Annotated in this window: 56 protein-coding genes (2 of these 56 running past the window's edge); 32 read left to right on the forward strand and 24 right to left on the reverse strand. The window is 59.8% G+C overall.

Going from position 1 to position 56045, the window contains the following annotated elements:
• The 4 genes from ACQKEK_RS04725 to ACQKEK_RS04740 all read right to left on the reverse strand — a co-directional run.
• Positions 1-1178, reverse strand: the 5' portion of a protein-coding gene (locus ACQKEK_RS04725) for a vWA domain-containing protein (protein WP_064482145.1). It extends 1 nt beyond the left edge of the window; only the first 1178 of its 1179 coding nucleotides appear in the window; it begins with the start codon at positions 1176-1178; the stop codon is cut by the window's left edge — 2 of its three bases fall inside, at positions 1-2.
• Positions 1179-1224: 46 nt separating this feature from the next.
• Entirely contained in the window at positions 1225-1623 is a 399-nt protein-coding gene (locus tag ACQKEK_RS04730) for a GFA family protein (protein WP_128120615.1), read from the reverse strand.
• A gap of 49 nt (positions 1624-1672) precedes the next feature.
• Entirely contained in the window at positions 1673-2518 is an 846-nt protein-coding gene (locus ACQKEK_RS04735) for an AAA family ATPase (RefSeq protein ID WP_499141277.1), read from the reverse strand.
• Between the two features lie 141 nt (positions 2519-2659).
• Positions 2660-3736, reverse strand: a complete 1077-nt coding sequence (locus ACQKEK_RS04740) for an AsmA family protein (RefSeq protein ID WP_499141279.1) — start codon at positions 3734-3736, stop codon at positions 2660-2662.
• Between the two features lie 139 nt (positions 3737-3875).
• Here ACQKEK_RS04740 and cysK point away from each other — a divergent pair, with 139 nt between their 5' ends.
• Positions 3876-4850: a cysteine synthase A gene (gene cysK / locus ACQKEK_RS04745; protein ID WP_045428091.1), complete on the forward strand. Its 975-nt coding sequence runs from the start codon at positions 3876-3878 to the stop codon at positions 4848-4850.
• 71 nt (positions 4851-4921) lie between these two features.
• On the opposite strand, the gene ACQKEK_RS04750 is transcribed toward cysK, so the two are convergent.
• Positions 4922-5839 carry a DMT family transporter gene (locus tag ACQKEK_RS04750; protein ID WP_499141281.1) on the reverse strand — a complete coding sequence of 306 codons (918 nt, stop codon included), beginning with the start codon at positions 5837-5839 and terminating at the stop codon, positions 4922-4924.
• A 153-nt stretch (positions 5840-5992) separates the two neighbouring features.
• Between ACQKEK_RS04750 and aceK the strand changes: the two genes are divergently transcribed.
• Both aceK and ACQKEK_RS04760 read left to right on the forward strand, forming a co-directional pair.
• Positions 5993-7714, forward strand: a complete 1722-nt coding sequence (gene aceK, locus ACQKEK_RS04755; protein WP_499141282.1) for a bifunctional isocitrate dehydrogenase kinase/phosphatase — start codon at positions 5993-5995, stop codon at positions 7712-7714.
• A gap of 179 nt (positions 7715-7893) precedes the next feature.
• Positions 7894-8019, forward strand: coding sequence for a PA1414 family protein (locus ACQKEK_RS04760; protein WP_256203908.1), 126 nt, complete (start codon positions 7894-7896; stop codon positions 8017-8019).
• Between the two features lie 25 nt (positions 8020-8044).
• Here the strand turns inward: ACQKEK_RS04760 and ACQKEK_RS04765 are convergent, their stop codons facing one another.
• Entirely contained in the window at positions 8045-8716 is a 672-nt protein-coding gene (locus ACQKEK_RS04765; RefSeq protein WP_499141283.1) for a glutathione S-transferase family protein, read from the reverse strand.
• A gap of 91 nt (positions 8717-8807) precedes the next feature.
• On the opposite strand from ACQKEK_RS04765, the gene ACQKEK_RS04770 reads away from it, so the two are divergent.
• A complete protein-coding gene (locus tag ACQKEK_RS04770; RefSeq protein WP_499141284.1) occupies positions 8808-9392 on the forward strand; it encodes a tRNA-uridine aminocarboxypropyltransferase in 585 nt (194 codons plus the stop codon).
• A 6-nt stretch (positions 9393-9398) separates the two neighbouring features.
• Here ACQKEK_RS04770 and ACQKEK_RS04775 read toward each other — a convergent pair whose 3' ends face one another.
• Together ACQKEK_RS04775 and ACQKEK_RS04780 are read right to left on the reverse strand one after the other, a co-directional pair.
• The gene (locus ACQKEK_RS04775) at positions 9399-9800 is read right to left on the reverse strand and encodes a YbaN family protein (RefSeq protein ID WP_499141286.1); all 402 of its coding nucleotides are present in this window, start codon (positions 9798-9800) and stop codon (positions 9399-9401) included.
• A gap of 14 nt (positions 9801-9814) precedes the next feature.
• Entirely contained in the window at positions 9815-10402 is a 588-nt protein-coding gene (locus ACQKEK_RS04780; RefSeq protein ID WP_128120621.1) for a UPF0149 family protein, read from the reverse strand.
• 242 nt (positions 10403-10644) lie between these two features.
• Between ACQKEK_RS04780 and recQ the strand changes: the two genes are divergently transcribed.
• The 3 genes from recQ to ACQKEK_RS04795 all read left to right on the forward strand — a co-directional run bounded on the left by recQ (position 10645) and on the right by ACQKEK_RS04795 (position 15655).
• Positions 10645-12768 carry a DNA helicase RecQ gene (gene recQ, locus ACQKEK_RS04785; protein ID WP_128120622.1) on the forward strand — a complete coding sequence of 708 codons (2124 nt, stop codon included), beginning with the start codon at positions 10645-10647 and terminating at the stop codon, positions 12766-12768.
• Between the two features lie 165 nt (positions 12769-12933).
• The gene (locus ACQKEK_RS04790; RefSeq protein ID WP_499141287.1) at positions 12934-13371 is read left to right on the forward strand and encodes a MarR family transcriptional regulator; all 438 of its coding nucleotides are present in this window, start codon (positions 12934-12936) and stop codon (positions 13369-13371) included.
• A 310-nt stretch (positions 13372-13681) separates the two neighbouring features.
• A complete protein-coding gene (locus tag ACQKEK_RS04795) occupies positions 13682-15655 on the forward strand; it encodes a FimV/HubP-related protein (RefSeq protein ID WP_499141288.1) in 1974 nt (657 codons plus the stop codon).
• A 28-nt stretch (positions 15656-15683) separates the two neighbouring features.
• On the opposite strand, the gene ACQKEK_RS04800 is transcribed toward ACQKEK_RS04795, so the two are convergent.
• A complete protein-coding gene (locus ACQKEK_RS04800) occupies positions 15684-17864 on the reverse strand; it encodes a patatin-like phospholipase family protein (protein WP_499141290.1) in 2181 nt (726 codons plus the stop codon).
• 73 nt (positions 17865-17937) lie between these two features.
• On the opposite strand from ACQKEK_RS04800, the gene ACQKEK_RS04805 reads away from it, so the two are divergent.
• Positions 17938-18222, forward strand: a complete 285-nt coding sequence (locus ACQKEK_RS04805; RefSeq protein WP_463286801.1) for an Rdx family protein — start codon at positions 17938-17940, stop codon at positions 18220-18222.
• 22 nt (positions 18223-18244) lie between these two features.
• On the opposite strand, the gene ACQKEK_RS04810 is transcribed toward ACQKEK_RS04805, so the two are convergent.
• Positions 18245-19174: a LysR family transcriptional regulator gene (locus tag ACQKEK_RS04810; RefSeq protein ID WP_499141291.1), complete on the reverse strand. Its 930-nt coding sequence runs from the start codon at positions 19172-19174 to the stop codon at positions 18245-18247.
• Positions 19175-19298: 124 nt separating this feature from the next.
• On the opposite strand from ACQKEK_RS04810, the gene araD1 reads away from it, so the two are divergent.
• Both araD1 and ACQKEK_RS04820 read left to right on the forward strand, forming a co-directional pair.
• Positions 19299-20294: an AraD1 family protein gene (araD1, locus tag ACQKEK_RS04815; protein WP_499141292.1), complete on the forward strand. Its 996-nt coding sequence runs from the start codon at positions 19299-19301 to the stop codon at positions 20292-20294.
• 129 nt (positions 20295-20423) lie between these two features.
• On the forward strand, positions 20424-22004 hold the full coding sequence (locus ACQKEK_RS04820) for an aldehyde dehydrogenase (NADP(+)) (RefSeq protein WP_499141293.1): 1581 nt from the start codon (positions 20424-20426) through the stop codon (positions 22002-22004).
• A gap of 21 nt (positions 22005-22025) precedes the next feature.
• On the opposite strand, the gene ACQKEK_RS04825 is transcribed toward ACQKEK_RS04820, so the two are convergent.
• Positions 22026-23000, reverse strand: a complete 975-nt coding sequence (locus ACQKEK_RS04825) for a LysR substrate-binding domain-containing protein (protein WP_499141294.1) — start codon at positions 22998-23000, stop codon at positions 22026-22028.
• A gap of 160 nt (positions 23001-23160) precedes the next feature.
• On the opposite strand from ACQKEK_RS04825, the gene ACQKEK_RS04830 reads away from it, so the two are divergent.
• The 4 genes from ACQKEK_RS04830 to ACQKEK_RS04845 all read left to right on the forward strand — a co-directional run bounded on the left by ACQKEK_RS04830 (position 23161) and on the right by ACQKEK_RS04845 (position 27930).
• Positions 23161-24180, forward strand: coding sequence for a TRAP transporter substrate-binding protein (locus tag ACQKEK_RS04830; RefSeq protein WP_499141295.1), 1020 nt, complete (start codon positions 23161-23163; stop codon positions 24178-24180).
• Between the two features lie 78 nt (positions 24181-24258).
• On the forward strand, positions 24259-24831 hold the full coding sequence (locus ACQKEK_RS04835; RefSeq protein ID WP_499141297.1) for a TRAP transporter small permease subunit: 573 nt from the start codon (positions 24259-24261) through the stop codon (positions 24829-24831).
• Positions 24828-26129 (forward strand): TRAP transporter large permease, encoded by a 1302-nt coding sequence (locus ACQKEK_RS04840; RefSeq protein ID WP_046164197.1) that lies wholly within the window; start codon positions 24828-24830, stop codon positions 26127-26129. Before ACQKEK_RS04835 ends, ACQKEK_RS04840 begins: the two co-directional genes overlap by 4 nt.
• 64 nt (positions 26130-26193) lie before the next feature.
• The gene (locus ACQKEK_RS04845; protein WP_499141298.1) at positions 26194-27930 is read left to right on the forward strand and encodes an IlvD/Edd family dehydratase; all 1737 of its coding nucleotides are present in this window, start codon (positions 26194-26196) and stop codon (positions 27928-27930) included.
• A 40-nt stretch (positions 27931-27970) separates the two neighbouring features.
• Here the strand turns inward: ACQKEK_RS04845 and ACQKEK_RS04850 are convergent, their stop codons facing one another.
• The 4 genes from ACQKEK_RS04850 to ACQKEK_RS04865 all read right to left on the reverse strand — a co-directional run bounded on the left by ACQKEK_RS04850 (position 27971) and on the right by ACQKEK_RS04865 (position 31732).
• Positions 27971-28861 (reverse strand): DMT family transporter, encoded by an 891-nt coding sequence (locus ACQKEK_RS04850; protein ID WP_128120630.1) that lies wholly within the window; start codon positions 28859-28861, stop codon positions 27971-27973.
• Between the two features lie 144 nt (positions 28862-29005).
• Positions 29006-29773, reverse strand: a complete 768-nt coding sequence (locus ACQKEK_RS04855; RefSeq protein ID WP_216706853.1) for a helix-turn-helix domain-containing protein — start codon at positions 29771-29773, stop codon at positions 29006-29008.
• A gap of 79 nt (positions 29774-29852) precedes the next feature.
• The gene (locus ACQKEK_RS04860; RefSeq protein WP_463286717.1) at positions 29853-31241 is read right to left on the reverse strand and encodes an adenylate/guanylate cyclase domain-containing protein; all 1389 of its coding nucleotides are present in this window, start codon (positions 31239-31241) and stop codon (positions 29853-29855) included.
• A 173-nt stretch (positions 31242-31414) separates the two neighbouring features.
• A complete protein-coding gene (locus ACQKEK_RS04865) occupies positions 31415-31732 on the reverse strand; it encodes an Mpo1-like protein (RefSeq protein WP_499141299.1) in 318 nt (105 codons plus the stop codon).
• 172 nt (positions 31733-31904) lie between these two features.
• Here ACQKEK_RS04865 and ACQKEK_RS04870 point away from each other — a divergent pair, with 172 nt between their 5' ends.
• The 3 genes from ACQKEK_RS04870 (at position 31905) to ACQKEK_RS04880 (ending at position 34427) form a co-directional block, all read left to right on the forward strand.
• Positions 31905-32906 (forward strand): AraC family transcriptional regulator, encoded by a 1002-nt coding sequence (locus tag ACQKEK_RS04870; RefSeq protein WP_499141300.1) that lies wholly within the window; start codon positions 31905-31907, stop codon positions 32904-32906.
• A gap of 107 nt (positions 32907-33013) precedes the next feature.
• Positions 33014-33943: a DUF808 domain-containing protein gene (locus ACQKEK_RS04875; protein WP_128120635.1), complete on the forward strand. Its 930-nt coding sequence runs from the start codon at positions 33014-33016 to the stop codon at positions 33941-33943.
• A 43-nt stretch (positions 33944-33986) separates the two neighbouring features.
• Entirely contained in the window at positions 33987-34427 is a 441-nt protein-coding gene (locus tag ACQKEK_RS04880; protein WP_499141301.1) for a nucleoside deaminase, read from the forward strand.
• A gap of 5 nt (positions 34428-34432) precedes the next feature.
• Here the strand turns inward: ACQKEK_RS04880 and ACQKEK_RS04885 are convergent, their stop codons facing one another.
• Complete coding sequence (locus ACQKEK_RS04885) at positions 34433-35884, reverse strand: TrkH family potassium uptake protein (protein ID WP_128120636.1); 1452 nt, start codon at positions 35882-35884, stop codon at positions 34433-34435.
• A 189-nt stretch (positions 35885-36073) separates the two neighbouring features.
• Here ACQKEK_RS04885 and ACQKEK_RS04890 point away from each other — a divergent pair, with 189 nt between their 5' ends.
• On the forward strand, positions 36074-36445 hold the full coding sequence (locus tag ACQKEK_RS04890) for a YkgJ family cysteine cluster protein (protein WP_128120637.1): 372 nt from the start codon (positions 36074-36076) through the stop codon (positions 36443-36445).
• A gap of 93 nt (positions 36446-36538) precedes the next feature.
• Entirely contained in the window at positions 36539-37105 is a 567-nt protein-coding gene (locus tag ACQKEK_RS04895; protein WP_128120638.1) for a nitroreductase family protein, read from the forward strand.
• A 1-nt stretch (position 37106) separates the two neighbouring features.
• Here the strand turns inward: ACQKEK_RS04895 and ACQKEK_RS04900 are convergent, their stop codons facing one another.
• The 6 genes from ACQKEK_RS04900 to ACQKEK_RS04925 form a co-directional block, all read right to left on the reverse strand.
• Entirely contained in the window at positions 37107-38456 is a 1350-nt protein-coding gene (locus ACQKEK_RS04900) for a sensor histidine kinase (RefSeq protein ID WP_499141302.1), read from the reverse strand.
• Positions 38457-38532: 76 nt separating this feature from the next.
• Entirely contained in the window at positions 38533-38937 is a 405-nt protein-coding gene (locus ACQKEK_RS04905; RefSeq protein ID WP_499141367.1) for a Spy/CpxP family protein refolding chaperone, read from the reverse strand.
• Between the two features lie 143 nt (positions 38938-39080).
• Complete coding sequence (locus ACQKEK_RS04910; RefSeq protein ID WP_045428013.1) at positions 39081-39758, reverse strand: response regulator transcription factor; 678 nt, start codon at positions 39756-39758, stop codon at positions 39081-39083.
• 17 nt (positions 39759-39775) lie between these two features.
• The gene (locus ACQKEK_RS04915) at positions 39776-40165 is read right to left on the reverse strand and encodes a hypothetical protein (RefSeq protein ID WP_128120640.1); all 390 of its coding nucleotides are present in this window, start codon (positions 40163-40165) and stop codon (positions 39776-39778) included.
• 76 nt (positions 40166-40241) lie between these two features.
• Positions 40242-40541 carry a YciI family protein gene (locus tag ACQKEK_RS04920; protein ID WP_045428009.1) on the reverse strand — a complete coding sequence of 100 codons (300 nt, stop codon included), beginning with the start codon at positions 40539-40541 and terminating at the stop codon, positions 40242-40244.
• 9 nt (positions 40542-40550) lie between these two features.
• The gene (locus ACQKEK_RS04925) at positions 40551-41132 is read right to left on the reverse strand and encodes a septation protein A (protein WP_499141305.1); all 582 of its coding nucleotides are present in this window, start codon (positions 41130-41132) and stop codon (positions 40551-40553) included.
• A 180-nt stretch (positions 41133-41312) separates the two neighbouring features.
• Between ACQKEK_RS04925 and ACQKEK_RS04930 the strand changes: the two genes are divergently transcribed.
• The 5 genes from ACQKEK_RS04930 to scpB all read left to right on the forward strand — a co-directional run bounded on the left by ACQKEK_RS04930 (position 41313) and on the right by scpB (position 45761).
• Positions 41313-42179 (forward strand): PHP domain-containing protein, encoded by an 867-nt coding sequence (locus tag ACQKEK_RS04930; protein ID WP_499134267.1) that lies wholly within the window; start codon positions 41313-41315, stop codon positions 42177-42179.
• Positions 42180-42192: 13 nt separating this feature from the next.
• The gene (locus tag ACQKEK_RS04935) at positions 42193-42816 is read left to right on the forward strand and encodes an L-threonylcarbamoyladenylate synthase (protein ID WP_499141306.1); all 624 of its coding nucleotides are present in this window, start codon (positions 42193-42195) and stop codon (positions 42814-42816) included.
• Between the two features lie 75 nt (positions 42817-42891).
• Positions 42892-44067, forward strand: coding sequence for a tryptophan--tRNA ligase (locus ACQKEK_RS04940; protein ID WP_499141369.1), 1176 nt, complete (start codon positions 42892-42894; stop codon positions 44065-44067).
• Positions 44068-44136: 69 nt separating this feature from the next.
• Complete coding sequence (locus ACQKEK_RS04945; RefSeq protein WP_499141307.1) at positions 44137-44997, forward strand: segregation and condensation protein A; 861 nt, start codon at positions 44137-44139, stop codon at positions 44995-44997.
• Positions 44994-45761, forward strand: a complete 768-nt coding sequence (gene scpB, locus ACQKEK_RS04950; protein WP_499141308.1) for an SMC-Scp complex subunit ScpB — start codon at positions 44994-44996, stop codon at positions 45759-45761. The genes ACQKEK_RS04945 and scpB overlap by 4 nt, the downstream gene beginning before the upstream one ends.
• Here the strand turns inward: scpB and ACQKEK_RS04955 are convergent.
• Both ACQKEK_RS04955 and gap read right to left on the reverse strand, forming a co-directional pair.
• On the reverse strand, positions 45758-46234 hold the full coding sequence (locus tag ACQKEK_RS04955; protein WP_046164180.1) for a methylglyoxal synthase: 477 nt from the start codon (positions 46232-46234) through the stop codon (positions 45758-45760). The genes scpB and ACQKEK_RS04955 overlap by 4 nt on opposite strands.
• A 34-nt stretch (positions 46235-46268) precedes the next feature.
• Positions 46269-47270 carry a type I glyceraldehyde-3-phosphate dehydrogenase gene (gene gap, locus ACQKEK_RS04960; RefSeq protein WP_499141309.1) on the reverse strand — a complete coding sequence of 334 codons (1002 nt, stop codon included), beginning with the start codon at positions 47268-47270 and terminating at the stop codon, positions 46269-46271.
• A gap of 122 nt (positions 47271-47392) precedes the next feature.
• On the opposite strand from gap, the gene edd reads away from it, so the two are divergent.
• From edd to ACQKEK_RS05000, 8 genes are all read left to right on the forward strand, one after another.
• Positions 47393-49222, forward strand: coding sequence for a phosphogluconate dehydratase (gene edd, locus ACQKEK_RS04965; protein ID WP_499134261.1), 1830 nt, complete (start codon positions 47393-47395; stop codon positions 49220-49222).
• Positions 49219-50190 (forward strand): glucokinase, encoded by a 972-nt coding sequence (locus ACQKEK_RS04970; protein ID WP_499141310.1) that lies wholly within the window; start codon positions 49219-49221, stop codon positions 50188-50190. The genes edd and ACQKEK_RS04970 overlap by 4 nt, the downstream gene beginning before the upstream one ends.
• Positions 50191-50230: 40 nt before the next feature.
• Positions 50231-50965, forward strand: coding sequence for a response regulator (locus tag ACQKEK_RS04975; RefSeq protein ID WP_128120664.1), 735 nt, complete (start codon positions 50231-50233; stop codon positions 50963-50965).
• Entirely contained in the window at positions 50949-52409 is a 1461-nt protein-coding gene (locus ACQKEK_RS04980; RefSeq protein WP_499141312.1) for an ATP-binding protein, read from the forward strand. The genes ACQKEK_RS04975 and ACQKEK_RS04980 overlap by 17 nt, the downstream gene beginning before the upstream one ends.
• Positions 52410-52578: 169 nt before the next feature.
• Positions 52579-53829, forward strand: a complete 1251-nt coding sequence (locus ACQKEK_RS04985; RefSeq protein WP_045427977.1) for an ABC transporter substrate-binding protein — start codon at positions 52579-52581, stop codon at positions 53827-53829.
• 195 nt (positions 53830-54024) lie between these two features.
• Positions 54025-54933 (forward strand): carbohydrate ABC transporter permease, encoded by a 909-nt coding sequence (locus ACQKEK_RS04990; protein WP_045427975.1) that lies wholly within the window; start codon positions 54025-54027, stop codon positions 54931-54933.
• Positions 54926-55771, forward strand: coding sequence for a carbohydrate ABC transporter permease (locus tag ACQKEK_RS04995; RefSeq protein WP_045427973.1), 846 nt, complete (start codon positions 54926-54928; stop codon positions 55769-55771). The genes ACQKEK_RS04990 and ACQKEK_RS04995 overlap by 8 nt, the downstream gene beginning before the upstream one ends.
• Positions 55772-55781: 10 nt before the next feature.
• Positions 55782-56045: the 5' portion of an ABC transporter ATP-binding protein gene (locus tag ACQKEK_RS05000; RefSeq protein ID WP_499141313.1), read on the forward strand. It continues 894 nt past the right edge of the window; 264 of the gene's 1158 nt are visible here — the first part of the coding sequence; its start codon is at positions 55782-55784; its stop codon lies beyond the right edge, outside the window.

Below are 56045 nucleotides of genomic sequence, written 5' to 3' on the forward strand. Positions count from 1 at the left end.
TATTTCGACAAAAACTTCATGCCTTCTTCCAGTCCGCTCAAGGTTAGTGGATACATGCGGTCCTCCAGCAAGTCGCGGATGATGCCTGTGGAAGAGGTGTAGCCCCAGGTATCCTTCGGGTAAGGGTTGATCCAGATGAGCTTTTTGTATTTTTCCATGAAGCGCTGCATCCAGACGTAGCCGGCTTCCTCGTTCCAGTGCTCTACGCTGCCGCCAGGCTGGGTGATTTCGTAGGGCGCCATGGCCGCGTCGCCAACGAAGACCACCTTGTAGTCGGCACCGTACTTATGCAGCAGGTCCAGGGTCGAGGTGCGTTCGGAAGTCCGGCGGAAATTGTTTTTCCAGACCGACTCATAGATGAAGTTGTGAAAGTAGAAGTACTCGAGGTGCTTGAACTCCGTCTTGCAGGCGGAGAACAACTCTTCGCAGACCTTGACGTGCGCATCCATCGAACCGCCAATGTCGAACAGGATCAGCAGCTTCACCGCATTGCGACGCTCGGGGCGCATCTGGATATTCAGCAGGCCGCCGTCTTTAGCGGTGTGGTCGATGGTGCCGTCCAGGTCCAGTTCGTCTTGCGCGCCCTGGCGAGCGAACTTGCGCAAGCGGCGTAGCGCGACCTTGATATTGCGCGTCCCCAGCTCGACCTGATCGTCGAGGTTCTTGTATTCGCGCTGATCCCATACCTTCACCGCCTTGCCTTGACGCTTGCCTGCGTCACCGATGCGGATGCCCTCGGGGTTGTAGCCGCCGGAGCCAAAAGGACTGGTGCCGCCCGTGCCGATCCACTTGTTGCCGCCGGCATGTTTGCCTTTCTGCTCCTCGAGACGTTTCTTGAACTCCTCGATCAGCTTGTCCAAGCCACCTAGCGACTCGATCTTGGCGCGCTCTTCATCGCTCAAGGAACGCTCGAACTCCTTGCGCAGCCACTCTTCTGGAATCAAGGCTTCGATATGCTGATCCAGATTTTCCAGGCCTTTGAAATAGGCGCCGAAGGCACGATCGAATTTGTCGAAGTGCCGCTCGTCCTTCACCAGAATCGCCCGGGACAGATAATAGAACTCATCCATATCGGCGAACACGACGTTGTGTTTCAACGCATTGATCAGATCGAGCAGCTCGCGCACCGACACCGGAACCTTGGCGGCGCGCATCTCATTGAACAGGCCAAGCAACATGGCAGAACCTCAGGCGTGCCGTCATCGCGGCACCTTGTATTAATGGTCAGCGGTCTTCGTCGTGCGTCGGGAGTCCGTCGCGGATCTCGTACCAGTCCGCCTTCGAGCCCACAAAGATGTGCTCCTGAGACGGGGCGGGCAACGGCGAGTCGAGCGTGCCGGCAGCAACGCCGAGCTCATGCTCGCGGTTGTCGACGAATTGCAGGTTGGAGCCGCAGCGAATGCAGAACGTCCGAGTCACATGGTCGGACGAGTGATAGACACCCAACTGATCCTTGCCGGAGAGAAAGTGAAACGCATCCAGCGGCACGCCCGCATAAGTGGCAAAAGCCGCACCGTGGGCTTTGCGACACATCTTGCAGTGACAATGGGTCAGCTCGTTGATCGGAGCGTCGATGCGATAACGAACGACGCCACAGAGGCAACTACCGGTATGCGTTTGCATGGATCTTCTCCAGTAAGTGAGGCGTCCGACTCCTGTGAGCCGCCGCCGGTCAGCGACTGGCGCGACGACTCATGAACGCCAGACGTTCAAGCAATTGCACGTCCTGCTCGTTTTTCACCAGGGCGCCGGCCAACGGCGGGATCGCCTTGGTCGGATCGCGCTCGCGCAGGACGGCTTCGCCGATGTTGTCGGCCATCAACAGTTTCAGCCAGTCGACCAGCTCGCTGGTGGACGGCTTCTTCTTCAGGCCTGGCACCTTACGGACATCAAAGAACACATCGAGCGCTTCGGCCACCAGATCCTTCTTGATATTGGGGTAGTGCACTTCGACGATCCGCTGCAGCGTGTCGCGATCAGGGAAGGCGATGTAGTGGAAGAAACAGCGGCGCAGGAAGGCGTCGGGCAGTTCCTTCTCGTTGTTCGAGGTGATGATGATGATCGGCCGCTGCTTGGCCTTGATGGTTTCGTTGGTCTCGTAAACGTAGAACTCCATCTTGTCGAGTTCTTGCAGCAGATCGTTGGGGAACTCGATATCGGCCTTGTCGATCTCGTCGATCAGCAGGATGACGCGCTGCTCGGACTCGAACGCCTCCCACAGCTTGCCCTTCTTGATGTAGTTGCGTACGTCGTGGACGCGGTCGGAGTCCAGCTGCGAGTCACGCAGTCGGCTGACGGCGTCGTACTCGTAAAGCCCCTGATGGGCTTTGGTGGTGGATTTGATATGCCAGGTGATCAGCTGCGCGCCAAATGATTCAGCCAGTTGCTCGGCCAGCATGGTTTTACCAGTGCCCGGCTCGCCTTTCACCAGAAGCGGACGCTCCAGGGTGATGGCCGCATTAACGGCAAGTTTGAGATCGTCGGTGGCGACGTAGGACTGGGTGCCTTCGAACTTCATCGGAGTTTCCTTGGATCGGGCCTGGCACGCAGGCACTTCATGTTGATTTAGACGACCGACTATAAGTGATGGGCGCCCGAGTGTGAACGTGAGCGGATCATTCAGTCACTGAATGGGCGACCTTTCCGTCGATGTTCGCGCTTACTCGTCATTTTCACTCAGCGAGCGCTCGAAGCGCGCCGAGAAGGCCTCTACGAAGGCGTTACGCAGGATTGCGATGAATGCTTGGAAAGGGCTTACGTCGGTGTTCTTGGTACTGCCATCCAGCTCTACGCGCGTGGCGAATTGTTCCTTGCGCTGGTTCTGTAGCACTTCCTCACCACCGCCAACAACCGCTTCCCAGATACCGCGAAAGAAACCTTTGTCTTCGTTCTTAACGTCTTGCTCGAAGTTGAATACTTCGACGTTACGCAGCAGCGGCTTGATATAGCCGTCCAGCTGAGCGTCGGTGGCCTCGACTTCAATCACCAGATCGCCAGTGCCGCCTGCGAAATCAAAGCTTCCGTAGGCGTTGCTGAAGTCATTCAGTTTGGTCAGATCGACGTCTGTAACACGCAGGCTGAACTGGAAGTCTTCCCAGTCTGTATAGGGATCGAACTGTGCGCTGGCTTCCATCGGCGCCTGATTGAACAACTGGGCATTGCCCTCGAATCGCGCGACGCGCCCTTGCTTCTGATCCGCAGTGTTGGTCAGGTTGAAGAGGCTGGCATCGATCGCGCTGGCATAGACATGAACGGGCGGATCTGCCTGGAAGTTACGAAACGAGACTTGCCCGTCGACGACTTTCAGTTCATTGAGCGTAAACGGCATCAAACCATTGAGGCGATCACGCCAATCGACCCCATCGCCCGTTTGCGAGCTTTCCTTTTGCTCACCGTCGACGAAGTTCAGGTGGGGCTGTTCCAAAATGATCTCACCAACCAGCGCTTGATCTTTCCACAGCGCCCGCCAACTAAGACCGATATCGACAGCGTTTGCGGTAAACAGCGGCGCCTGGACTTGCTGGTTTTTTTTGTCAATCACCAGACCATCGAGCCGATAGGCGCCACGCCACCAGGCGAGGTCGACGTCTTCGATGTGGCCTCGGTAGTCTCCCAAATCCGCAAGTTTGCCGTTCAGGTAGTTAAGTACTACGTAGGGCAGTGCCAGATGAATAACCAATACCAGTAGTGCAAGTGACAACAAGACCCACAGCGGGCGGCGATAACGTGTCTTCATTGGAGGCCTGATCGAGCGGAAACATGGGCGGCTCTGCTTCTGGATGGACCCTTGTCGCCAACTATGAGTTCGGCTGGACGAGTCGAGAGACTGCGCTTAGGCTGACGAGTCTTGGTTTTTTCATCGCAGGGATACCGTCATGAGCCGCATCTTCGCAGACAACGCGCAAACCATCGGCAACACGCCACTTGTAATGATCAACCGTCTGGGGCCTAAGGGCGTCAGCATCATGGCCAAGATCGAGGGTCGAAACCCGGCTTATTCAGTCAAGTGCCGGATCGGCGCGGCGATGATCTGGGATGCCGAAGAAAAGGGACGCCTGAAGCCAGGTATGACGCTGGTTGAGCCGACCTCTGGGAACACGGGCATTGGCTTGGCCTTCGTTGCCGCGGCGCGTGGCTACAAGCTGATGCTGACCATGCCGGCCTCGATGAGTCTGGAGCGCCGCAAGGTATTGAAGGCGCTCGGCGCTGAGCTAGTGCTCACTGAACCGGCAAAAGGCATGAAAGGTGCGATCGAGAAAGCCGCCGAGATTGCAGCATCCGATCCTGACAACTATTTCATGCCGCAACAGTTCGAAAATCCGTCTAACCCTGCCATTCACGAAAAAACCACCGGGCCGGAAATCTGGAACGACACCGAAGGCAGTATCGACGTGCTGGTGGCGGGCGTGGGAACAGGTGGCACCATCACTGGCGTGTCGCGCTATATCAAGAACACCAAGGGCAAGCAGATCCTGAGCGTTGCGGTAGAGCCGGTCAGCTCCCCTGTAATCAGCCAGACCCTGGCGGGCGAAGAAGTCAAACCGAGTCCGCACAAGATTCAGGGGATCGGTGCCGGCTTTGTGCCGAAGAATCTGGATTTGTCGATCGTCGATCAGGTCGAGCGTGTCGATGATGATGAGTCAAAGGCCATGGCGCTGCGCCTGATGCGCGAAGAAGGCATCCTCTGTGGGATCTCCTGCGGTGCTGCAATGGCGGCGGCGGTACGTCTGGCCGAAAAGCCGGAAATGCAGGGCAAGAACATCGTGGTGATCCTGCCCGACTCAGGTGAGCGCTACCTGTCGTCCATGCTGTTCTCCGATATGTTCGGCGAGCAAGAGTTGCAGCAGTAATCAACGCTGCGCCGGGATGTGTTGCAGCCTGGCGCAGCCACCAGAGGCCAGGCGCGCGGCGCCAAACCCGTCTAGCCGCGTTGGGGTTGGGGCGCAGTCTCAACTGCGGATGGTGCCTGTTTCAGCACGAGCCAGAGCGCCACGGCGATCAGCGCGCCACCGTAGGCGTAGGCCCAGTCCAGCGGTTCGCCCAGAAACAGAGCTCCCCATAGCACCCCAAACGGCGGAATGATGAACGTCACCGTCAGCGTTCGAACCGGACCGATATCGGCAAGCAAACGGAAGTAAAGAATGTAGGCAAAGGCCGTGCAAACGATGCCGAGGCCAGCAAGGCTTAGCCAGACGGTGCTGCCGCCCCAGGAAACAGGCGGTGCTGTCAGCAAAGAAATGGCGAACAGCGGCAGCAAACATAGTGCCGCGCCGACCTGGCTTCCAAAGGCGACCAGTTCGCTGGTCAAGCCGCCATGTTGGTTGATCCAGCGCCGGGTTAGGAAGCCGCCAAATCCATAGCACGCGGTTGCGCCCAGGCAGGCGAGTGCACCGATCAGCAGTTGTAGATCGAATGCGACAGGACCGGTGCGAGTCAGCAGCGCAACGCCGCTCAGGCCGAACAGCACGCCGACCAGTTTTGCTGCAGTCAGTGCTTCGGCGAAGAATAATGCGCCGATGAGTACGCCCATCATCGGTGTGGTCGCATTGAAGATCGCCGAATAGCCAGTCGGTAGGAATTGCGCCGCTAAGGCATAGAGAGCGAACGGAACGCCTGAGTTGATCATGCCCAGGATCAGGCACAGCTTGAGTTTGCCGCGAAAATCCCAGCGGGTCCGCATGAGCGCCAGAATCGCCAGCAGGCCTATGCAAGCGAACAGCACACGGAAGAAAGCGGTGGGAAAGGTGCCAAGCTCCGGCGCGATGATTCGCATGAAGAGAAAGCTGGCACCCCAGATAGCGGCAAGACTGAGCAGACGCAACAAGTCGAGAAGTCGCATAGCAGAGCTCCGGCGGTCGAGTCGTCAGTGTTGGTGAGGCGGGCTCGCCTGACAACTCTAAACTCGCTTTCAAAACGCCCGTTGAGCTGACTCGCTTTCATTGAGAAGTTGCTGTGGATAAGCTCGACGCTTTCATGCAGCGGGATAAATGATATGGCGCAGCATTCGCCGAATCTCGAGATCGCCCAGCAGATCCTTCTGGGCTTCGATGACTACCGCGAACATTTCAGGTTAATCACTGAGGGCGCCCGGGCACGCTTCGAGCAAGCCCGGTGGCAAGATGCCCAGCGTGCATCGGCGGCCCGTATTAACTTGTACGAAGAAAAAGTCAGCGAGACGGCGGCAGCCTTGCGCTCTGCCGTGGAACCAGGGGTTCTGCTCGACGTGAACCGTTGGCCGCAGGTCAAAGGTGAATACATTGGACTGATTAATCCACGCTTTGACGATGAGCTTTCGGAAACTTGGTACAACTCGATCTTCTGCACCTTGTTCAGCCATGACTGCATCAATGACAGCACCATGTTCATCCACACCACGCGGCCGGCTAACCGCGCCCAGCGAATGGCGCAGACGCGGCGCTACCAACCCAGTGGTGATCTGCACGGTGTGCTCGAACAGATTCTCAGCGATTTTGCGTTCGACGTGCCCTACGCTGATCGGGAAGGAGATTTGCAGCGGCTCGAGACTCAGCTGCAGGTGTCCTTACCCGATTGGGTCTGCAAGGATCCGGAACTCGTCGTCGAGCTCTTCACCTCGGTGCTGTATCGCAACAAAGGCGCCTATCTTGTGGGGCGCATCTTCACCTGCGACGAGCAATGGCCGCTGGTGATCCCGCTGTTGCACCGGGAAGGCGATGGATTGGTTGCCGATGCCCTGATTACCGATGAGGCGGAAGTTTCGATCATCTTCTCCTTCACCCGCTCGTACTTCATGGTGGAAGTTTCTATCCCGGCGGAGTTCATCGGCTTTCTCAAGCAGATCATGCCCGGCAAGCACATCGCCGAGCTCTATACCTCGATCGGCTTCTACAAACACGGTAAATCGGAGTTCTACCGGGCGCTGATTAACCATCTGGCTAGCACTGACGACCGCTTCATCATGGCGCCCGGCGTGCGCGGGATGGTGATGAGCGTGTTCACGCTGCCTGGCTTCAATACCGTGTTCAAGATCATCAAGGATCGCTTTTCCCATACCAAGAACGTTAACCGTGCGACGGTGGTGGAAAAGTACCGCTTGGTGAAAAGTGTCGACCGGGTAGGGCGCATGGCGGACACGCAGGAGTTCGCCGATTTCCGCTTTCCAAAAGCTAAATTCGAACCAGAGTGCCTCGCTGAATTGCTTGAGGTTGCACCCTCTACGGTCGAGGTCCAAGGCGATACGGTACTGGTGCGTCACTGCTGGACCGAGCGGCGAATGACCCCGTTGAACCTGTACGTGGAAAACGCAAGCGAACAGCAGGTCCATGAAGCGTTGGAAGACTACGGGCTGGCTATCAAGCAACTGGCGGCTGCCAACATCTTCCCCGGAGACATGCTGCTGAAGAACTTCGGTGTGACCCGCCATGGCCGCGTCGTGTTCTACGATTACGACGAGATATGCTTTCTCACCGAGGTCAATTTCCGCTACATACCCGAGCCTCGATACCCCGAAGATGAAATGGCATCTGAGCCCTGGTATTCCGTAGGGCCCAACGATGTGTTCCCGGAGGAGTTCCCCCGCTTTCTGTTTGCCGATATCGGGCAGCGCCGGCTGTTCGCGAAGCTGCATGGAGAGCTCTACGACGCTAACTATTGGAAGGGCCTGCAGCAGGCAATCAGCGACGGCAAGGTGATCGATGTCTTTCCCTATCGTCGCAAGATGCAGACTGCCCAGTAGTCGCGCCAGGCGAACGCTTTTGGACAGTGCGGGTCGCTATTCATAAGAGCCGGACAAACGGCGCGTTGGCTGAATACTCTGCAACACCTCTTGCAGGTTATGTTGCGATTGTTGGGTTATGCTGATGTCGAAGTCCCAGGGCTCCACCAAAAACCCGTATCAAGCAGGAGGGGTTAGTCATGAAAGCATTGCTCAATAGTGTGTGCTGGAATCTGGCAGTGGCGCTTGGGTTTGTCGAACCGCCTCGTTTGCAGCCGATCCCGGTACGAGCGCAACGAGACAAAGCAGCGGCCCAGCGTCGCTGACCTCGGCGGGCCGGGTGCGGTAGCTCTAGCGCCCCGGCATCACCGGACCACCTTTTTCAACGGCGCGCTGATAAGCGGGTCGCTCTCTTATACGCTTCAAGAATGCCGTCAGGTTTGGCCGACTCGCGTCTAGGCCTGCGCGCGCCTGAGCGGCTTCTAGCGGAAAGCTCATCTGAATGTCCGCGACGGTGAAATCTTCGCCCGCGAACCATTGCGTCTTGGATAACTCGCTTTCCATGTAGTCCAGATGCAGCTTGAGCTGCGGGCCGATGAACGCTTGATTGGCTCCTTTGGCGATCGCTCGGGCCACGGGCCGGATGAAAAATGGCATCGGTCCGTTGGCGACGCGATCGAAGACCAGTCGTAGCAGCAGGGGCGGCATTGCCGAGCCCTCCGCGTAATGCATCCAATAACGAAAACGAAGGTATTCCGGGGTACCGGCAGTGGGCGCTAGCCGGCCTTCGCTGTAGCGTTCGACCAGATACTCCAGAATGGTTGCGGACTCGGCGAGGGTGAGATCGCCGTCAGTAATCACGGGGGATTTACCCAGCGGGTGCACCTGCTTCAGCTCGGGCGGCGCCAGCATGGTTTTCGGGTCCCGGGCGTAACGCTTGATTTCGTAGGGTAGCTGCAGCTCCTCTAGCAGCCACAGCACACGTTGCGAGCGAGAGTTTTCCAGATGGTGGAGCGTGATCATTGGCGACTGCCTCCCAGTTTTCAGTGAGTGGGACCAGCATAGCCTGCCGTTGCGTGCGATATGGCAGACTTCGTCGACCACAGGAGAAGTCATGTCCCGTCCGCAATGCCCGTACTGTCAGCGGCCTTCCAGCCACTGCTTGTGCCCGTTGATCCCCTCGCTAACTAGCGAGACGCAGGTGCTTATCCTGCAGCACCCCAGCGAAACCGCGCATGCGCTCAACACGGCTCGATTGGCCGTCTTGGGGCTGCGCAGTGCAAAGCTGGTGGTGGGCGAAGTCGTCAGCGTTCCAGCCGATGAGCGTAACAACTATCTGCTATTTCCCGGGGAGGATGCCATTCCGCTGGAACGCCTGGCGCAGGGTGAGAAACCGTTGCGACTGGTCGTCCCCGATGGCACCTGGCGAAAGGCGCGCAAAATGCTGCATCTCAATCCCGAGCTGGCGACCTTGCCTCGCGTTTCACTGCCCACGGGGCTCGTCTCCCGTTACCGCTTGCGGAAGGCGCCGGCGCCAGGTGCGCTTTCAACCCTCGAAGCCATTGTCACGGCGTTGAACATACTGGAGGGCGAAGGGCGGTTCGATAGATTGCTTCGTCCGTTTGAAGCCTTGATCGAGGCGCAGATAGATGCGATGGGCCAAGAAACCTACCAGCGTAATCATGGCCGTGAGGGCTGAGGTTTCTCAGCGGGCAGGGATGGTTTTCATGCGGAGGATATAGAGGCTGACCAGCGTTGCGCTGGTCAGCATGCCGATACGCGCCCAGAACATCGGTACCAGCCAGCAGGAGACGCCGATGCTGATCCACATGGTCGTAATAGCGTAAACCTTGCCCTTGAGTGGGATGCCTTTACCTTCCAGGTAATCGCGGAACCAAGGACCTAGCCGGGGGTGTGTCACCAGCCAGTCGTAGAAACGACGAGAGCTACGGACGAAGCAGGCAGCAGCAAGAAGAAGAAAGGGCGTGGTTGGCAGGACCGGCAGGAAGATTCCGATGATGCCGAGCGTGACGCTTAACCAACCGATCACCAGCAGCACATAACGTGCTACTGGATTGCGATACGTTGGAATATCGCGGTGAGCCAAGAGGCTATCCGGCGTCAGTGCTTGCGAGGTTTGAGAAGCGCGGGCTTCTCTTCAGGTGCGTGACAGATCAGGTACAGCGCCGTAAGGATCTCTGGAATCTGCTCGACCATCTCCGCGACCAGGTTCGGATCTGTGGCGATATCGCTGAATTCGGGTTGCTCGTCGAAAAGACCTGATCCGACCATGATCGGCAACAGCAGCTCGCTGACTTCCTCTTCGGAATCTTCGAACCACACCGACTCGCGCATGAACACGCCTTCCATGAAGCCGATGCACCAGCCGCGCAGGTCGGATTCGTCAGGCTCGTCGCCCATGTCGAGTTCGCAGGGGAGCTCCATGTCTTCATCACTGGCCAGTTGCCGTGCAATGTGTGCCTTGAGCTGGATCAGCGTCGCCTCGATGGCTTCGCGCTCGGTGTCGTCCGCATATTTTGGCGGCTCGGCAAACAGCGCGTCGATCCATTCGCGTTCCGGCACTTGCTCCGAACAGATGCACAAGGCGGTGAGATAGCCATGGGCGGCGATGTAATCGAGGGCTTCTTCGTGCAGATCATCTGCATCCAGAAACACTTGCAGGCGGGCGAGTTGCTCGGCGAAGGACATCGATGGCTACCTTGGAGAGAAAACAGCGCTGATTCTAGACGAGCTGCAGGCCTCAGGCTACCGCGCGCTTTGACGCTGCGGCGGCTGCGGGCATTTCCTGCCACTGCGTCTTCGACTGATTGAAAATTTCGCCCGGAGTTCCGCCGTACCGCCGTGGGGCACCAACTATCGCAGGAGCAGTGTTCTGCCTGAACCGGACGGCTGTGTCGCGTATACTCGCGCGTCTTGTTTCGGAGACCGGCATGCTCGATCAGGCACAGCGCATTCTAAAAGATGTATTCGGCTACGACGCGTTTCGTGGCAACCAGGGTGCGATCATCCAGCGCGTGGCCGACGGCGACGATGCGCTGGTGCTGATGCCGACCGGCGGCGGTAAATCGCTCTGTTATCAGGTGCCGGCGTTGCTTCGCGACGGCTTGGCCGTAGTGGTGTCGCCGCTGATCGCGTTGATGGACGATCAGGTGGCTACGCTCGAGGAACTGGGCGTTGCGGCGGCTGCGCTCAACTCGACCTTGACGCCCGAACAGCAGCGCGACATTGCCGACCGTTTGCGCCGTAACGAAATCAAGATGCTTTATCTCGCGCCCGAGCGGCTGGTTCAGCCACGCATGCTGGCGTTCTTGCAGCGCTTGCAGATCGGTTTGTTCGCCATTGATGAGGCGCACTGCGTATCACAGTGGGGGCATGATTTTCGTCCTGAGTACCTGCAGCTCGGCCAGCTGGCTGAATTTTTCCCCAGCGTCCCACGAATTGCGCTGACTGCCACGGCCGACAAGCGAACGCGGGAAGAAATCGTCCAGCGCTTGCATCTGGGGAATGCAGAGCGATTCCTTTCAAGTTTCGATCGGCCAAACATCTTCTATCGCATCGTGCCGAAGGAACAGCCTCGCAAGCAGCTCATGGCGTTCCTCGCTGAGCGCCGCGGTGACGCCGGAATCATCTATTGCATGTCGCGCAAGAAGGTTGATGACATCGCCGCCTTTCTTACCGAGCAGGGCTTTCCGGCGTTGCCCTACCATGCTGGTCTGCCGAATGATCTTCGGGCGTTTCACCAGAGGCGCTTTCTCAATGAGGAAGGCCTGATCATGGTTGCGACCATCGCATTCGGCATGGGCATCGACAAGCCCAACGTACGTTTCGTTGCTCATCTGGATCTGCCGAAATCGCTGGAAGCCTATTACCAGGAAACCGGCCGCGCGGGTCGCGATGGTTTGCCCGCCGACGCCTGGATGGCATACGGGCTGCAAGACGTAATCTTCCTCAAGCAGATGCTCAACAATTCCGAAGGCGACGAGCGACACAAGCGCATCGAGCAGCACAAACTCGACGCGATGCTCTCGCTTTGTGAGGAAACTCGTTGCCGTCGTCAGGTGCTGCTGGCGTACTTCGATGAGGACATGCCGGAGCCCTGCGGGCATTGCGACAATTGTGTCGACGGCGTGCAGACATGGGATGCCACCGAGCCGGCGCGACAAGCCCTGTCGGCGATCTACCGCAGCGGCCAGCGCTACGGTGTTGGTCACCTGGTCGATATCCTCCTTGGTCGAGACAACGAAAAGATCCGCAGCCTCGGTCATCAGCACTTGTCAGTATTCGGCGTAGGCAAGGCATTGTCCGAAGGGGAGTGGCGATCACTGTTTCGCCAATTGGTCGCCCGCGGGCTGGCCGACGTCGATCTGGAAGGTTTCGGTGGCCTTCGCCTCAGCGACAGCTGCCGTACTTTGCTCAGAGGCGAGGTTGCCCTGGAGCTGCGTCGAGAGCTGTCCACCAAGGCGCCGAAGTCCGCCGCGAGCGCAGCGAGTCAGCTGGTGCGCAGCGAAGAGCGTGAGACCTGGGAAGCACTGCGCACCCTACGCCGTAAACTGGCTGAGGAGCATGGTGTGCCGCCTTACGTCATTTTCCCGGACGCGACGCTTCTGGAGATGCTTCGCAGCCAGCCCGGCACACTCAGCGATATGGCGCGCATCAGCGGCGTTGGCGCACGCAAGCTCGACCGTTACGGCCAAGCGTTTCTTGAAGTGCTGCAAGGCACGGCACCAGCGGCCAAATCGCCAGCCGATGTTCGCCACGAACTGATCACTCTGGCCCGCGCGGGCATGACGCCGGCGCAGATCGCACGGCAACTCGATTGCAGCGAAAAGAACGTCTACGCCATGCTTGCCGAAGCCATAGGCCAGCAGCAGTTGAGCCTTGAGCAGGCGCTGGACCTGCCAGAGGAGTTGCTCGGGGAGATCCAGGAAGCCTTCCTTGATGGCGAAGGGGAATTACCTCCGGTTGCGGCCGTTGCTGAACAGTTTGCCGGACGAGTCCCCGAGCCGGTCTTGTTCTGCGTACGAGCATCGTTGCAAGCCGAATTCGAACTCTAACGGTCAGTCTAGCGGTGCGGCGTATTGCCGCTGCGCTTGTTCGCTGTACGGGATAGCGCGGTGCACCGCAATACAGGGTTACGTACCGGGCCGATGGTAGCCTTGCCAGCCTCTCGGAGCTGTGGTTAGCTCGCTAATAATTAGTTTTTCCGGAAAGACCGCTCCATGTATCCCGACCAACATCGCTTCGCCATGCAGTTGGCTCAACTTTCGCGTGGCTGGCGCGCCGAGCTGGACCGCCGTCTAGCAGACCTCGACCTTTCTCAGGCGCGATGGTTGGTTCTACTGCATCTGGCCCGATTCGACCACGACCCTACACAACGGGAGCTTGCACAAAGTGTTGCAGTCGAGGGGCCAACGTTGGCGAGGCTACTGGACAGTCTCGAAGCACAAGGTTTAGTCCATCGCCAGCCGGCTCCCGATGATCGCCGCGCCAAACTCATTACGCTAGGTGCCCCAGCGCGCCCGCTCATCCAAAGAATCGAGGCGATTTCCACTCAGGTTCGCCACGAACTCTTCGACGGGATCGACGAAGAAGATCTGCGTAAGTGCCAGCAAGTACATGAACGCATCTTGGCGAACCTTGTAAAAGCCAAGCGTTAAGGCAGCCCTGCCATATGCGTTCCTACGCACAGGCCTGCGCGCGATCTGGCCATGGCTAGGTTGGCGCGCCGGGCGTCTCGGCAACATTCTAAAGCGCGTGCATAAGCCGCCCGAATTCAGGCACTGCCTTCAGCTGCCGTTTGTCTTTTGACGCTAGGCTATGTTTTGCAAATAATGGCACAATGCCTTCGCGCGCACGCCGACGAACTGCCTCTAATTTTTTCCGCATCAGTCGATAACCGCGTCACAGTTCAGTAATCGAACGGTGGACCGGCGAAGAAGCACGCCGAACGCCACCTGCGGAGGTTTCATGGCACTCGGTCGTCGAGTCTTGTTTACGGTGGCCTCTGGCTCGCTGATCTATTCGGGCATGGTTTCCGCCCTAGGTATGGGCGACATCACGCTCAACTCTGCCCTGAATCAACCGCTGAGTGCCGAAATCGACCTATTGGACGTAGGCGGTCTGGGCGTCGATGACATCCGCGTGGTGTTGGCTTCCAACGCAGATTTTGCGCGTGTGGGCGTCGAGCGCCTGGCGTTTTTGCAGGATCTGCGCTTCACGCCGGTGATCGACGGTAACCGGAGCCGGATCCGCGTTGCGACCAATAAGCCCGTCCGCGAGCCTTATCTCAACTTCCTGGTAGAGATCACCCGGGCGAAGAGCCGGATGCTCCGTGAATACACGGTTCTGCTTGATCCGATGCCAAGTTCGTCCGAGGTTTCGAGCAGTTTCGTCGTGAGTAATCCGCAAGCCGATGCTCGCCCGGCGCGTGTCGAACCAGCGCGTTTCGTGCCGCCTGCCGAGCTGCCGCAAGCGTCGCAGGGGAAGCGTCACCGGGTGGCTAGCGGTGAGAGCCTGTGGGCTATCGCCGACGCCTACGCAGGTCGCACCCGAGCGTCACAGGCGCAATTCATGCGCGACATTCAGGCCTTGAATCCCGATGCCTTTGCCGGTGGTGATGCGGCACGTCTCAAGGCGGGGGCAGATCTGCTGTTGCCAGATGCAGCCATACAAGCCGTTGCAGAGTCCGTAGAGCCCGCTTCGCCAGCGCCGATCGCCGAGACCACCGCGCAGAGCCAGCTGACAGCTGATGCCAAGCCAACTGCACCGGCGCCTGCCGATCCGACACTCGTTGACGGTCAGGTAGCCATGTTGCGTCGTCAGCTGTTCGAAGAGCTGGCCGCCAGCCGTGAAGAGAATCAGCAGCTCAAGCAAATGCTGATCGACATGCGGCTTCAGCTTGAAGCCGTTACTGCACAATTAGTGGAGCAGGGGCGGCCGCAGGCGGTTGCTTCGCCAGCTGTGGAGCAATCTGCACCAGCGATAATGCCGGAGGGTCAGCCGATCGTGCTGCCGCCAGCTGAGGCGAGCCCAGCCGAGGCTGTTTCGTCGTTTCGCTGGCAGGACTGGACGTTGCCCGGCGGCGGAGTGTTGATTTCCATGTTGTTGGGTGGCCTGTGGTTCAGTCGCCGCAAAAAATCCGAACCCAAATGTCCAGATGCGGTGCCCGTTGCCGTTGCCGCTCCCCAGCCGACGCGCGTGCCGCCGGTGGCCGTCGCGGCTGCGCCAGAAATGCCTCGCCAGCCCGCGCATGCATCTGTCAGCGAGACAGACGTGCTCGAAGCGGCAAATATATACATCACCTATGGCCGCCGCGATGAAGCGATTGACGTGCTGTCGCGCGGAATCGAGCGGGCGCCGACACAACTCGATATTCGCCTTCGCCATCTCGGGCTTCTTGCTGAGGTCGGCAACGTCGCCAGTTATTGCGTGGCTGCCGACGCCTATCTGCAGGCGGGGGGCGAGCGTGCACAGCTCGAACAGCTGCTCGCGTTGCATCCCGCTCTGGCTTCGGCGGTTTCTGTCGCCAAACCAGCAGCGTCTGAGCCGTTCCTGGATCCGGATATCACCTTTGTTCTGGACGAGTCACTGGCGGCAGACTTTCTGGACTCTGCATCTGAACCCGTCCCGCAAACTTCAGCGATGGAAGCCGGACAGGCGTACCCCGCCCAGCCATTGATCGATGGTTTCGATGAGGCACTGACGCTTGGCGAGCTGACATCGTTGCTCGGCAATGCGGAGCCGGTCGAATCGAAACCGACAGCGGAAGAACTTCGCCAGCTCGAGCCGAATCCCGAACACCTGGTCCGTCTCAACCAGGCGGTTGCGTATATCAAGCAGGGCGACATGGAGAATGCTTGCATCATTCTCGAAACCCTCGCGACTGAGGGAGATGCAGCGCAGCGGCAGCAGGTCAACGAGTTGCTTGCAATGATCGCCTAACGGAGCGGGGTTAGAGACGGCGCACCGATCAGAAACTTCGCCCCAGATTCAGATACAGGGCGCGCTCAGCTTCGTCGTTCAGGCCGTAGCTGAAATTCAGCGGCCCCAGCGGTGTCTCGTAGCCGATAAAGATGCTGCCAGCATTGATATAGCCGCTATCAAACGCGTTGTCATTGTTCCAGGCGCGCCCACGTTCTAATGACGCACCCAGATAGAGCGGGAAATCCAGGGGCAGAAACGAGCGGGGTGTCATTCGGCGGTAATAGATCATGCGTGCCAGACTGATGTTCTGGCCGGACAGGGCGTCTTGCCGGAACCCCGACAATTGCCGTGCGCCGCCGAGCAGAAAGCTTGAGGTGACGATCTCGGCATCATCCAGCGTTCGTCCGTAGCGTCCGCCAAATACCAACGTATCCAGGCCGAAGCTGAAGGCCTTGTCCAGGCGAAACTCCCACTGACGATAGCGCCTATCGGAGCCCAGACTAGGATCGTACTGGCGAAGGGTAAGTCCGATGTCCTCGCCCTCACGAGGGAAGTCGACGTCGTCCACCGTGTCGAACGAATACTGCAGCTGGTAGTAACCTTCCTCGAACGAGAAGTCAGGCAGCTGCTGGTCACCGACGCGAACGTCGGCTTCACCCCAGGCTTGCCCCACACCAAAGCGGATTTCGCCGTTATTGGCAATCTGTCGACCCAGGCTTAGCCCATAGCCATAGCGCTGCAGGCGGTATTCGGCGATAGGGTCGTTATCCAGGATAGCCTCGACGTTCTGCGCTTGCGCAATGAGGTTCGGTGCGACGAACCAGCGGGAGCCAGCGTCCAACGGCTGGTAGAACTCACTGAAGAATTCCTGACGATCGCCCAGTTGCAGCCGCGTCAGCCACTCGGCACCCAGTTCGTTGATGCCGTTCTTGCGGAAGCTTGCGCCGATGTTGAATGCGCTGTCGCCGCGAAAATCATCAGAAAGGTTGATTCCAAGACGCAAGTAATCGGTGCCGGAGCGCTTTTCTCGGGCTGTGACGACCAGCGTATTGCCGGGTTTACCGTGGACGATTCGGTACTCGACCTGTTCGAAGTAATCGAGTCCGTACAGCGTACCCATGTCCTTTTGCAGGTCCTGCACGTCCAGCCGCTTGCCGATCTGCTGGCGGATGTGTCGGCGTATCACTGCATCGCCGACCTTGGAATCGTTCTCGATGCGAACGGCGGTAATCAGCGGGGTGCGCGGTTCGGCCGAGCGGGCGAGGCTCAGCGAAAGGTTGCCGCCGCTTTCGCTGCGCATGGTAGCCAGCCGACCACCCAGCGCATCGGCAGCACGATAGCCCGCATCGATCAGCTGTTCGGCTCGTCCGAAATCGGTCGACCCAAACGCTGCCAGCATCGGTTGCACCAGCAGGTCTTCCGGTCTCAGGGTGGCCAGCTGCGCTTCGGAGTTGCGCCGGGTCATCATGGTGATCGACTGGTTGAGCACATCGACGACGGTCAGCAGCTGTTCGCGCGGCAGCAGTGGCGTGCCGATGTCCACTACGATCAGACGGTCTACACCCATGTCGCGAGCGACATCCATCGGAACGTTGTCGACCATCCCGCCATCGACCAGTAGCCGGCCATCTATTTCGACCGGGGCAAAGACGGCCGGGATCGACATGCTGGCGCGGATGGCCTGGGGTAGGTGGCCGCTGCGGAAAATGACTTTCTTGTCATTGGCGATATCGGTCGCCACAGCGCGGAACGGGATTGGCAAACGGTCGAAGTCACGGATGTCACTGGCATGAACCAACAGCCGTTCGAGCAGCAGCGCCAGGTTCTGCCCCTGGATCACACCAAGCGGAAGGCCGAGGCTGCCATCGTCGCGAAAGCTCAGCTTGCGTTTGACCAGAAAGTCCCGGTCGTCCTGCTTGCGCCGGAAGGGGATGTCCTCGCGCGGAGGATCGTCGGAAAGCACCTGCTGCCAGTCCAGTTCGAGTGCCAGTTTTTCCAGTTCATCGACACTGTAGCCAGCGGCATACAGGCCGCCGATCACAGCACCCATACTGGTGCCAGCAATTGCATCGATCTGCACGCCTTGTTCTTCCAGCGCCTTAAGCACGCCGATATGCGCCAGGCCCCTCGCGGCGCCGCCGGAAAGGACCAGGCCTGTGCGCGGCTGGGTTTCGGCAAAGCCTGCCAGCGGGACGAGCAGGATCAGCAGAAAGAGGAGACGAGACATGAAGGCACACCGAACGGACTGACGTGAAATGGCGGCTATTATAGGGTCCCGTCAGCTACCCGAGCGCCTCGACATGGCCGATACCAAGCCCGAAATTGTGATCACCTATTGCACCCAGTGCCAGTGGATGCTGCGCGCGACATGGCTGGCTCAGGAGCTGCTTTCAACCTTTGCGGATGACCTCGGCAAGGTGTCGCTCGTACCCGCAACGGGCGGGACCTTTCACATCACCTGCGACGGTGTGCAGATATGGGAGCGCAAGCTGGACGACGGCTTTCCTGAAGCCAAGATCTTGAAACAGCGGGTGCGGGACCAGATCGACCCGGAGCGAAATCTGGGGCATAACGATCGGGCCTGAGCCTGCTCCAGCGGCGAACCGATCAGACCGACAGCTGCTCGGTCTGCAATTCTTCCAATAGCAGCTGCGCCGCTGCTGACAGCGTGCTGCCGTGGCGGGCTATCACGCCATAGGGCTCGCTGCGTGACTGCAGATTCAGTGGCAAGCGGCGGATCATGCCGAACTTCTCGCTGAATTCGGCCACGGCCAATGGCATGACGGCCACCAGTTCGGAATCCTCCTGCAAGAGGCTGAGCATGGTGAAGGTCGAGGCGGTTTCGACCGGGTAACGCGGAAATTCCAGCCCACATTGACTGAACTCGCGTTCGAGCAGCAGGCGCATGGGCATGTTCGCTGGGTAGACCACCCAACGGTAGATGCTAAGGTCGGCCAGTTCGAGCGTGGCGACGCGCGCCGGATGGTCTGGGTGGGCCACGACCGTCAATTGTTCTGGGTGTAGCGTCAGACAGTCGTAGGCGTCCGGGCGCTGGCTGACGCTGCTGCGGCAGATCGCCAGATCGAGCCGGCCCTGGTCGACCAGACCCAGCAGCCGCGCGCTCGTATCCTCGACGATCTCGACCGAAAGCTCCGGCTGCTTGCGCCTAAGCCGGCCGAGTGCGCGCATCAGCATCGGTACGGCACCCATGATGGTTCCAACGGAAAGCCGCCCGCCATGACCCTGAAGAATTCCCACCATTTCTTCGCGCAGGTGCGCCACGTCGCTGTGAATCAACCGGGCGTAGCGGATCACGCAGCGGCCGAGATCGTTGGGCACCAGTCCTTGGCTATTGCGGGTGAAGAGCTCGGCTCCGAAGGTATTTTCGATCTCATGCAGCGATTTGGTCGCGCCAGGTTGGCTGATGAAGACCTGCTCGGCCGCGCGGTGCACCGAGCCCTGCTCATCCAGCGCAATCAGTAACCGCAGCTGCTTGAGCCTGAGTCGAGAAACAATAGAGGGGAGGGCGGCAATCATGGGATGACTGGAAGTTATCGCTCAATCAGAAGTCGTCATTAGGCACCAGCGGACGCGGTTTTTAAAGTGATCGCAACAAGACCCCCATCAGGCGGGGCGTCATCACAATAAAAGGAAGGTGCGCATGCGGTTGATTCAATTCGAGAGCGAACTGGGTTGCAGGCACGTGGGGCTGGTAGCCGACGAGCGGATCGAGGTCCTAACTGGCGTCACCAGCACGCGCGAGTTGGCTTTGGCGGCCATCCGCGAGCATCGCAGCCTCGCTGAGCACGTCCAGTCCCAGGCACGCGAAGCCGGTCCTTTGTACCGCGAGCTGCTCGACGCAGGGCGGGTGCTGCCGCCGCTCGACCATGAAGATACTGCCCATTGCCTGGTCAGCGGCACGGGTCTGACCCACATGGGCAGTGCCGCGACTCGCGACAAAATGCATCAACAGGGCGAGCAGGACGAAGCCAAACTCACCGATTCGATGCAGATGTTCCGCTGGGGTATGCAAGGCGGTCGCCCGAAGTCAGGCAACGTTGGTGCCCAGCCTGAATGGTTCTACAAGGGAGACGGCAGCATTGTGGTGCGTCCCGGTGCGGACTTCCCGGCGCCTGATTTTGCCGAGGACTACGGCGAAGAGCCCGAGCTAACCGGCCTCTATGTGATCGGGGATGACGGTCAGCCGTACCGCTTGGGCTTTGCCTTGGGCAACGAGTTCTCGGATCACGTGCTTGAGCGCAAGAACTACCTTTATCTTGCGCACTCGAAGTTGCGCTACTGTTCGTTTGGTCCCGAGTTGCGGATAGGGCCATTGCCGGCGCACTTGGCTGGAGTCAGTCGCATTCGCCGAGGCGACCAGGTGCTGTGGGAGAAAGAGTTTCTGTCCGGCGAGGAAAACATGTGTCACACGCTGGAAAACCTTGAGTATCACCATTTCAAATATGCACAGTTCCTGCGTCCCGGTGATGTTCACGTGCATTTTTTCGGGACGGCGACGCTTTCGTTCGCTGACGGAATCAAAGCCCAGGCGGGCGATCAGTTTGAGGTCAGCCTGGATGAGTTTGGCGCACCACTGCGCAACGGCATCAGAATTTGCCGTTCGGGTATTTCCCCGGGCGGCGTGAAGCCACTCTGACATCCGCATGGCTAGTGACTGGCCGCAACGCCCCGGCGCACCTACGCGCTGGGTTTTACGTTTCAAACTCTTCGCTCTTAGGCGGACTGGGCGAAGCCTCATGAACCACATCATCAGAGGAACAATTCCATGCCGAACATCAGCGGTCAGAACTACATAGCCGGGGCCCGCAGCGCGCAGGGTTCGATTGTCGTCCAGAGCGTCGACGCCAGCACCGGCGAAGCATTGCCGTATGAATTTCATCAGGCGACCGAAGACGAAGTGAATGCCGCAGCGCAAGCGGCAGCCAGCGCTTATCCAGAGTACCGAGCGCTTCCTGCGGGCAGGCGAGCCGACTTCCTCGATGCTATTGCCGACGAGCTGGATTCATTGGGCGATGACTTCGTTGCGCTGGTCTGCCGCGAGACAGCATTGCCAGCGGGTCGAATCCAGGGTGAGCGTGGCCGTACCAGCGGACAGATGCGGCTGTTTGCCAAGGTGCTGCGCCGCGGAGACTTTCTGGGCGCACGAATCGACCGAGCGCTGCCAGAACGCAAGCCGCTGCCACGCCCTGATCTTCGCCAGTGCCGCATGGGGCTGGGGCCGGTTGCGGTATTCGGCGCGAGCAACTTCCCATTGGCGTTTTCGACTGCCGGTGGCGACACCGCCTCTGCGTTGGCAGCCGGTTGCCCGGTGGTATTCAAGGCCCATAGCGGCCATATGGTGACGGCTGAATGCGTAGCTGATGCAGTGATTCGCGCGGCGGAGAAAACCGGCATGCCCAAGGGTGTGTTCAACATGATCTACGGCGGCGGTGTCGGTGAGTGGCTGGTCAAGCATCCGCTCATTCAGGCGGTAGGTTTCACCGGTTCGCTACGCGGCGGTCGTGCACTCTGTGACATGGCCGCCGCGCGTCCGCAGCCGATCCCGGTCTTTGCCGAGATGTCCAGCATCAACCCTGTGGTGCTGATGCCTGATGCGCTCAAGAGCCGCGGCGATGTTATTGCTAACGAGCTGACCGCATCGGTGGTGATGGGCTGCGGCCAGTTCTGTACCAACCCGGGTCTGGTCATTGGTGTTCGCTCGCCGGAGTTCAGCGAGTTTCTGCAGCGGCTGGTCGGCTTCATGAACGAGCAACCGGCGCAGACGATGCTCAATGCGGGCACGCTCAGCAGCTACGGCAAGGGCGTCCAGCATTTGCAAAGCCATCCGGGGATCAGCCATCTTGCCGGCCAGGACCAGCAGGGCAGCCAGGCGCAGCCGCAACTGTTCAAGGCTGACGCAAAGCTGCTGATCGATGGCGATCCGCTGTTGCAGGAAGAGGTGTTCGGCCCGACCACCGTTGTGGTGGAGGTGAATGACAAGGCTGAGCTGATGCGCGCGCTGTCAGGCTTGCATGGCCAGCTCACCGCGACGCTCATCGCTGAACCTACTGACCTGGCGGGCGCCGCCGATCTGGTAGCGCTGCTGGAGCAGAAGGCCGGGCGGATACTGCTCAATGGCTATCCGACCGGGGTGGAAGTCTGTGATGCCATGGTTCATGGCGGGCCTTATCCTGCCACCTCGGATGCCCGTGGTACGTCAGTCGGCACCTTGGCGATCGACCGCTTCCTGCGCCCGGTCTGCTATCAAAACTTCCCGGATGCGCTGCTGCCGGACGCGCTGAAGAACACCAACCCGCTGGGTATCAAGCGCTTGGTGGATGGTGAAACCACCGACGCGGCGCTCTGATGCGTGGAGCGGCTCGCTCGATTAACGCTGTGCCGCTCCGTGACCTAGCCCCATCTGCTGCGCGGTATCGCGCAGCAGTTCGAGTACGCTGGCGGCTGCTGGTGAAAGTTGTTGCGGGGTCTTGGTGATGATGCCGTAGGCCATCAGCCCTTGGTTCAGATCGGCGTCGATGCTCGCATCGACCTCGATCTCCTCCAACATGCCGTAGCGCGCGTAGTGCGCTAATACATCGCGTGGCAGGACGGTCAGCATGTCGTCCTTCTCGACCAGCGTGGTCACCATCAGCAGGTTCTCCGCATTCACGACCTTTCGTGGCGGGCGCATGCCGACGCGCTGGAACAGCGCATCAAACTCCTGTCGCAACACACTGCCGACTGGGGGTAGCACCCAGTCAGCGGCGTTCAGTTGCGCGCGAGACATAGGGGTTTTGATCAGCCCGGCGCGCGCACAGATCTGCAAGGGCTCCTTGGCCAAAGGCTCGAAGTGCAAGTCGACTTGCTGACTGCTGGCAAAAAAGCGCGCGACCAGAAAGTCCAACTCGCCATCGTCCAGGATCGTCAGCAAATCGCGGCTTGAGCCGGTGCGGATGGTGACTTCCAACTCTGGGAAACCAAGCTTGGCGCGTCGGATCACCTCTGGCAGCAGCTCTGCGCAGGGCGTCAGGATGGTGCCGATGCGCACATGGCCCTGTTGTCCGTGACGCAGGGCATCGACCTCACTGTAGGCTCTATCCAACGTATTAAGCATGCGCTTGGCGTGGCGAATCATCGCTTCGCCATACAGCGTCGGGACTACGCCGCGGGCATGTCGTTCGAACAGCTCAACGCCAAGCCCGTCTTCCAACTCCTTCAGAAGTTTCGATATTGCCGGTTGGGAAATGCCCAGGCCGGCGGCAGCACGATTGAGGTTGCCGGTATCACCGAGAGCGGCTAGCAACGGGATATGACGGTTCTTGAGCCGTGCCCGTACAAACCAGTTACTGTTGATCGGCTTCATCAGGTATATCCATTCGTGTATCGGTAGTGCTGAAATATATATTTGTTGATGATGTCTTGTCTCTCTAGGCTTCAAAACAACGAGAGCGCTGCTCTGCTGCTTCCGGTGGCTAGCGCCTCGATCGTGACGGTGCCTAATAAAAATAATCGGAGAAGCCTTTATGCAATTTAACGTCCAGCGTTTCGGGTTCGGTCTCGCAGCCACTTTGATCCTCGCGTCCGGCAGTGCCTTTGCCAAGCAGGAATGGAAATTCCAGATCAACGTCAACGCCGGCGATGACGAATACCGCATCGCTCAGGAGTGGGCAAAACGTGTCGGCGAGAAAACCAATGGTGAAATCACCGTAGAGGTTCTGCCAACCGGCACCATTGTCGGTAACAACGAGACACTGGATGCCGTCGGAGCCGGCATCATTCAGGGCCACATCACCGATCCTGGCTATTTCTCCGGTAAAAATCCTGCGTTCGCGGTATACGGCAACATGGTCGGTGCCTGGAGCGGCCCGGCACCGTTCCTGGATTACATGCGCAACGCTGGCGGCGAGGCGGGTTACAACCGTCTGGTGGAGCCGTACAACGTTCACCTTATCCGTGCTGGCGCTGTGGGCGCGGAGTCCCTGATCAGCAAGCGCAAGATCGAAACCCTCGACGACCTCAAAGGCCTGAAAGTGCGAGCGCCGGAAGGCATGGTTTCGAATATCTTCAAGCTGGTCGGTGCAGCGCCGGTGAACCTGCCGACCTCCGAGGTCTATACCGGGCTGGAAAAAGGCGTGATTGATGCAGCCGACTACACGGTGTTTTCCACCAATTACCAGCAGGGCTACCACAAGTACGCGCCGTTCGCCGTCTATCCCGGCTTCCACTCGATGCCGATGAAGGACATCTCGGTTAACAAGGCGCTATGGGATGACCTGTCGCCTGAGCAACAGAAGATCCTCGAAGACTCGGTCGATGCCTTCACCGAGCAGCTGGTCACTGATCTGCAGAAGAAAGACGAGGAGCAGGTTGCATTGGCCAGGCAGAAAGGCGATGTGACGCTGACCTCGCTTCCCGAGGATGAGGTGAAGAAGTTTCGCCAGTCCGCGCGGGACGAATGGTCGCGCTGGCGTGACCGCAGCCCCCAGGCGAAGGAGGCGGTGGATTCCATGCAGGGCTACCTGCAGGACAAGGGCATGCTCTGAGCCGCGCAAGCCGGCCATCCAATCTTCGAGTAACCAAAGACTTTCCGGCCCATGTCGGAGAGTCCGAGGAGTTTCGCTGTGAAAAAAACTCAACCTTCGTCTGACGATCATCTGGATGTCTGCGCCCCAGAGCCGGCCCAGGGCATGCTTGATCGTGGCATTCGACGTGGCGGTCAGGTAATTGCCTGGCTGGTGTTCATCGCCATGCTGGTCAGTGTGTTTGAAGTTGTCATGCGCTACGGCTTCGACTCGCCCACTGAATGGGCGCACGAGACCACGACCTTCCTCGTCGCGGCCATCTTTGCCTTGGGCGGACCCTATGCATTGGCGACCAACCGGCACATCCAGATACGCATCCTGCTCGACCGCCTTTCACCCCGTAAGCGCAGCTGGCTCGAATTGCTGAACCTGGCGCTGGGCATCCTGTTCTGCCTGGCGATCGGCTATGCCGCCTGGGTGCTGGCTTACAACGCCACCCACGCGCCCGATGGCAGCTGGCGGCTGGAGACCTCGGGATCGTCCTGGAACCAGCCTTTGCCTGCATTCACCAAGATAGTCGTGCTGGTCTCCATCGCGCTTATGGCGGTGCAGCAAGTGGTGCGAATCGCGACTCACCGGCGTGCGCGTCTCGATGGGGATGGCAAGCCATGAGTATCGAGATCGCAACCTACCTGATGATCTTCGCGATCTTCGCTCTGCTGGTGCTGGGACTGCCGCTGGCATTCGTCACAGGCCTGGTCGCTGCCGGCTTCACCTTAGGCTGGTTCGGCCCGGTGGCCGTGCCGCTAGTGGCCAGCCGCCTGTTCGGTTTCATCACTGAATATTCGTTGGTGGCGGTGCCGATGTTCGTGTTCATGGCCGGCTTGCTGGACCGGTCAGGGCTGGCGCGGGATCTGTTCAACGCCATGCGCTTCTTCGCCGGGCGGCTGCCGGGAGGGGTGGCGGTGCAGACCATCGTGGTGGCGTTCTTTCTCGCTGCCATCTCCGGAATCATTGGTGGCGAAATTGTCCTGCTCGGGGTGCTGGCGTTGCCGCAGATGCTGCGGCTGGGCTACGACAAGCGCATCGCCATCGGTGTGGTCTGCGCCGGCGGTTCGCTGGGTACCATGGTGCCGCCGTCCATCGTACTCATCATTTACGGCCTGATTGCCAGTGTCTCCATCGCTGATCTGTTCAAGGCAGCGATTGTTCCCGCCGCGCTGCTGATGGGCAGCTACATGCTCTACGTGGTGGTGATGTGCATGCGTTATCCGCACATGGGCGGTGCTCATCTGGAAAAAGACTCCAGCCTGCCGCGGCTTACCCTTGGCGAAGCCTTCAAAGGCATGTTCTTTCCGATTGCCATCGCCGGACTGGTGCTCGGCAGTATCTACGCCGGCATCGCCTCGGTGACCGAAGCGGCAGCCATGGGCGCGATGGGTGTACTGCTGGCGGTGCTGGTACGCGGTGAATTCAGCATCAAGTTGCTGCAGGAAAGCCTGACCCAGACCCTTGAAACCTGCGGCATGATCGTCTGGATCGGCATTGGCGCAGCCTGTCTGGTCGGGGTTTACAACCTCATGGGCGGCAACCGTTTCGTCTCGTCGGCGATCACCGGCCTTGAGGTTGCGCCTTTCGTCATCGTGCTGGTGATGATGCTGATCTTCCTCTTGCTGGGCATGTTCCTCGACTGGATCGGCATTGCCATGCTCTGCCTGCCGATCTTCGTGCCCATCGTTGTAGAACTCGGCTACGACCCGGTGTGGTTCGGCATCCTCTTCGCGGTGAGCATGCAGGTGTCCTACATCTCGCCCCCGTTCGGGCCTGCGGCGTTCTATCTCAAAAGCGTGGCGCCGCCCGATATCACACTGACCGACATCTTTCGCTCGATGGTGCCCTTCATCGTCATCCAGATTGCGGTACTCGGCCTGCTGCTCTACTTCCCAGCCATTTCGACCTGGCTGCTTTGACCCAACCCACAAACGATCAACCCGGCAGGCCCGTGCGGTCTGCCGCTGGAGAGGTGCACGCAAAATGACTGATAAACGCCCCCTGCGCTCCGCTCAATGGTTCGGCACTACCGACAAGAACGGTTTCATGTACCGCAGCTGGATGAAGAACCAGGGCATCCCGGATCATGAATTCCAAGGCAAGCCAATCATCGGCATCTGCAATACCTGGTCGGAATTGACCCCCTGCAACGCGCACTTTCGCAAAATCGCCGAGCACGTGAAGAAGGGCGTGCTAGAGGCCGGCGGTTTCCCGGTGGAGTTCCCAGTCTTCTCCAATGGCGAATCGAACCTGCGACCGACCGCCATGCTGACACGCAATCTGGCCAGCATGGATGTCGAGGAGTCGATTCGTGGCAATCCGGTGGACGCGGTTGTGCTGCTGGTCGGTTGCGACAAGACCACCCCGGCGCTGCTGATGGGGGCGGCGAGCTGTGATGTGCCGACCATCGTCGTCACCGGTGGGCCAATGCTCAACGGCAAGCACAAGGGCCGCGATATTGGTGCGGGTACCATCGTCTGGCAGATGCATGAGCAGTACAAGGCTGGGCAGATCGACCTCAATGAGTTCCTTTCCGCCGAGGCCGGCATGTCGCGTTCGGCGGGCACCTGCAACACCATGGGAACCGCCTCGACCATGGCCTGCATGGCCGAAGTACTGGGCACCTCATTGCCGCACAACGCGGCGATTCCGGCGGTGGATTCGCGTCGCTATGTGCTGGCGCATCTGTCCGGTATGCGCATTGTCGACATGGTTCACGAAGACTTGCGCTTGTCCAAGGTGCTGACCAAAGAAGCCTTCGAGAACGCTATCCGGGTGAACGCGGCCATTGGCGGTTCGACCAATGCCGTTATTCACCTCAAGGCCATCGCCGGGCGGATTGGGGTCGAGCTCGAGCTGGATGACTGGACACGTATTGGCCGAGGCATGCCGACCATCGTCGACCTGCAGCCGTCGGGGCGCTTCCTGATGGAAGAGTTCTACTACGCCGGTGGATTGCCTGCGGTGATCCGTCGGCTGGGTGAAAATAATCTGCTGCCGAACCCTGACGCATTGACGGTCAACGGCAAAACACTCTGGGAAAATTGCGTGCAGGCCCCGATCTACGGCGAGGACGAGGTCATTCGTGCGCTGGATAATCCACTGCGCAAAGACGGCGGCATCTGCGTATTACGCGGCAATTTAGCCCCCAGTGGCGCTGTGCTGAAACCCTCGGCGGCGACCCCGGCATTGATGAAGCACCGCGGCCGTGCAGTGGTATTCGAGGATTTTGACGACTATAAGGCGCGCATTGCCGACCCCGATCTGGATGTCGATGAATCCTGCATTCTGGTCATGAAGAACTGCGGACCCAAGGGTTACCCCGGCATGGCCGAGGTCGGCAACATGGGCCTACCGCCAAAAGTGCTGGCCAAGGGCATCACCGACATGGTGCGAATTTCCGACGCCCGTATGAGCGGTACCGCTTACGGAACCGTGGTATTGCACGTCGCGCCGGAGGCCGCCGCTGGCGGACCGCTGGCGGTGGTCTGTAACGGTGATTTCATCGAGCTGGACTGTTATGAGGGCCGCCTGCATCTGGATATACCGGATGCCGAACTGCAAGAGCGTCTGAATGCCTGGAAAGCCCCGCAAGGCCTGTTGTGGGACGGTGGTTACCGGCGGCTGTTCGTCGAGCATGTCATGCAAGCCGACGAAGGTTGCGACTTCGACTTTCTGGTTGGCTGCCGCGGTGCCGGTGTACCACGGCATTCACACTGATCGGCAAAGCCCAGCGGTCGAGACGTAGCGTCTCCTGCCGCTAGGGCGTTTTGGCCAATGGGGAGGCAGCGGTTGCTGCAGATGGCGCCTTCAATCGGCTGGTGATGACCGAGGCGAGGATGATCAGAGCCCCGCCAGCGAGCATCCCCAGCGAAGGTTGTTCGTTGAACAGCCACCAGGCGATAGCGATGCCATATACCGGCTCCAGCGAGAAGATCACCGATGTCGTCCGAGCCTTCAACACTTTCAGGCTCGCCACGAACAGGCTGTGTGCCAGGCCGGTGCAGAGCACGCCGAGCAACGCCAGCCACAGCCAGTCCATGGCCGGGACGGCTGGCAGTGACGACCATGAAAAAGGCAGCAGACACAGCAGAATGATGCAGTTCTGCCAGAGTGCAGCCTGGACCGGGTCCACGCTGCGGGTAACCGCGCGATTGAGCAATGAAAGCAGGGCAAACATCAGCCCCGAGAGGATGCCGTAAATCAGCCCCAGCGTGCTTTCGCTAGCCAGGTCGAATTGTGGCGTAACCAGTAGCAGTCCCACACAGACCAGGGCGACCATGCCGAACTCAACCGGTCGGGTGCGCTCGCGGAACAGGACCCCTTCCAGCAATACGGTAAAGGCGGGAAAGCTGGCGAAACCCAGTGTGGCGATACCGACACCGGCGGTCTTCACGGCGATGAAAAAGGTGAGCCAGTGGCCGCCGAGCAACAACCCACCGAGAAGCAGTCCGGCCCGCTGGCGTGGGCTTGGGGCCGTGCCACCGCTACGCAGGAATCGTGCAGCGAGTAAAAGCGCCACGACAGCAAATCCTGCCCGGCCAAGGGTAATGATCAGAGGCGTGCTATCGGCCAGCTTGCCGAAGACCCCGGAGAGACCAAACATGAGCGCGCCGAAGTGGATCGCCAGTAAAGCGTTGCGATGGGTCATGGCCTGGCGTCCAGCGCAGCAGATATTCGGAAACCTGATGAAGGGGAGTCGGAACGGTCCATGAGCCCTCGTGGTGGCGTGCGTTTGCGCATCTGCAACAGGGAGTGCTCATGGTACGGCGCGGGATGCGGTGGGTCTGTCGCGTTACTCTCGCGATTTGTCGCGCGCCTCGCGCCGAACAGCCCGTGGAGTAAGGCCGTAGTGGCGGTTCAGCGCTGCGGTAAAAGCACTTTGCGAGGCATAACCGACCCGCGCAGCGATCTCGCCGACCGCCAGATGGGTACTGATCAGAAGTTCTCGTCCCTGATGCAGGCGCCGCAACCGGACAAATTCTTGAGGCGTAAAGCCCGTTTCGCTGGCAAAGCGTGCGTGGAAGCGCTGCACGGAAAGGCCCGCAACTCTCGCGAGGTCTCTGACTTCAAGTGGATGTGACAGGTGTCTGTCGACGTACGCATGCAGCGCCGTCAGCGGGAGCGGATATTGCCGATCGGCTGGCTCGCAACCGGAGGCGAGGCTCGCCAGCAACAGTGCTGCGCCTTGCTCGCTGATAATCGGATCGTTGATTGGACTGGCCGCGAGCCAGCCGACCAGCTGGCTTTGTGTCGGGCTCAGGCGCAACGCCGCAGGCCGTTCGAGCAAGCGATGAGCGGAATCTGCATGGTGGCCTAGACGCTGCCGCAGCCAGTCCCAGTTGGGGATATCGGCCACCAGGCAGAGGCTACCCTCGGCGCTGCCGCAGGCATGGCGCGCATCGCTGGGCACGACGGCCAAAAGCTGCTGCTGGACGCGACTGCCCTGGCCGTCAATCTCAAAATCCAGCTGCCCGCGCAAGCCGAACACTAGCTGCGTGTGCTCATGGCTGTGGATGATCTGGTCGTGGTTGTAATGACGCAGGGAAAGGATGGGCGGCATGGTAGACCTCGACTGCATGCGGAACGCCGGCAGATAGCGATGGGTGATGACCCTTTGACCCGAGCCGGGCCAGGCGGTGCTACATGATGACCTTGTCGCGCAACTTGTCGGCGGCCTGATTGAGCGCCTGGATGACGCGCTCTTTGTCGAAGTTCTGCACGCCGTTGGTGTCGAGATACATCGAGAAACCGGGCAGTTCGTGCTCGACGAAGCTGTTGGTAGCACCGAGGTCGCGCCGGAAGTCGACCACTTGGTAGATCTGCACCGGACGGGTGAAGCCTTTGACCGTGATCTGGCCTTTGTCGCGGCACATGATGACGTCTTTGACCAGCGAATAGGTCTCGTGGGAAATGAGGATCTCCCCTGCCTCGGCGGAGCTTTCCAGGCGGCTCGCCAGATTCACTTCGCGACCGATGATGGTGTAGTCCATTCGGGTGTCGGCGCCAAAGTTGCCGACTGTGCAGTAACCGGTGTTGATGCCCATGCGGATTTCCATCGGCTTGGTAATGCCTTGGCCGCGCCATTGTTGGCGAAGGACTTTCATGTGCTTGCGCATGGCAATAGCCATCGAAACGGCGGCCACTGCATCCTTTTTCGCACCCTGGCTGGCGGGGTCGCCAAAGAACACCATGACGCAATCGCCGACGAACTTATCGATTGTGCCGCCGTACTTGAGAGTGATCTTCGACATCTCATTGAGGTAGGTATTAAGCAGATCGGTGAGGGCTTCAGCTTCCAACTCTTCGGAGAGTTCGGTGAATCCCTTGATGTCGGAAAAGAACACCGTGAGCTTCTTGCGTTGGGTTTCCAGTCGCACGCTGCGCTTGCCGGAAAAAATCGATTCCCACACCTGTGGAGACAGGTATTTGGCGAGATTGCGTGCCAACCGCGCAGCTTTCGCCTGCTGGGCTTCGACTTCGCTGCGTGCCTGCGCCAGTCGGATGCCCTGTTGGTGCACGTAATAAGCCGTTACGCACACGTAAAGGGTGGTGAACAGGATGCTGACTGCCGATACCAGAACCGAACTGACCCCTTCGAAACGCAAAGGCACCAGCAAGCTGGTCAGTCCGACGCCGATGCAGACCATCAATAGCGTCATCAATAGATGACGCAGACTACCGACCACCAGGGCGCTGAAACTCAGCGTCAGCAGAAACATCAGGCTCGGCACGAGGCTGCATCCGAGCAGCACGATACCAGCGCCCGCGTTCAAGGCGTCGAGGCACAACAGGGTCTGGGAGGTGGTTTCCGGGTGTTCGCGCTTGAAGCGGTAGCTGAGGTGATAGGCAAAGTGCGGATACAAGAGCGTATAGGGCACCAACCACAAAAGGTCGAGTGCAAACTGCTGGCTATAGACACCGGCGGCGAGCGTGGCGGCGCAGATCAGATAGGCGAAGACCCGCGCGTAATATTCACGCAGTGGACGAGTCGCGAGCCCGTTACGTCGCTCACCGGTCACGGTTGACATTATGGTTACTATCCCTGAAAGAAACCGGCGCTCTGGAATGCGCCGTTGGAGGCGACAGCGCATTGGTCGGCGCTGGCTCGGCGATCATAACCAAGTCGCCACCACTGCGCCAAACCGCCGGTCCATTCCGTGACCGGCAGCCGTTGCGACTCGGCCCGGATGACCGTGATGGATCAGAATCGAATCTTGCCGGTGAGCATGTCTTTCAGCATCACCCAGTCACCAAGAAAGCTGTACAGGGGGTACTCAAACGTCGCTGGACGGTTCTTCTCGAAGATGAAGTGGCCGACCCAGGCAAACCCGTATCCAGCCAAAGGCATCGCCAGCAGCCATAGCCACTGTTGACTGATCACCGCATAGGCCAGGATCGCCAGTACCAGCAAGCTGCCAATGTAATGCAAGCGTCTGCAGGTGGGGTTGCTGTGTTCGGCCAGGTAAAACGGGTAGAAATCTGCAAAGCGGGTAAAGCGTTCGGCGGTTTGCGTGCTCATGCCGCACCTCCTGTCATTGTGGTCGTTGGAGTCTAGAGCCTTAGGTACGGCAGGCCACTGACTCCAGGTGCCAGTTTAGTACCCTTGTGTACCATTGATCAGCGATTGAAACTGCGCAGATCGCTGTAATGACGGCGCGCCACGTACAGTCTGAGCATGAGTGAATCGATTGATGACAGAACGCACCACGTCCTCGAGCTGGACCTTGAGTATTGTCCAGGCGCTTGAACTCGACGGCCTCGACTGCCAGGACCTGTTTGTCAAGCTGGGGCTCGACTATTCCGCACTGAACGACCCCGACGCGCGTTTTGCCCAGGACGGCATGACCCGGCTCTGGCAGTGTGCGGTGGAGATCACCGGCAACCCGGCGATCGGCTTGAATCTGGCGAAAGTGATGCGCCCCGGCGCGATGCATGTGGTCGGTTATGCGCTGATGTCCAGCAGTACGCTCAGGGACAGCTTCCAGCGCTTGGTGCGGTACCAGCGCATCATTGCCGAAGGTGCGGATCTGCAGTTTGGGTCAACCAATCGCGGCGCCTTGTTAACCCTGACGATCCATGGCGACCAACTGCCTCCGGCGCGCCAGAGCGCAGATGGCTCGTTGGCCAGTACGCTTGCATTCTGTCGGTGGCTGACCGGTAAGCCGCTGGTTCCGATTGAAGTCTACTTCCAAGGCCCGCCACCGGCGGATATCGAGCCGTACCGGGCCGTGTTCCAAGCGCCGTTACGCTTCAATGCCGAGTACCACGGCATGCTGATGCGCCATGTCGATATGGATATTGCGCTACCTACTGCCAATGCGGAACTGGCCCAATTGCATGACCGGTTTGCCGGCGATTACCTGGCGCGCCTCTCGGACAGCCGCGTGACCCATCAGGCACGGCAGGTGATCTGCCGCCTATTGCCGCAAGGAGAACCGCGACGCGAAACGGTGGCGCAGTCGCTGCACCTGTCTGAACGTTCCTTGCAGCGGCGCCTGGACGAGGAGGGCACCAGTTTCCAGCAATTGCTAGACGACACGCGGCGAACGCTTGCCGAGCAGTACTTGGCGCGAGCGGATCTCGCCTTGCTGGAAGTGGCCTATCTGCTGGGCTTTGCCGATCCGAGTAATTTCTTTCGCGCCTTCAAACGCTGGTTTGCAATGACTCCTGGCGAATACCGGGCGCAGCGTTGACGTGGCCCTGCCGGAACTTGTGCTCTGCCGCTATAGCCTTAGCTTGCGTATATATGACCGCGGCGCCCTCGCGCCGCTTTTTGAAAAAACCAATAGGATGACCCGCATTGGCCAGTAGCCTTCTTGCCTTGATCGACGATATCGCTTCGGTCCTGGATGACGTATCCCTGATGACTAAGGTCGCGGCGAAGAAAACCGCCGGCGTGCTGGGAGATGACCTTGCACTCAATGCTCAGCAGGTCACCGGCGTCAACGCGGACCGCGAACTGCCGGTGGTCTGGGCCGTGGCCAAAGGGTCCATGCGTAACAAGCTGATTCTGGTGCCGGCGGCGTTGCTGATCAGCGCATTCATCCCGTGGGCTATCACACCGTTGTTGATGCTTGGCGGCGCGTTCCTCTGTTTCGAAGGTTTCGAGAAGCTGGCGCACCGGTTCCTGCATCGCGATGAGGACCACCATGCCAAGCAAATCGAGGCGTTGGCGGACGAGAGCGTCGACATGGTGGCATTCGAGCGCGACAAGATCAGTGGGGCGGTGCGCACCGATTTCATTCTGTCTGCCGAGATCATCGCCATTACGCTGGGTACGGTTGCCGCCGCGAGCTTCGTCGAGCAGATCGCCGTGCTCGCGGGCATTGCGATCATCATGACCATTGGCGTCTACGGTTTGGTTGCCGGCATCGTCAAACTCGACGACGCGGGCCTGGCGCTGAGCAAACGCAGCAGTTCTGCAGCGCAGTCGCTGGGCCGCGCCATTCTCTCGGTCGCGCCCTGGTTGATGAAGTCCTTGTCGGTCATTGGCACGGCCGCCATGTTCATGGTCGGCGGCGGCATCCTGACCCACGGTTTCAAGGCTATCCACCACTTCATTGAGAACAGCGCGGAGCACACTGTAGCGCTGCCATACATTGGCTCGGTTCTGGCCGGGCTGTTGCCGACGCTGCTGGATGCTGCCTTCGGGATATTGGCCGGCGGTCTGGTGTTTGCAGTGGTCGAGCTGAGCAAACGCCTGTTCAAGCGTCGATCCGAAACCGCTTGATAGCGATAACACCATCTACCAAGACAAAAAGGGGGCAGTGTAAATGGATGAATTCATGCAGGCGGCGATTGAGGAAGCGGAGAAGGGACTCGCTGAGGGCGGCATTCCAATCGGTTCGGTAATCGTCCACCGGGGGCGAATCATTGGCCGCGGCCACAACCGGCGGGTTCAGCAGGGCAGCGCGGTGCTGCACGGGGAGATGGACGCTTTCGAAAACGCTGGTCGGCAACCGGCCAGCGTCTACGCCGAGTCGATCCTCTATACCACACTGTCGCCGTGTCCCATGTGCAGCGGGGCGATCCTGCTGTATGGCATACCCAAGGTCGTGATCGGTGAGAATCAGACCTCCATGGGCGAGGAGCTGCTGTTACGTGGCCGAGGTGTTGAGGTCGAAGTGTTACAGGAGGCACGCTGTGTTGAGATGATGCGTCGCTTTATCGCCGAAAGCCCTGAGCTGTGGAACGAGGACATCGGCGAGACGTAAGTCCGTCAGTGGCGCCAGAACGAAGGGGTCAGCATTACCAGTACCGTGATGATTTCCAGCCGGCCAAGCAGCATGCCGACGGATAATAACCACTTGGCGGCATCGGGTAGCGTTGAGAAATTGCCTGCCGGGCCGATGATTGGTCCGAGCCCCGGACCTACGTTACACACCGCTGACGCGGCGCCTGTGAGTGCGGTGATCGGGTCCAGCCCAAGCAATGCCAGACACAAGGCCAGCACACCAATGGTCATGGTGAAGAAGAATGAAAATGTCAGGATCGAACGGACAATTTCTTCGTCCAGATTATGCCCGTTGTACTGTTGGCGGATGACTGCCCGTGGGTGAACCAGTTGCTTGAGGTTCGAGCGCAGCAGGGTGTAAGCGACCTGAAAACGAAACATCTTCAAGCCGCCGGACGTAGACCCGGAACAACCACCGAGGAAGGTGAGATAGAAGAACACCATGACCGCGAAGCCACCCCATTGGGCGTAGTCGCTGACGGCATAGCCGGTGGTCGTGATGACCGATACAACGCTGAATGTCACGATCCGCAGCGAGTCGAGAAAACTGTCTTCATGGTTGAACCAATACCACAGGCTGAATAACAGGCTTGTTGCCGTGAGCATTACCAGAAACCCACGAACCTGCTGATCCCCAAACAATGCCCTACGGTCGCCGCGAGCGGTGGCTACGTACAGGGTGAACGGCAAGCTGCCCAAAATCATGAAGAAGATCGCAACCCAATGCGTGGCTGGACCGAACTTGCCGAGCGATGCGTCGGAGGTCGAATAGCCGCCAGTCGCCACGGTGGACATCGCATGGTTGATCGCATCGAATCCGCTCATTCCTGCCAGCCAGAATGCGATGAAGGCGGCTAGCGTAAAGACCAGGTAGATAACGATCAGGTATTTGCCGGCCATGTGTGAACGCGGCATGACCTTTTCTGACCAGTCAGATGATTCGGTCTGGAACAGTCGCATACCACCAACGCGTAGCAGCGGCAGAATGGCGACTGCCATGCCGATGAAGCCGATACCGCCAAGCCAGTGCAGCAATGATCGCCAAATAAGCAGGCCCGGTGAGGCGCTATCGAGACCGGAGAGTACGGTCGCACCGGTGGTGGTGATGCCGGACATGGTTTCAAAGAACGCATCGGTATAGCTGATGTGTTGGATGAGCATGAGCGGCAGGGCGGCGAAGCAGCACACGATTACCCAGCTAACCGTGGTCAGAAAATACATGTCGCGCGGGCGCAGGTTGGTATTGGCCGGTCGACCTGGTGCAACCAGCGCAAAACCGCAGCCGAAAGTAATCAGGCTGGACCACAGAAACGCTTGAAGATCGTCAGTTCGGTCAAACGCGAACAGCGTGACCATCGGAATGACCATGCTGACTGCGAGTGTGATCAGGAAAATGCCGAGAATGAAACCGATGATGCGCAGGGTCGGCAAGGCCATGTGTGATTGCTGCTCGGCTCGAAAAATGAGGTCGCCATTCTACGCCTGTCGCTGCGGCAGTAAACCGACTATCGGTGTGCAGAAAAATCTTTTACAAGGCGCCCTGTAGGCCTCTTCCCAAGTTCGCTGCGATGAATAGAATAGCCGCCCGGTGCCGGCCCTTTGCCGGTTTCTGAGTGTTCAGCTCCCATGTCCATCGACAATCCCTGCCTCACGTGCGGCGCCTGCTGCGCGTATTTTCGTGTGTCTTTCTTTTGGGGCGAATGCGCCTCATCCGGTGGTGCAGTTCCCGATAGCGCAACCGTGCAGGTCAGTCCGTTTCACGTCGCCATGCTCGGGACGGAAACCAAGCCGGCGCGTTGTGTCGGCTTGATGGGCGATGTGGGATGTGGCGTGCGCTGCACCATGTATGAGCAACGTTCGAGTACGTGCCGCGAATTCGAGGCCTCTTGGGTAGATGGTCAGCATAATGCGCATTGCGACACGGCTCGGGCCGCCCATGGGTTGCCGCCGCTGATGCCACCACTGGAGCCCCAGCTTTCGCCTGATCGAGTGGCTTGAGACGAACTAGCCAACGTGGCGGTTGCCACGCTTCCACTGCCAAACGAACGGCTCGGGCCTCTAGAATGTCCGATTCGTTTTGGAGGTAGTCGGATGGAAGCTCTCGACCTGATGCTCAACCGCGTGTCTGTCACGCGACTTACTGATCCAGCGCCGACGTCGGCCCAGCTGGACTTGATGTTTCGTGCGGCCTTGCGTGCGCCCGATCATGGTCAGCTGCGCCCTTGGCGGTTCCTGACCATTCAAGGCGAAGCCCGGGAGCGGTTGGGGAAGTTGATGGCTGAGTCGTTGCGTGTGCGCTCGCCTGAGGCCAGCGATGATGCCTTGCTGAAAGCTCGCAAGATGCCGTTGCGCGCGCCGCTGCTGGTGGTCGTCATTGCCCGCGTGCAGCCGCACCCGAAGGTGCCGGGTTCGGAGCAGGTGCTCGCGGTGTCTTGTGCGGCGCACGGCTTGTTGCTGGCTGCGCATGCACAGGGTCTCGGTGCCGTATGGCGTACCGGTGAGTTTTCCTACGATCCGTACCTGGCAAAAGCCTTGGGACTGACCGGCGACGAGCAGATCTTGGGATTCATCTATATTGGCACCCCTGAAGGAACCCTGCGGACCCCGCCGGCATTGGAGCCCAAGCAATTCGTCAGTGAATGGACCGGGGCGAACTAGGTCACTCCGCTTGTAGCCGGGCCTCGTCAGCCGGGTTCAGTGGCAGCTTCAATGTGGCGATGAAACCGCCGTCCGGGTGATTGCCCAGCAGAAGCTCGCCGTTATGCCGTTCCGCGGCTCGGCGGGCAATCGCCAGCCCTAACCCGTGTCCAGCGGTGGTTTGTCCCGGTGCGCGGAAGAAGGGTTCGCTCAGTTGCGCGAGATGGGCCTCGTCGACCCCAGGCCCTTGGTCGCGGATGCTCAGCAGCAGGTGCTGTGTGTCGCTGCTGGCTCGCAGTTCTATCGGCGCGCCTTCGGGGTTGAAGCGCAGAGCGTTGCGTAACAGATTGTCCAGGGCGCGCTCGAGCATGTCCGGCCAGCCTTGCAGCTGGGCTTCGGTTTCGACTTGGCTGTCGATTCGCTGATTCGGCGAGACGATGCGGGCGTTTTCCTCAAGCTGCTCGAATATCGAACGCAAGTTTATGGGGTTCGGCGCCCCTGGGTCGGCGTCCAGCCGTGCGAGCTCCAGAATCTCGCTGATGAGGGCTTCCAGACGATCACACTCCTTGGCCAGCCGAGGCCAAATGACCTCACGTTCGGCCGGCGTGGCCCGCTCCGCCAGTGCGAGTGCGATTCGCAGGCGGGCGAGCGGCGAACGCAGTTCGTGAGAAACGTCACGCAACAGTTGCCGCTGGCTGCCGATCAGGCTTTGCAGTCGGGCACCCATGCGGTTGAAATCCTTGGCAAGCACGCCCAGTTCGTCGCGTCGCTTTGCCAGGCGCGCCAGAGAATTCTGCTGATAGGTGGTTTGGCCAAGGTCATGAACAGCGCCGCGAAGTCGATCGAGCGGACGGGTAATGGAAAGGGTCAGTAACAGGCTGAATCCAGTCAGGACGATTAAAGCGATGGCCAGCGCACTCAGTGGCCAGAACAGGCTGCCTCGGTGCCAGGCTTGTAGCTCCTGATTAGGGATTCGATAGATGAAGAGGTAGGTATTGCCGGTCTCGGGGCTGGTGTAATCGGTGGTCAGCCGCCGCCAGGGTAGGCGACCGTCGCGATGTTCCTGTCGCGCTTCGAACGCGGCGGCTCGAGCCGGGAAGGTACCGCGGATGATGGGCTGGCCGTTCTCGGCCAGCACCTGGACATCGACACCGTAGCGGTTGCGATGCCGCTCGAGCAGAAACTGTGCAGTGATCGGCCCCTGGCGCTCGTAGACTTTGGTCCATACTTCGGCCAGGCCATTGACGCCCGGGTGGCGGTTGAGAATCCAGGCGTCCTGGTTGAGCGCATGCCCCAGGAGCATGGCCAAGCCTGCCACCAGCGCAATGGCTAGCCAGAATGTCGCAAGAATGCGCCAGAACAGTGATCGCACCGGTCAGATACTCCAGGGAAAGCCCGGCGCGTGTAATCCCTAAGGGGCGAACCGGGCAGGTTTGCTATTGAGTGGATCAGTTGGTCTTGTCGCGCTCGGCTTTCCACTGCTCGAATTCAGCACGGTCGGCACGCTTGGCCGCCATCTTTTCATGCAGCTCGTCGAACTTTTTCTGCTGTTCCGGCTTGAGCAAGTCACGCACCTGCTTCTGAGTTTTTTCCTGGTTGGCCTTCAGCTCTTCCTGCATTGCTTTGCGTTGGGCTTCGGGCAGTTTGCTCAGGTACTGTTGGGTGATCTCGCGATGATTCTTCATCTGTTCACGCATCAGTTGGCGCATCTCGGTCCGTTGTTCCTTGGTCAGATCGAGCTGCTCGAAGGGCGAGTGCTGGCCGCCATGATGGCGCTGGCCCCCGTCTGGCATGGCCATCGCAATGGTGGGCAGGGTGGAGGCGAACAGTACGGCGATGAGAGTCTTGCGCATCATGAGTTTCTCCTTGATATGGAAACCGGTTGCCAGTAAAGCGCCTGTCTAGGGCGCCTCAACAGGCTTCGACCGGATGACTTCAGTCTAGGGCGCGCAAGGTCAACGGCGGTCAGGGCTGGGTAAAGGCTGGGTAAAGGCTATCAGGAGGCGTAAAGGTAACCACGGCTGCGCAAGGCAACGATGCGCTGACGGCCGTCTGGATGGGGCCCAAGCTTGCGGCGCAGGTTGCTGACGTGCATGTCCAGGCTGCGGTCGTAGAGGGTGAGTTTTCGACCGAGCGCCAGCTGCGCCAGGGCCTGCTTTTCCAGTGGTTCGCCTGGCTGGCTGAGGAGTGCTTCGAGGATGCGTCCTTCAGAGAGGGTGAGGGTGACTTCATGATCGCCGATGCTCGCCACGCCGCGTGCGGGGCTGTACCAGAGGTCCCCGAGCGCCAGCTGTGTCGGTGTGCTGGCCGGCTGGCTGCGGCGTAGAACGGCCTTCAAGCGAGCGGTCAGTTCGCGCGGATCGCAGGGCTTGGCAAGGTAGTCGTCTGCACCCAGCTCCAAGCCGAGAATGCGGTCTAGCGGCTCGCCGCGGCCGGAAAGCATCAATACCGGAAGATCAGGATGCTCGCTGCGTAGTTGCTTTAGCAGGTCCAGACCGCTGCCGTCAGGCAGCATCACATCGAGCACGACGGCAGCAGGCTGGTGTTCGGCAAGTGCGGCGCGGGCGCTCTTGCCGTCATGGCATGCGCGGGCAACAAAACCTTCCTGGGCCAGCCAGCTGACCAGCAGCTCGCAGAGCTCCTGGTCGTCGTCTATCAGCAGCAATTCGCTCATGGTTCGCTCGTGTCGATTCAGTTCAGCCATTGTCGGCGACGGCGGCCGCGCGTGGTCAGGACACCAAGCAGAAAGCCCAGCACGCCAACCCCGCCCCCGACCGCGAACCACTGTTGCTGGTCGTTAAGCAGCGGTGGCTGCAGCTGCGTCTGCGCTTGCTCCTGTTCAAGCTGCAGGCGCAGGCGCTGGTTTTCCTGGCGCAGTCTCAGCAGCTGGGCCTGGCCCGCCGCGCTGGCGGCTGCGTCGAGGTTTTCCTTGAGCACCTCTCGTTGCTGCAGATTTTCACTCAGACGGTGCTCCAGCTCGACCTGCCGTTCGGCGGGCGGATCGATGGGGGCTTCTTGAGCCTGCAGCAAGGGTGTTGCAAGACCTAGAACAAGCAGCAGGGACAGCGGACCTTGGCGCATCGGAACTCCTTTTTCCTCAACGGTTTTGTCTCTAAGTGGCCATGACGAAACGACGACCTGGAGTCAGTCGATCGACTCAGGGGTAGACCTGTTTGAAAGGCTTGACGACGACATCACCATAAACGCCCGCCGCTTTGTATGGATCGGCCGCAGCCCATTGTTCAGCCGCGATCAGCGAGTCGAACTCGGCGACAACCAGACTGCCGGTAAAGCCGGCTGCACCCGGATCATTGCTGTCCACCGCCGGGTGCGGGCCAGCCAGCACGAGCCGGCCTTCGCTTTTGAGCTGGTCGAGACGCGCCAGGTGAGCGGGTCGCGCAGCCAGGCGGTCCTGCAATGAGTCGGGTACATCGGTAGCGATGATGGCGTAGAGCATGGTGAACTCCTATGATTCTTCAGGTTCGGGTTGCATGTGGCGCACCAGATAAAGTGCCTGGCCAGCCATGAACAGTAGCGTCAGACCAAGGCTGCCAAAGACCTTGAAGTCTACCCAGATCGCGGGATAGACGAATGCAACGAAAAGATTGGCGAAGCCGCAGACGAGAAAGAACAGAATCCAGGCGACATTGAGCTGCGACCACTGCGCCGCCGGCAACCGGACCGCGTGGCCCATCATTCGCTGAATCAGCGGCCTGTCACCAACAAAGTGGCTGGCAAAGAATGCCAGGGCGAATAGCCAGTTAAGAACGGGCGCTTTCCACTTCAGGATCGTTTCGCTATGCAGCCCCAGCGTTAAACCGCCGAATAGCAGGCAAGCCGCCAACGTCAGCCACTGGTTTTTTTCAAGCCGGCGCTGATGGACGAACAAGAAGCCGTAGATCACGACAGAGCTGGCGATCAGAACGGCCGTTGCGCTGAAAATGCCACCCACACCAAGGCTGAAGCCGGCGATCTCGACCGTTGTAGGCTCGATTTTGTACGTGATGAAGAACAGCAGTAGCGGAACGAAGTCGATGATTTGTTTCACGAGGCGCGCCAGAGGGCAGATGTGCCCGGCATAATAACAAACCGCGCTTTTGGCGGAACGCTGTCCGCCTGCCGTTTCCACGACATTGCGCAAGCTTTGGCAAACTGGACGACGGCACGAGCGCTGGCGCTGGCGGTCACACGCTGTGAGCTGCCAAGCCCCCTGGAGAATCTGTCCCGAATGATTGTTGATCTGCATTGCCACAGCACCGCCTCTGACGGTGTGCTCGCGCCTGATGTACTGGTGCAGCGCGCCCATGCGCGTGGAATCGAGCTGCTTGCTCTGACCGATCACGACACCCTCGAAGGCCTCGATGATGCTCGCGCCACGGCTGATTCGCTTGGTGTTCGGCTGGTCAACGGCATCGAACTGTCCTGTGTCTGGAGCGGTGCCACGATCCATGTGCTTGGCTACGCGTTTCGCCGTGATGCAGTTGCATTGCAGCAAGCCATTGCCGATTTGCACGCCGGTCGCTGGCAGCGTGCCGAGACGATCGCGCAGCGCCTGGAGGCCAAGGGCATGCCCGGCGCGCTGGAAGGCGCGCGGGCAATCCAGCAAGAGCTGGGGGACAGTGAAAATGCTCCTGCGCGCCCGCATTTTGCAGACTATCTGGTGCGAGCCGGTCATGTTCGCGACCGTGCCGAGGCATTCCGCAAGTGGCTCGGCTCGGGCAAGTTGGGTGATGTGAAGCAGCATTGGCCGACGCTTGAGCAGACTGTCAGTACGCTGCGGGACGCTGGCGCCTGGATCAGTTTGGCGCATCCCTGGCAGTACGACTTTACGCGCAGCAAACGGCGCCGGCTGGTCAGTGAGTTCGCTCAGGCTGGCGGCCATGCGCTGGAAGTGGTTAACGGTATGCAGCCGTTGGAGCAGGTCGGGGGATTGTCGATTCTGGCCCGCGAGTTCGGCCTGATGGCCAGTATCGGCAGCGATTTTCACGCACCAGGCGACTGGTCGGAGTTGGGCATGTATCGAGCCCTGCCTGACGACCTCAGGCCGCTATGGAAGTCTTTCGATCATGAGCCCGGCGAGGCTATGGCCCGCTGAACATGGAGTTTTCATGAGCCAGTTTTTTCAAATACACCCGGAAAATCCACAGGTCAGGCTGATCAAGCAGGCCGTGGAGATCATTCGCAGCGGCGGCGTGGTGGTTTACCCCACCGACTCTTCGTACGCTGTCGGCTGCTCGATGGGAAACAAGACCGGCATCGAGCGCATTCGTCGCCTGCGTCATTTGGACGACAAGCATAACTTCACACTGGTCTGTCGCGACCTGTCCCAGCTCGGATTGTTCGCAAAGGTCGATACCGCTGCTTTCCGTCTGCTCAAGACACATCTGCCAGGACCATACACCATCATTCTCAGCGCTACTCGGGAAGTGCCGCGAATGCTGTTGCACCCGAAGCGCCGTACCATCGGCCTGCGCGTGCCTGCCCAGCCGATTGCCCAGGCATTGCTCGCCGAGCTGGGCGAGCCATTGATGAGCGTCAGCCTGATACTGCCCGGCGAGACCGAGCCGATGAGCGATCCTTACGAAATGCGGGATGCGCTGGAGCATCAGGTAGACCTGATCATTGACGGCGGTTACGGTGGCGTCGAAGCGTCGACTGTGATCAGTCTGGTTGATGGCGACCCGGAAGTTGTGCGGGTCGGCTGCGGCGATCCCGCACCGTTCGCCGGCTGAACCGTCGTCTTTCTCAAACCCACGAAGGAAACCCTTTTGAGCTCCATGGATTCGCAGCGACGTGTAGTCTCCGGAATGCGGCCTAATGGCCGTCTCCACCTTGGCCACTACCACGGCGTGCTGAAGAGCTGGGTCAGGATGCAGCACGAGTACCAGTGCTTTTTCTGCATCGTTGACTGGCACGCACTCACCACCGACTACGCAGCGGGCGCAGATGTCGCCCGCAACGTCCATGAGATGGCGGTCGACTGGCTGGCAGCTGGCGTCAGCCCGAGTTCTGCCACTTTGTTTGTCCAGTCCCAGGTACCTGAACACGCCGAGTTGCACCTGCTGCTTTCGATGATCTGCCCATTGGCCTGGCTGGAGCGCGTGCCGTCGTACAAGGAGCTGCAGCTCGATTCGGAACATAAGGACCTCGGCACTTACGGTTTTCTCGGTTATCCGTTGTTGCAGGCCGCCGATATCCTGGCTTACCGCGCTGGTGTCGTACCGGTTGGCGCCGATCAGTTGCCGCATATTGAATTCGCTCGCGATGTCGCCAGGCGCTTCAATCACCTGTATGGCAGCGAAGAGGATTTTGCGGTTAAGGCCGAAGCGGCAATACGCAAGCTCGGCAAAAAAAGCTCCAAGCTTTACGCCAGCTTGCGTAAGAGCTACCAGGAGCAGGGCGACCTCGAGGCGCTGAACACGGCCCGTGCGCTACTAAAAGATCAGCAGACTATTACTATCGGCGACCAGGAACGCCTGTTCGGCTATCTGGAGGGCAGCGGTAGGCTGCTGTTGCCTGAGCCGCAGGCTCTGCTGAGCGACTCTCCCAGGGTGTCGGGGCTCGATGGTGGCAAGATGGCCAAGTCCGCCAGCAATTCCATCTTTCTGCGCGACACGCCGGACGAGATCGAAGAAAAGATCAAACGTATGCCGACCGATCCGGCACGTGTTCACCGCCATGATCCGGGTGAGCCGACGCGTTGCCCGGTGTGGCAGATGCACCAGGCCCATTCGACCGAAGACGTTTGTCAGTGGGCAGAGCAGGGCTGCCGCACCGCTGGAATCGGCTGCCTCGAGTGCAAGGCGCCAGTCATCGATGCGATCAAGCTCGAATTGGCACCACTGCAGGAGCGTGCCCATGACTATGAGTCGAACCCGGATCTGGTGCGCAGCATATTGGCTGAGGGCGCTGAGCAGGCCCGTGACGAAGCCCGCGAAACGCTGGTGGTCGTGCGTCAGGCCATGGGTCTGAATTACCGCTAGAGCCATCGGTCAGCGTACAGCCTGCTGAGGCAGTCGCCGCTTCCACTATTTGTTCGTTTCGGAGAGAGCATGCAGGACACCCAGGCCGAGGCGATCGCCAAGGCGCCCGGCGAGCAGCTGCGGCTGGCGCTTGTCTACGGCGAGGCTTTCAACAATCTGCCGCAGGATCTCTATATCCCGCCAGATGCATTGGAGGTGTTTCTCGAGGCGTTCGAGGGGCCGCTGGATTTGCTGCTCTATCTGATTCGCAAGCAGAACATCGACATTCTCGATATTCCAGTCGCGGAAATTACCCGCCAATACATGGGGTATGTCGAGCTGATGAAGGCCGTGCGCCTGGAGCTGGCGGCCGAATATCTGGTGATGGCGGCCATGCTGGCTGAGATCAAGTCGCGCATGCTGCTGCCGCGCTCAGCAGAGGTGGAGGAAGAGGAACTCGACCCGCGCGCCGAGCTCATCCGCCGGCTGCAGGAATACGAGCGGTTCAAGGCGGCGTCGGAAGATCTCGACCAACTGCCGCGCGTAGGTCGAGACCTGCATGTACCGAAACTCGACGCGCCTGAAGCCCGGGCCCGCAAGCTGCTGCCCCAGGTCAGTCTGGAAGAGCTGTTGATCTCCATGGCCGAGGTCTTGCGACGTGCCGACATGTTCGAAAGCCATCAGGTCACGCGTGAGACGCTGTCGACCCGCGAGCGCATGAGCGATGTGCTCGAACGGCTCAAGGGCGGGGGCTTTGTCCCTTTCGTCGCACTGTTCACCGCTGAGGAGGGCCGTCTGGGTGTGGTGGTGACCTTCATGGCGGTGCTTGAGCTGATCAAGGAGTCGTTGGTGGAGCTGGTGCAGAACGAGCCCTTCGCGGCGATTCATGTCAGGGCACGCAGCGATGAGTCCTCGTTGCACCAGGAAGAGCCAGGGGAGCCAAGCCTGTGAATCTATCCGATCCCAAAGATCTCGCATCACTGCTCGAAGCCTTTTTGCTGGCATCCGGCAAGCCCATGTCGGTTGAGCGAATGGCCGAGCTGTTCGACGAAATCGAGCGGCCAACGCCAGCCTTGCTGCGCAAGGCCCTTGAGGTGCTGGACAAATCCTGCAAGGGCCGAGCGTTCGAGCTGAAAGAGGTCGCCAGTGGCTATCGCCTGCAAGTGCGCGAGCGCTTTTCGCCTTGGGTGGGCCGGCTCTGGGAGGAACGGCCGCAGCGTTATTCACGGGCTTTGTTGGAGACGCTGGTTCTGATTGCCTATCGACAGCCAATTACGCGCGGCGAGATCGAGGACATCCGCGGTGTGGCGGTCAACAGCCAGATCGTCAAGACGTTGTTGGAGCGCGAGTGGGTGCGCGTGGTTGGTCATCGCGACGTGCCAGGGCGGCCAGCGATGTTCGCCACCACCAAGCAGTTCCTCGACCATTTCAACTTGAAGAACCTTGATGAGCTGCCGCCGCTGGCAGTGTTGCGTGAGATGGAGCCCGAACCCCAGCCGATCGATGTTGAGGACGCGCCGGTGCCGGCGGCGCTGCAGGCTCGCGCCGATCTCGAGCAGGATCTGGAGGCGCCGCGTGAACACACCAGTTTCCGCAGTCTTCTGGCCGAGCTGGATAGCATGGAAACCGGTTTGAAGACCGATTTTGACGACCTGCGTGACGAAACTGAGCGTGAGGAAGATCAACCCGTTTCGGACGAAGACCGCCGCGACTAGTGATCCTCTGCTTGGCGGTCTGCCAGGTAACTGGCGTAGTTCGGTATGCTCAGCGTATGCGCCTGGTCCAGCAGCGGACTGGATAGCAGGTAGTCAGCGCTGCTTTCGTTGGCCGCCAGCGGAATGTTCCACACTGCTGCGACTCGTAGAAGCGCTTTTACATCCGGATCATGGGGTTGTGGCTCGAAGGGGTCCCAGAAGAACACCAACATGTCGATCCGGCGCTCGGCAATACGTGCGCCAATCTGCTGATCCCCGCCTAGCGGGCCGCTGATCATGCACTCGACCGGCAACCCCAGCCGCCGCCCGAGCAGTAGTCCCGTGGTGCCGGTCGCCAGCAGCTCATGTTTCTCCAGCTGAGGTTTTTGCCGATCTGCCCAATCCAGCAGGCGCTCCTTGCAGTGATCGTGCGCGACCAGTGCGATACGTTTACGGGCCGGGAGTGTCGCGCTCACGAAATCGATGCGGTTCATGTTCTTCCTTGGTCGCTGGGATGGGCTGATGCGGTTATGACGCTTCGTGAAGAGCGCGGCAAGTATCGAGCATCCGATTGGAAAAACCCCACTCGTTGTCATACCAGGCCATCACTTTCAGCAAGCGTCCGCTAACCTTGGTGTGGTTGGTGTCGAAGATCGAAGACATCGGGTTGTGGTTGAAGTCGCACGAGACCAAGGGCAGCGAGTTGCAGGCCAATATGGGTGAGTGCTGGCTGGCTTCGAGCATCAGTGCGTTGACTTCCTCGGCGGTCGTCTCGCGGCTCAACTCCAGGGTCAGGTCGACCAGCGAGACGTTGATCACCGGAACGCGCACAGCCATGCCGGTCAGCTTGCCCGCCAGTTCCGGTAGCACCAGGCCTACCGCTTCGGCGGCGCCGGTCTTGGTCGGAATCATCGACTGGGTCGCCGAACGCGCCCGGAACGGGTCGCTGTGATAGACGTCCGACAGGTTCTGGTCGTTGGTGTAGGCATGAATGGTGGTCATCAGGCCGTGTTCGATGCCGTATTCGCGTGACAGTACCTGTGCAACCGGCGCCAGGCAGTTGGTCGTGCATGACGCGTTGGAGATGATCTGGTGCGATTGGCGCAGCGTGTCGTGGTTGACGCCATAAACGATGGTGGCGTCAACACCGGATGCCGGGGCAGAAATGATGACCTTGCCAGCACCGGCCTGAAGGTGCGCGCTGGCTTTTTCACGGGAGGTGAACAGCCCGGTACACTCAAAGACCACATCGACGTTGTGCTGGCGCCACGGCAGCTCGGCAGGGTTGCGGATCGCCGTGACGGCAATCGGGTCGCCGTTGACCCACAGCTGGTCGTCTGACACCTCAACTTTTGCGTCGAAATGGCCATGGACGCTGTCGAACTGCAACAGGTGGGCGTTCATCGCAGGGCTGCCGAGGTCGTTGATCGCCACGACCTGCAAATGCTCGCGATAGCTCTGGCTGTACAGAGCACGAAGGACGTTGCGTCCGATACGGCCGAAGCCGTTGATGGCGATGCGAATAGTCATAAGAGGTCCTGGGCGGAATTTGTTGTAGGAATTACAAGATTATTCCTGTCAAAATAGAAATCAAGCCCAAATCCATGTTGTTTTGTTGGTAAAACTACAGATTCATGAGCAGGAGTGATGGCATGCACCCGCGGATTCAAGAAGTGACCGAGCGATTGATCGAACGCAGCCGGCCGACCCGACAGCGTTACCTGGCCCAAATGGCCGGTGCGGCGAGTGACGGGCCCCAGCGCGGCAAGCTGCAATGCGCCAACTTCGCTCATGGCGTTGCCGGGTGTGGCTCGGCGGATGACAAGCAGCGTTTGCGATTGATGGATGAGGCCAACGTGGCCATCGTCTCGGCCTACAACGACATGCTCTCGGCGCATCAGCCGTATCAGTATTTCCCCGACCTGATCAAAGAAGCCCTGCGGGAAGTGGGTTCGATCGGACAGTTCGCCGGTGGTGTGCCAGCGATGTGCGACGGCGTAACCCAGGGCGAGGCGGGGATGGAGTTGAGTCTAGCCAGTCGCGAAGTGATCGCGATGGCGACCGCCGTCGCGCTGTCGCACAACATGTTTGACGGGGCGCTCTATCTCGGGATTTGCGACAAGATCATCCCGGGCCTGATGATTGGTGCGCTGCGCTTCGGTCACCTGCCGTCGGTGTTCGTGCCTGGCGGCCCGATGACCTCGGGCATCCCCAACAAGCAGAAAGCGGAGGTGCGCCAACGCTACGCAGAGGGCAAGGCCAGCCGCGAGGAGCTGCTGGAATCGGAAATGCTGTCCTACCACAGCCCTGGCACCTGCACCTTTTACGGCACAGCCAACACCAACCAGGTGGTGATGGAGATCATGGGCCTGCACCTGCCGGGATCGTCCTTCGTCAATCCCTATACACCGCTGCGCGACGAACTCACCCGTGAAGCAGCGCGGCAGGTGACCCGCTTGACGCCGCAGTCGGGCAATTACGTGCCGCTGTGCAAGATCGTCGATGAGAAATCGATCATCAATTCGGTCGTAGCCCTAAACGCTACTGGCGGCTCGACCAACCACACCTTGCACATTCCGGCATTTGCACAGGCCGCCGGGATTCAGCTGACCTGGCAGGACATGGCGGATATTTCCGCAGTGACGCCGACACTCGCCAAGGTCTACCCGAACGGGCAGGCAGACGTTAACCATTTTCATGCCTGCGGTGGCGTTCCGTTCATGGTGCGGACGTTGCTGGAGGCCGGTTTGCTGCACGAAGACGTCTATACGGTCTTGGGCAAAGGCCTTAACCAATACACCCAGGAACCCTTCCTCGAAGACGGCAAGTTGGTCTGGCGTGAAGGGCCGACCAACAGCCTGGACGAAGCCATACTGCGCCCGGTCGAGCGCGCTTTCTCGCCTGAGGGTGGTTTACGGGTATTGGAAGGCAATCTGGGTCGCGGCGTTACGAAAATTTCGGCCGTTGCGCCTGAGCATCGCTTCGTGGAGGCGCCTGCGCGGGTATTCAGTGACCAGGCCGAGCTGGCCCAGGCGTTCAAGGATGGCGAGCTGGAGAAGGACTTTGTTGCGGTTGTGCGGTTCCAGGGTCCCAAGGCCAACGGCATGCCCGAATTGCATAAGCTGACGCCATTCCTCGGCGTGCTGCAGGATCGTGGCTACAAAGTCGCACTGGTAACCGACGGTCGTATGTCAGGCGCCTCAGGAAAGGTACCTGCCGCTATCCACGTCAGCCCGGAAGCGTTGGATGGCGGCCCGTTGTGCCGTGTGCGTGACGGGGACATTATTCGAGTCGACGGCGAAACCGGTGAGCTCCGAATCCTGGTTGATCAAGCCGAATTCGATAGCCGTGACGATGTGTCAGCCCCGAACGATCTTGGCATCGGCTGTGGGCGCGAGCTGTTCGGCTTCCTACGCGCGGCCTTCAGCCCGGCGGAAAAGGGCGCAAGTGTATTCACCGAGGGGCTGGAGGCGCTCAAGTGACGGCACTTGTAGGCGATATCGGCGGCACCAACGCGCGCTTCGCACTGTGGCGAAACCAGAAGATCGAGTCGGTGCGTGTGCTGCCCACCGTGGACTATCCACGTCCGGAAGATGCGATCCGTGCCTATCTGCAAGGCACAGGGCAGAGCGTTGAAGCGCTGCAGGCGGTCTGCCTCGCCTGCGCCGGGCCGGTCTCGGGCGATGAGTTCGCGTTCACCAACAACCATTGGCGCTTGAGCCGTAAAGCCTTCTGTGAAGACCTAGGTCTGAGCGATCTGCTGCTGGTCAACGATTTCACCGCGATGGCATTGGGTATGACCCGCTTGCGCGAAGGTGAGCTAATCGAGGTCTGCCCGGGTCGGTCTGAGCCAGGTGCAGCACGCCTTGTGATAGGCCCAGGCACTGGCCTTGGCGTCGCTACGCTCCTGCCTTTGCCAGACGGCGGCTGGCGGGCGCTGCCGGGGGAGGGTGGTCATGTCTGTCTGCCGATCGGCACCTCGCGTGAGGCTGCGCTTTGGGCGCGTTTGCACGACAAGTTCGGACACGTGAATGCTGAGGCGATCCTGAGTGGCGGCGGTTTGTTGGAACTCTATCGAACCAGCTGCGTGCTGGATGGCAAACAGCCAAGCCTGGCTACGCCCGCCGAAGTCACCGCGGCGGCTTTGACCGGCGACGCCTACGCGTCATCGGTACTGGAACAATTCTGCGTCTGGTTGGGTCGGATCGCTGGCGACAACGTACTGACTACAGGTTCGCGAGGCGGTGTCTACATCGCCGGCGGAATCGTGCCGCGCTTCGTTGAGTTCTTCATCCGTAGCGGGTTCAGCCAGAGTTTTCGCGACAAAGGCTGCATGAGCCGTTATTTTGACGAGATTCCGGTCTGGGTGGTAACCGCTGACTACCCCGGGCTGGAAGGCGCGGGCGTAGCGTTACAGCAATTGCTGGAGGGCCCATCCAGCGGGGGCTGACCCGCTTCGATACACCTACATAACAAGAGAATGGATGCCAGTGAGCCAGGTTGGAAGATCGATTCTGCTGGTCGACGATGACCAGGAAATCCGCGAGCTACTAGACGCCTACCTCAGTCGATCAGGTTTCCGGGTGCGCACCGTTGCTGACGGCGCGCAGTTTCGTGAGGCCATGAGCCACGACCCTGCGGACTTGGTCATTCTCGATGTGATGCTGCCTGACGAGGACGGCTTCAGCCTCTGCCGCTGGGTGAGGGGCCACCAGCGGCTGGCACAGATGCCTATCATCATGCTGACGGCCAGCTCCGATGAGGCTGATCGAGTGATCGGCCTGGAGTTGGGCGCTGACGATTACCTCGGAAAGCCTTTCAGTCCGCGTGAGCTGTTGGCGCGGATCAAAGCGCTGTTGCGTCGGGTCAACTTCGGCCAGGAGCGTGGCAACGATGTGCGGGCATTCGACGAGTGGCGGCTGGATATGGTCAGTCACCGATTGTTCCATCAGGACGGTGAAGAGGTCCTGCTGTCTGGCGCCGACTTTGCGTTGCTCAAACTGTTTCTCGACCATCCCCAGCAGATCCTCGACCGCGACACCATTGCCAACGCCACCCGTGGCCGAGAGGTCATGCCGCTCGAGCGGATCGTCGACATGGCGGTCAGTCGCCTGCGCCAGCGGTTACGCGATACCGGCAAATGCCCGCGATTGATTCGAACCGTTCGGGGCAGTGGATATATGCTCGCCGCGCAGGTCGCACCGCACCATGACGCACTCGGTTAAGCGTCGCTGGCTGCCCGTTCCACGCTCACTGCTCGGCCGCATGCTGTTCCTGACGCTGCTGGTGGTGCTGATGGCGCAGGCGCTGTCCAGTTTCATCTGGGTCTCGCAACTTCGCGCAAGCCAGATGGAGGGGTTGCTTACCAGCGCACGCAGCCTGGCGCATTCGATGTCAGCCAGCGTCAGCTACTTTCGCTCCCTGCCGTTGGGCTATCGTCCGTTGGTGCTTGATCAGCTGCGTAGCATGGGTGGCACACGCTTTTTCGTGTCGCTGAACGACAAGCCCCTGGAGATGCAGATTCTGCCGCCGACCGAGCGTAAGCAGGCGGTGCTGGCCGAAGTCGACGAGGTGCTGCGTGAACGCCTCGGCAAGGACGTCGACATGTCGGTGAGCTTCGTCAGTCCAGACGATCTGCGCATATTCAACGGCGGCCTGAAGCTCGATGAGCTACCGCGATCCTGGGCGCATTACGCATTGAGCCTGGAACCGCTGAACCCGCCGGTGCTGGTCACCCAAATCCAGATCGCGCCGAACGAATGGTTGTATCTAGCCTCGCTGATGCCGGCGCCCTATGTCAGCCTCGAAGACGAGGGCATCCCCAGGCAGCAACTCTGGTTCATCTTTCTTACCAGCAGTTTCCTACTGCTGTTCATAGGCATTCTGGTGCACTGGCAGAGCCGCCCGCTCAAGCAGCTGGCGCAAGCGGCGCGGGAAATGTCGCTTGGCAGCGAGGTTGAATTGCTGCCCGAGGCGGGTGGAAGCGAGGTGGTGGAGGTCAGCCGTGCCTTCAACAGCATGCGAGAGCGCATCGGGCGCTACCTGACCGAGCGTAGCCAGCTGTTCAGTGCGATCTCGCATGATCTGCGCACCCCGATCACACGGCTGCGGTTACGTGTGGAGCTGCTGGAGGACGAAGCCTTGCAGCGCAAATTCAGCCGCGACCTGGACGAGCTGGAGCTATTGGTCAAAGGCGCGCTGCAATGCGTGAAGGACACCGATATCCACGAAAACATCGAACCGTTGGATCTCAACCTCTTGCTCGATTGCGTTACCGAGCCGTATCTGGCACCCGCGGGCAATGGCCGTGTCACGGTTCAAGGTCGGGCTCGCGCACCCTATGCTGGCAAGCCGCTGGCACTGAAACGCTGCATAGGCAACCTGCTGGATAATGCATTGAAGTATGGCGAGCGCGCCCATCTGCTGATCGAAGACGACAACGGGACCTTCGTGCTGCATGTCGATGATGAAGGCCCCGGCGTACCCGAGGGCTGGCTGAAGCAGGTGTTCGAGCCCAACTTCCGTCTCGCTGCCAAGCAACCCGGCTATGGGCTTGGCCTCGGTATCGCGCGCAACATCGCGCATGCCCATGGTGGTGAGGTCAGCCTGCGCAATCTGCCTGCCGGTGGTTTGCGCGTGACCTTGAGTTTGCCGCGCACGACCGAATGAAGCCCCTCCGCACCAGACGACTCTCTCCACTTGTTACAAAACCCGAGCTTTGTAACGAAACGGTGACCAATCACTATCCCTTCGTTACCCGGCGCGAAGGTTGGCGCGCCTAGAATCGATGCAGCGCAAGCAAAGACTTGCATCGATAACAACAAGAAAAGGAACCCTCATGAACGCGATTCATCGTTTAGTTACTGCTGTTTCCCTTGTTTCCCTCGTTCCGTTTGCCCAGGCCGGCGAAGTTGAAGTTCTGCATTGGTGGACATCCGGTGGCGAAAAGCGCGCCGCCGATACCTTGCAGCGACTCGTGGAGGAAGAGGGCCACACCTGGAAGGATTTCGCTGTCGCCGGTGGGGGTGGCGAAGCAGCCATGACCGTCCTCAAGACCCGTGCCGTATCCGGCAACGCACCCGCCGCCGCTCAGATCAAAGGCCCCGACATCCAGGAATGGGGTGAGCTAGGGCTGCTGACCGACCTCAATGACGTCGCTGAAAAAGCTAACTGGGACGAACTGCTGCCCAAGCAGGTGTCCGCCGCCATGAAATACGATGGCGACTACGTCGCCGTGCCGGTGAACGTACACCGCGTCAACTGGCTGTGGATCAATCCGGACGTGTTCGAGAAGGCCGGCGCCACGCCCCCGAAAACCCTAGATGAATTCTTCGCAGCCGCCGAGAAGTTAAAAGCGGCGGGCTTCATGCCGCTGGCCCATGGCGGCCAACCGTGGCAGGACGGAACCGTTTTCGAAGATCTGGCACTGGCGATCCTTGGGCCTGAAGACTTCCGCAAAGCTTTTGTCGAGCTCGATCGCGACGTGCTGACTGGCGACAAGATGGTCAAGACCTTTGAGGCCCTGAAGAAGCTGCGCAGCTACGTTGATAACAACGCAGCGGGCCGCGACTGGAACAGCGCGACGGCCATGGTCATGAATGGCAAGGCCGGCATGCAGATCATGGGCGACTGGGCGAAGAGCGAGTGGAGCGCGGCGAAGAAGATCGCGGGTGAGGATTATAAGTGCGTGCCGTTCCCTGGCACCCAAGGCAGCTTTGCCTACAACATCGACTCACTGGCGATGTTCAAGCTGAGTAACGATGACAATCGCAAGGCTCAGCAGGATCTGGCTCGGATCGTCATGGAGCCGGAATTCCAGCAGTTCTTCAATCAGAACAAGGGCTCTATCCCGGTGCGGCTCGATCAGGACATGAGCGAGTTCGATGCCTGTGCCCAGCAGTCGATGAAGGATTTCAAGGAAGCGGCACAGGGGCCAGGGCTGGTGCCTAGCCTGGCTCACGGCATGGCCGCATCGAGCTATGTACAGGGCGCTGTTTTCGACGTCGTGACGAACTTCTTCAACGACCCGTCGGCCGATCCGAAGAAGGCCGCCCAGCAACTGGCTGCTGCGATTCAGGCGGTCCAGTAGCGCATTGGGGCGCGGGTTCTCGCGCCCCGTCTTACGAACAACAACCTGATGCTCCCCTGCGGTCTGCCACGGGCTGGCCGCAACGGGATCGGCTTGCTCGAAATCTTTGTTGTGACTGTCCGTTTGCTGGACTGCTGACATCGACGCTTTCTGTAACGGGACTGTGATGAAACCTGCAAACAATCGGAGCCAACCATGAGCTCAACAGCCGTTTTCACCAAGGCTTCCCCGCTGGATGCGCTGCAGAATTGGCTACCCAAGCTGGTGCTCGCGCCAAGCATGCTGATCGTTCTGGTCGGCTTCTATGGCTACATCTTGTGGACCTTTCTGCTTTCGTTCACCAATTCAAGCTTCATGCCCAGCTACAAGTGGGTCGGGCTGTTGCAGTACGAGCGGCTCTGGAACAACGATCGCTGGTGGGTGGCAAGCAAGAACCTGCTGGTCTTTGGCGGGCTTTTCATCACGATCAGTCTCGCGATTGGTGTGTTGTTGGCAGTCCTGCTGGACCAGCGCATTCGCCGCGAGGGCTTCATTCGCACCGTCTACCTATACCCCATGGCGTTGTCGATGATTGTTACCGGCACGGCATGGAAGTGGCTGCTGAACCCCGGCTTGGGTATCGACAAGATGCTGCGCGACTGGGGTTGGGAAGGCTTTCGTTTCGACTGGCTGGTGGACCCGGACCGGGTGGTCTACTGCCTGGTGATCGCCGCCGTATGGCAGGCTTCGGGTTTCGTCATGGCTCTGTTCCTTGCCGGCTTGCGTGGGGTCGATCAATCCATCGTGCGTGCCGCGCAGATCGACGGTGCCAGCCTGCCGAGCATCTACCTGCGCATCATCCTGCCTAGCCTGAGGCCGGTGTTCTTCAGTGCATTGATGATTCTTGCGCATATCGCCATCAAGGCGTTCGACCTGGTGGCGGCGATGACCGCAGGCGGCCCCGGCTATGCATCCGACCTGCCGGCGATGTTCATGTACACGCACACCTTCACCCGCGGGCAGATGGGGCTCGGCGCTGCCAGCGCCATCCTGATGCTGGGCGCAGTGATGGCAATCGTCGTGCCTTACCTGTATTCGGAACTGAGGAACAAGCGCCATGACTAGCCATGTAGGGCGCAAGCGCCTGACGTTCAGCCGAGTGGCGATCTACGCGACGCTGCTTCTGGCTGTTGCGATGTATCTCATACCGCTGGTGGTCATGCTGCTGACCAGCTTGAAGACACCTGCCGACATCCGTACCGGCAACCTGCTTTCATGGCCGGAGGTCACGACCATCATCGGTTGGGTCAAAGCGTGGGATGCCGTGGGTGGCTACTTCTGGAACTCGGTCAAGATCACCGTTCCAGCCGTCATCATTTCGACGCTGTTGGGTGCGCTGAACGGCTACGTGCTTGCCATGTGGCGCTTCCGCGGCTCGCAGTTGTTCTTCGGGCTGCTGCTGTTTGGCTGCTTCCTGCCGTTCCAGGTGATCTTGCTGCCTGCGTCGTTCACCTTGGGGCAGCTGGGATTGGCCAATACCACGCCGGGGTTGGTACTGGTGCACCTGGTCTATGGCCTGGCGTTTACCACGCTGTTCTTCCGCAATTTCTACGTGAGTGTTCCAGACGCGTTGATTCGTGCAGCACGTCTAGACGGCGCCGGCTTCTTTACGATCTTCGCGCGGATTCTGCTGCCGATGTCGATCCCAACGATCATGGTCTGCCTGATCTGGCAGTTCACTCAGATCTGGAACGACTTCCTCTTCGGCGTGGTGTTCGCCAGTGGCGATACACAGCCGATCACCGTGGCGCTGAATAACCTGGTGAACACCAGTACAGGCGTCAAGGAATACAACGTCGATATGGCTGCGGCGATGATCGCCGGGCTGCCAACACTGCTGGTGTACATCCTCGCCGGCAAGTATTTCCTGCGTGGCCTCACGGCCGGCGCGGTCAAGGGGTAGGAGAACAATCATGGCTGCACTTGAACTTTGCAACGTCCGCAAGAGCTATCCCGGAAGCAACCACGACACGCTGAAAGACATCGATTTGAAAATTGACGACGGGGAATTTCTGATCCTGGTCGGGCCGTCCGGGTGCGGGAAATCTACGCTGATGAACTGCATCGCTGGCCTGGAAGAGATCACGGGTGGAGAGATCCGTCTGGACGGAGCCGACATCAGTGGTGCCAGCCCGAAGGACCGCGACATTGCCATGGTGTTTCAGTCGTACGCGCTG

The sequence above is a fragment of the Pseudomonas sp. NPDC077408 genome, from assembly GCF_050269105.1.
Lineage (GTDB): Bacteria > Pseudomonadota > Gammaproteobacteria > Pseudomonadales > Pseudomonadaceae > Stutzerimonas.

What these genes read in the sequence shown, in the direction of transcription:
- ACQKEK_RS04730 (WP_128120615.1), bottom strand. Translation starts at nt 1,623, where the DNA reads ATGCAAACGCATACCGGTAGTTGCCTCTGTGGCGTCGTTCGTTATCGC.
- ACQKEK_RS04735 (WP_499141277.1), bottom strand. Translation starts at nt 2,518, where the DNA reads ATGAAGTTCGAAGGCACCCAGTCCTACGTCGCCACCGACGATCTCAAA.
- ACQKEK_RS04740 (WP_499141279.1), bottom strand. Translation starts at nt 3,736, where the DNA reads ATGAAGACACGTTATCGCCGCCCGCTGTGGGTCTTGTTGTCACTTGCA.
- cysK (WP_045428091.1), top strand. Translation starts at nt 3,876, where the DNA reads ATGAGCCGCATCTTCGCAGACAACGCGCAAACCATCGGCAACACGCCA.
- ACQKEK_RS04750 (WP_499141281.1), bottom strand. Translation starts at nt 5,839, where the DNA reads ATGCGACTTCTCGACTTGTTGCGTCTGCTCAGTCTTGCCGCTATCTGG.
- aceK (WP_499141282.1), top strand. Translation starts at nt 5,993, where the DNA reads ATGGCGCAGCATTCGCCGAATCTCGAGATCGCCCAGCAGATCCTTCTG.
- ACQKEK_RS04760 (WP_256203908.1), top strand. Translation starts at nt 7,894, where the DNA reads ATGAAAGCATTGCTCAATAGTGTGTGCTGGAATCTGGCAGTGGCGCTT.
- ACQKEK_RS04765 (WP_499141283.1), bottom strand. Translation starts at nt 8,716, where the DNA reads ATGATCACGCTCCACCATCTGGAAAACTCTCGCTCGCAACGTGTGCTG.
- ACQKEK_RS04770 (WP_499141284.1), top strand. Translation starts at nt 8,808, where the DNA reads ATGTCCCGTCCGCAATGCCCGTACTGTCAGCGGCCTTCCAGCCACTGC.
- ACQKEK_RS04780 (WP_128120621.1), bottom strand. Translation starts at nt 10,402, where the DNA reads ATGTCCTTCGCCGAGCAACTCGCCCGCCTGCAAGTGTTTCTGGATGCA.
- recQ (WP_128120622.1), top strand. Translation starts at nt 10,645, where the DNA reads ATGCTCGATCAGGCACAGCGCATTCTAAAAGATGTATTCGGCTACGAC.
- ACQKEK_RS04790 (WP_499141287.1), top strand. Translation starts at nt 12,934, where the DNA reads ATGTATCCCGACCAACATCGCTTCGCCATGCAGTTGGCTCAACTTTCG.
- ACQKEK_RS04795 (WP_499141288.1), top strand. Translation starts at nt 13,682, where the DNA reads ATGGCACTCGGTCGTCGAGTCTTGTTTACGGTGGCCTCTGGCTCGCTG.
- ACQKEK_RS04800 (WP_499141290.1), bottom strand. Translation starts at nt 17,864, where the DNA reads ATGTCTCGTCTCCTCTTTCTGCTGATCCTGCTCGTCCCGCTGGCAGGC.
- ACQKEK_RS04805 (WP_463286801.1), top strand. Translation starts at nt 17,938, where the DNA reads ATGGCCGATACCAAGCCCGAAATTGTGATCACCTATTGCACCCAGTGC.
- ACQKEK_RS04810 (WP_499141291.1), bottom strand. Translation starts at nt 19,174, where the DNA reads ATGATTGCCGCCCTCCCCTCTATTGTTTCTCGACTCAGGCTCAAGCAG.
- araD1 (WP_499141292.1), top strand. Translation starts at nt 19,299, where the DNA reads ATGCGGTTGATTCAATTCGAGAGCGAACTGGGTTGCAGGCACGTGGGG.
- ACQKEK_RS04820 (WP_499141293.1), top strand. Translation starts at nt 20,424, where the DNA reads ATGCCGAACATCAGCGGTCAGAACTACATAGCCGGGGCCCGCAGCGCG.
- ACQKEK_RS04825 (WP_499141294.1), bottom strand. Translation starts at nt 23,000, where the DNA reads ATGAAGCCGATCAACAGTAACTGGTTTGTACGGGCACGGCTCAAGAAC.
- ACQKEK_RS04830 (WP_499141295.1), top strand. Translation starts at nt 23,161, where the DNA reads ATGCAATTTAACGTCCAGCGTTTCGGGTTCGGTCTCGCAGCCACTTTG.
- ACQKEK_RS04840 (WP_046164197.1), top strand. Translation starts at nt 24,828, where the DNA reads ATGAGTATCGAGATCGCAACCTACCTGATGATCTTCGCGATCTTCGCT.
- ACQKEK_RS04845 (WP_499141298.1), top strand. Translation starts at nt 26,194, where the DNA reads ATGACTGATAAACGCCCCCTGCGCTCCGCTCAATGGTTCGGCACTACC.
- ACQKEK_RS04850 (WP_128120630.1), bottom strand. Translation starts at nt 28,861, where the DNA reads ATGACCCATCGCAACGCTTTACTGGCGATCCACTTCGGCGCGCTCATG.
- ACQKEK_RS04855 (WP_216706853.1), bottom strand. Translation starts at nt 29,773, where the DNA reads ATGCCGCCCATCCTTTCCCTGCGTCATTACAACCACGACCAGATCATC.
- ACQKEK_RS04860 (WP_463286717.1), bottom strand. Translation starts at nt 31,241, where the DNA reads ATGTCAACCGTGACCGGTGAGCGACGTAACGGGCTCGCGACTCGTCCA.
- ACQKEK_RS04865 (WP_499141299.1), bottom strand. Translation starts at nt 31,732, where the DNA reads ATGAGCACGCAAACCGCCGAACGCTTTACCCGCTTTGCAGATTTCTAC.
- ACQKEK_RS04870 (WP_499141300.1), top strand. Translation starts at nt 31,905, where the DNA reads ATGACAGAACGCACCACGTCCTCGAGCTGGACCTTGAGTATTGTCCAG.
- ACQKEK_RS04880 (WP_499141301.1), top strand. Translation starts at nt 33,987, where the DNA reads ATGGATGAATTCATGCAGGCGGCGATTGAGGAAGCGGAGAAGGGACTC.
- ACQKEK_RS04885 (WP_128120636.1), bottom strand. Translation starts at nt 35,884, where the DNA reads ATGGCCTTGCCGACCCTGCGCATCATCGGTTTCATTCTCGGCATTTTC.
- ACQKEK_RS04890 (WP_128120637.1), top strand. Translation starts at nt 36,074, where the DNA reads ATGTCCATCGACAATCCCTGCCTCACGTGCGGCGCCTGCTGCGCGTAT.
- ACQKEK_RS04895 (WP_128120638.1), top strand. Translation starts at nt 36,539, where the DNA reads ATGGAAGCTCTCGACCTGATGCTCAACCGCGTGTCTGTCACGCGACTT.
- ACQKEK_RS04905 (WP_499141367.1), bottom strand. Translation starts at nt 38,937, where the DNA reads ATGCGCAAGACTCTCATCGCCGTACTGTTCGCCTCCACCCTGCCCACC.
- ACQKEK_RS04910 (WP_045428013.1), bottom strand. Translation starts at nt 39,758, where the DNA reads ATGAGCGAATTGCTGCTGATAGACGACGACCAGGAGCTCTGCGAGCTG.
- ACQKEK_RS04915 (WP_128120640.1), bottom strand. Translation starts at nt 40,165, where the DNA reads ATGCGCCAAGGTCCGCTGTCCCTGCTGCTTGTTCTAGGTCTTGCAACA.
- ACQKEK_RS04920 (WP_045428009.1), bottom strand. Translation starts at nt 40,541, where the DNA reads ATGCTCTACGCCATCATCGCTACCGATGTACCCGACTCATTGCAGGAC.
- ACQKEK_RS04930 (WP_499134267.1), top strand. Translation starts at nt 41,313, where the DNA reads ATGATTGTTGATCTGCATTGCCACAGCACCGCCTCTGACGGTGTGCTC.
- ACQKEK_RS04935 (WP_499141306.1), top strand. Translation starts at nt 42,193, where the DNA reads ATGAGCCAGTTTTTTCAAATACACCCGGAAAATCCACAGGTCAGGCTG.
- ACQKEK_RS04940 (WP_499141369.1), top strand. Translation starts at nt 42,892, where the DNA reads ATGCGGCCTAATGGCCGTCTCCACCTTGGCCACTACCACGGCGTGCTG.
- ACQKEK_RS04945 (WP_499141307.1), top strand. Translation starts at nt 44,137, where the DNA reads ATGCAGGACACCCAGGCCGAGGCGATCGCCAAGGCGCCCGGCGAGCAG.
- ACQKEK_RS04955 (WP_046164180.1), bottom strand. Translation starts at nt 46,234, where the DNA reads ATGAACCGCATCGATTTCGTGAGCGCGACACTCCCGGCCCGTAAACGT.
- gap (WP_499141309.1), bottom strand. Translation starts at nt 47,270, where the DNA reads ATGACTATTCGCATCGCCATCAACGGCTTCGGCCGTATCGGACGCAAC.
- edd (WP_499134261.1), top strand. Translation starts at nt 47,393, where the DNA reads ATGCACCCGCGGATTCAAGAAGTGACCGAGCGATTGATCGAACGCAGC.
- ACQKEK_RS04980 (WP_499141312.1), top strand. Translation starts at nt 50,949, where the DNA reads ATGACGCACTCGGTTAAGCGTCGCTGGCTGCCCGTTCCACGCTCACTG.
- ACQKEK_RS04985 (WP_045427977.1), top strand. Translation starts at nt 52,579, where the DNA reads ATGAACGCGATTCATCGTTTAGTTACTGCTGTTTCCCTTGTTTCCCTC.
- ACQKEK_RS04990 (WP_045427975.1), top strand. Translation starts at nt 54,025, where the DNA reads ATGAGCTCAACAGCCGTTTTCACCAAGGCTTCCCCGCTGGATGCGCTG.
- ACQKEK_RS04995 (WP_045427973.1), top strand. Translation starts at nt 54,926, where the DNA reads ATGACTAGCCATGTAGGGCGCAAGCGCCTGACGTTCAGCCGAGTGGCG.